We start from the raw sequence: 56,645 nt of genomic DNA on the forward strand, positions 1-56,645 counted from the left end.
CTCCAGCGTCAGGCCGAGGAAGTCGGCGATCTCCTGCCGGGTCATGGCGATATGCACCGAGCCGTCGCGGGGCGCGCCGGGAGCCGGCTCCGGCATCAGCCGCAGCAGGAAGAAGGCCACGCGCTCCAGCGCCGACATGCGTCCTAGCGCCAGCGCATGCGCATGCATGGTGCAAAGCTGGCTCTCGAAGCGGCGCAGCAGCCGGGCGGCGAGCGCGGCGTCGCGCTCCAGCGCCCCGCGCTCATGCGGGACCACCAGGCTGGCGGTCAGCGTTTCGGCGGAACAGGCATAGGCATCGCCGCAGGCAAGGCCGAACATGTCGCCGGGGCCGAGCAATTCAACCACCTGGCGGCGACCGTCGGGCAGCAGCTTGGTCAGCATCACCGCGCCCTCGGCCACCTCCATGATGCGCCGGGCCGGATCGCCCTCATGCAGCAGCGTCGTGTGAGCGGGAACGCGGGTGCCCGGGACCGGATGTTCGGCCGGGCCACCCGCATGAATGGAACCGCGCATAGTGGAGGTGCCGTGGCTGGTGCCGATCCGATCCTCGATTGCCTGCCGCATGGGAGCCTCCGTTCTGACTGGCTCGAACCATAGGCGGGTGCGCTGCGGCGCATAGTTGGGGCGGCTGCGTAAGGGAAACTGCGCAAGCCGACTCACACATCCGGCAACGCCGCGACCAACGCGGCGAAGTCCAGCGGCTTGCGCACCACCATCAGCGGCCCGAGGCCGCGCAGCTGGTGGTCGATCACGGTTTGCGACTGGCCGGTCACCACCACCACGCGGGGTGGTCCGGCAAGGCGCTGCAGCCACCGCACCGCCTGCCCGCCGGGAATGCCGGGCAGGCTGAGATCGACCAGCACTACATCGCTGGCAGCGGGGGGCGATTGGGAGAAGAAGCTTTCGGCCGTCCTGTGGAAGACCACTTCATGGCCGAGGTTGTTCAGGGCAAGGCCGAGCGAATCGCTCACCCCGCCATCGTCCTCGAGCACGTGAATTCGCAACGCAGCGCCTCCCGCTTTTTCCTGAGGGTGGCGAAGGCGGCGGATGACGGCAATTCGTAGGAATGCGAAGCCCGGCGGCGGGGCTGGGCGTGACAGGCTGGCGCCGCTGGGACAGCCGGCGGCGCGGCTCAGGCGCGCATGTCCTTCAGCACGATGCGCACCAGATCGGCGGCGTTCCGGGCGCCGAGCTTCTCCATGATGCGGGCGCGGTGCACCTCGATAGTGCGCGGCGAGATGCCGAGCTTGCGCCCGGCCTCCTTGTTGGAGGCGCCGTTGGCGATCTGCACCAGCACCTCGCGCTCGCGCGGGGTCAGCAGGTCGTGGCCGGGGAAATGCGCGGTGAGCAGGTCGCCCGCCCCGTTGCCGGCGCGCTGCGTCTGCGCGGCGATCGCCTCGCGCACCCGCTCCACCACGGTGTCGGCGTCGAAGGGCTTCTCGATGAAGTCGAGCGCGCCGTGGCGAATGGCATCGACCGCCATGGGGATGTCGCCCTGGCCGGAAATGATGAAGATCGGCGCCGGATAGCGGTCGGCCTCCAGCTCCTTCAGGATGTCGAGGCCGGAACGGCCGGGCATGTGAACGTCGAGGATGACGCAGGCCGGCACGCTCTGCCGGGCAATGGCGAGGAAGGCGGCGCCGTCGGAGAAGCTGCGCACGTGATACCCTTCGAGGCTCATCACCAGCGAGAGGGCGTCGCGGACCGCCGGATCGTCGTCGACGACAAAGATGTCACCCTGCCCCGCCATGCCCGTGTCCTCCCTGCTCGGCCTCGACCGCCTTGTTGTCGTCCCGGATCGGCAGCGACAGGGCGAAGCACGCACCGCGTCCCTGTCCGCCGGGATCGACGACGAGATCGCCCCCGTGGTTCTGGGCGATCGTCCGTGAAATCGCAAGCCCGAGCCCCATGCCGCGATGCTTTGAGGTGGCGAAGGCCTGGAAGAGCTTCGGCAGTACTTCGGGCGCGATGCCCGGCCCGTTGTCGGAGACTTCCAGCACCACATGGCCGGCGGTCCGGCGGGTGGCGACCCGCACCGCGGGGCGCCTGGATTGCCCGGCCGCCTCGATGGCGTTGCGCACCAGATTGACGATGATCTGCTGGATCTGCACCGGATCGACCATCACCAGCGGCAGGTTGTCCTCCTGCTCGCGGCCGATGGCGATGCGGTGGCGCTGGCCGAGCAGGGTCAGCTCGATGGCGTCGTCCACCAGCGGGTCGAGCACGCGCAGCTGGCGCACGGGGTCGCGCTTCTCGACGAATTGCCGCATGCGCTGGATGATGTGGCCGGCGCGTTCCGCCTCGCCCGTCGCCTTGTCGAGGATGTCGCCGGTCATGGACTTGAGGTCGATACCCTTGGCATGAGCGCGGCGGATCGCCTGCAGATAGAGCATCAGCGCGGTGAGCGGCTGGTTCAGCTCATGGGCGATCGCCGCCCCCATCTCGTCGATCGCCGAGACACGGGCGAGGTGCACCAGTTCGCTCTGCAGCTCGGCGAGGCGCTGCTCGCTCTCCTTGCGCGGGCGCAGGTCGCGCAGGATGCCGATGAATTGCCGCCCGTCCGGCGTCTGCGCCTCGCCGACGGAGAGCTCCAGCGGGAACACCGTGCCGTCGGCGTGGCGCCCATGCACCTCGCGGCCGATGCCGATGATCTTCTTCTCGCCGGTGCGGATATAGCTGCCGATATACTCGTCATGGGCGACGGCATATTCGGTCGGCATCACCACCTTGACGTTCTCACCGATCACCTGCGCGGCGGGGAAGCCGAACATCTTCTCGCAGGCCTTGTTGAACACCATGATCCGGCCGCGCGCGTCGATGACGATGATGCCGTCGGCCGCCGTGTCGAGCACCGAAAGCAGGCGCGCCCCGGACACGGTGTTCGGCTCTGTCCTCTCGCACGGGTCCGTCGCTTCGTGCATGATGTCGATCTACTCAGCAGTACGCCACACGACGGGCTGGAGCGGCCGCCAGCGCCCCGAATTGCCATCCCTTGTGCGGGTGTCGGATTACAGCCAGCCAATATCGGGATGATAGATACGGCGTCCATCGAAGCCAAGGGGCAGACCGCTTTTGCGCTGGGCATAGACCCGCCGCATCTTCGAATGATCAAACTGGGTCGTCTGTATCATCGACAACGGGGCGACGTGGTAATAGCCGAGCACCAGCGGCACAAAGACCAGCAACCTGTCCTCGGCGCAGAGGTGCAGCAGCAGCTCCCAATCTTCGTGTGCCGCGGCATGCTTGCCGTAATAGCCGCCAAATTCTTCCACCTGATCCGCATCGACCAGGGAGAAGGCGTCGATATAGTTCATGTCATAGATGCGCTCATCGACGAAGTCGTTCGATAGCAACCCGATCGAGCGCTCTCCATTGTGCATCACCAAGTTACCATAGGTGATTGCCGCGCCGGTGTCCCGCGCGGCGCGCCAAAAATGGTAAAGATTTTCCGGGATCAGTTCGTTGTCTGCGTCCATGAAGCAGACATGCTTATAGCGCGCATTGCGCATCGCCCGGTTTCGGGTCGCGGCGAGGCCCTCATTGCCGGTCGCCAGAATCGGGTCGATCACCCCGAGCCGGTCCGCCAGCGCCATCGATGCCAGCAGGCGCTGCGAGCCGTCGCGCGAGAAATCATCCGCCACGATGACCTGGCACCCTACCCCGCGTGCGTTCAGGTCCTCGGCCGCCCGCAGCGCGCTGCCCACGGAGCGGCCGAGATAGTTGCGGTGGTTCCAGTTGGGAACGCAGATCGACACGCCGTGAGGATTGCGCCCGTCGATCATTGCGCGACTTCCAGTCCGCGGCTCCGCTCCGCGAACTGCCGCGCCGCCGGACACCAGGGGGCGATCGCCCGGGCGACGCTGCCGGCCAGCGTGCCGTGTTGCTCGATGAAGTCGAAGGCCGCCTGATACATCGCCGCCAGCCCGAACTCCTCCCGCGCCTCCCGCACCGCCTGCAGGTGCGGGTAGACCCACGGGACATGCGCGAAATGGGCGGCGTTAAGCGGGTCCACCTTGGCGGGCACCGCACCCGCCGCCACGGCGTGCAGGGCCCGGAAGCCTTCATGATAGGGAAAGCTGTGATGGCTGCTCCACAGATAGAGGTCGGAGCGGCCGAGCACGCGCGCGATTTCCGCCGCCTCGAAGCCGGAGCGCCGCTCGAACGGCCGGTGCGGCGGCAGGAATGCCAGGCCGTGGCTGCCCAGCGTCTCCATCGCGGCGGACAGGAACGCCGCGCGCTCGGCGGTGGCGTGGCCCAGTATCGCCCAGGGCAGCGGCCGGCCGGCCTCCCACGGACGCACGCTCGCCCGTTCGCGGGCGGAAAACGCCTCCGGCGCCCACACGTAGGGCACGCCGCGCACCAGCGGAATATCCACCTGCCGCACCATGGTGAGGTCGACGATGGCGGTGATCGGGCTGGCATCCGCCGGGAACTGGTTGCCGAACCAGTGCGAGTAGATGGTGTCGTAATTGATGAGGATGCGGTGCTCGAACGCACTGAGAGCGGCGATCAGCTCGGCGCGACGGTTCTCCCGCTCCGCCGCGATCAGGCATTCGGAATGGTTGACGATCAGCACCGTGCTCCCGGCCCGCGCGCGGATCTCCGCGACATTGCGGGAGGAAACCGCCACCGCCGGCAGCCCGTAGGCCGACAGGTCCTGCGCCAGATTGTCGGCCTGGCTCTCATAGAACCAGTTGATGCCGAAGGGAGCGATGACGGGAATCATGGCCCGGCCCCGATCATGGGCGATCCGCCGCGCCGCTAAGGCGCGTCAGGCTTTCCTGCTGGATCACCGCATAGCGCCGAAGACTGGCGACCTCGTGCTCCAGTTCGGCGATGCGCGCCTTGAGTGCCTCGGCATCGTCGGGCGCGGCTTCCGGCCGCCGCGCGGCGGCGCGCAGTTCCTGGATCTGGTCGAGCAGGAAGAAGGGATCGAGCGCGCGGTCGGCCAGCAGCGTCGTCACCTGCACGAGCAGCCGCTCCCGCTCGGCGCACGCGGCCCCGCTCGCGAGCATAAGCAGCGACGACTTCCACAATGCCGGCGACAGGCCCGCCAGCGGCCGGTGGCGCACGCCCTCGACATGCGCCGCCGTGCCACCGTGCCAGTCGCGCCCGCCACCATGAACCAGCACGACCGGCCCATTCGCGCCGGCGGCAGCCCGTTCGGCCCGCTCGATGTCGGCCAGCGGGTAGAGCCGCATGTCGCCACGCGCCGGCAGCTCGCCAGGCGCGGCGACGAAGCTGAAGGCGGGATCGACCCGGCAATGTTCGAGACGACGCGCCAGTTCAGCGGAATCGACCAGCACGCGCGCGGCCCCGGCGAAGCGGGCGATGATCCCCACGAGGAACACGTCCACCTCGTTGAGATCGGCATCGCCGGCGCCGCCGGCCGTCTCGACCAGCTCCCGCCAGTTGCGGCGGGCGTCGAGATGCAGCGCCAGCAGTTCGACCCAGCTCTGGCGCGGCTCGCGCTGGCTGGTCAGCGACGGCAGTGGCTGCGGCGGCGGCGATGCATGCTGGCCGGGTTCGGCGAGGTTGCGCATGGCTGTTCCTCTCGCAGGATGGACGATCACCGCCTCACTCGCCGGCCGGCGGCATCGGCCGACAGGGCATCGATGGGGGCGTTGCGCCGAGGATGGGCGCGAAGGTGCCACCGCCAGGCGGTTTCGATGATCTGGCGCAGGTCTGAATGCCTGGTCTCGAAGCCGAGCTCGTCGCGGGCGCGCGCCGCATTGGCCACCAGGATCGCCGGGTCGCCCGCCCGCCGGCCGCCGACGACTTCCGGCAGCTTCAACCCGGTCACGTCCTCGATGACGCTCAGTACCTGCTTGATCGAGTAGCCCTCGCCGGTGCCGAGATTGAACGTGCCGCCGGGCTCGCCGCGCAGCAGCCGCTGCAGTGCCAGCACATGCGCGTCCGCCAGGTCGACGACATGGATGTAGTCGCGCACCGCGGTGCCATCCGGCGTGGGAAAATCGGCGCCGAACACGGCGAAATCGTCGATATAGCCCTGCAGCGTCATCAGGGCGCGCGGAATGATGTGGGTTTCGGGATCGCGCAGTTCGCCGAGATCGCCGGCGGCGTCGGCGCCACAGGCATTGAAATAGCGCAGGACCACCGATTTGAGGCCGTAGGCCATGCCGAAATCCGCCAGCATGTGCTCGACCATGCGCTTGCTCTGACCATACGGGTTGACCGGCACGGTGGGCACGCTTTCGTCGATCGGCATGTGGGCGGGCTGGCCATAAACCGCGCAGGTCGAGGAGAACACCAGCTTGTCGCAGCCGGCCTCGCGCAGCCCGTTCAGCAGCGACAGGGAACCGGCGACGTTGTTCTCGTAGTATTTCGCCGGGTTCACCATCGACTCGCCGACATAGGCCGAGCCGGCGAAATGGATGGCCGCCACGATGCCATGCTCGCGCACCGCCGCGGCGACGGCCGCCGTGTCGTGGATGTCGCCCTCGACCAGCGGCCCCCAGCGCACGAAGTCACGATGGCCGGTGGAGAGATTGTCGAAGGTCACCGGCAGGAAACCTGCTTGCGCAAGCGCCTTGCAGGTGTGGGCACCGATATAGCCGGCGCCACCAACCACCAAGATTCGTTCCGCTGTCACCGCGACCATCCCTGCGTTCGCTCAAACAGCGATAACACGCTGTACCAATCCTTGCGAAACAAGCGATTCGAAATACGGAATCGTCCGCTTCACCCCTTCACGCAATGACACCGACGCCTGCCAGCCAAGCAGTTCGTGCGCCCGCTCCACTTGCGGCCGACGCTGGCGCGGGTCGTCCTCCGGCAAGGACTTGAACACGATCCTGGACCGTGATCCGACCAGATCGATAACGAGATTGGCGAGCTCCAGGATCGTGAACTCGGTGGGATTGCCGAGGTTGATCGGCCCCGTCACCTCCGCCGGACTTTCCATAAGCTTGACCAAACCATCAATCATATCATCAACATAACAAAAAGAACGCGTCTGCTCCCCGCTGCCATGGACTGTAATATCCCGATTCAGCAGGGCCTGCACGATGAAACTCGATACCACCCGTCCGTCATTGGGATGGGTTCGCGGACCGTAGGTATTGAAAATGCGGGCGATCTTGACCTGCAATCGGTGCTGGCGCCAGTAATCGAAGAACAGGGTCTCCGCGCAGCGCTTGCCTTCATCATAGCAGGAGCGCGGACCGATGGGATTGACGTTGCCCCAATAGCCTTCCGCCTGCGGATGCACCTGGGGATCGCCATAGACTTCGCTGGTGGACGCCTGCAGGATCTTGGCGCCGAGCCGCTTGGCGAGGCCCAGCATGTTGATGGCGCCGAGCACGCTGGTCTTGGTGGTCTGCACCGGATCGCGTTGATAATGGATCGGCGAGGCCGGACAGGCGAGGTTGTAGATCTCATCGACCTCGACATAGAGCGGATGGGCGATATCGTGCCGCAGCAGCTCGAAGCCGGAATGGCCGATGAGATGTTCGATATTGTGGCGGGTGCCGGTGAAGAAGTTGTCGACACACAGCACCTGGCATCCCTGCTTCAGCAGGCGCTCCGCCAGATGCGACCCCAGGAATCCGGCTCCACCGGTGATGAGGACGCGACGCTCCAGATGCATGAATCTCTTCCAGCTGCCAAGGCGCGGACACACTGATCTCGCCTACAGCAAGGGCAATGAAGGCTTCGCTAAAATCGCACAAGATGGACCCGCGTTCGCCCGGCGAATGGTTGCATCCGGGCTGCACAGCGTCCGCCTTCCCGCCATGGCGGTCCGCACGCCGATGGCGTCTCCACGGTCGGGGGCGCGGATCGAGCTAGACGAGCAGGAAATTGCTCGTCGTCAGTTGGGCCAGTTTCGCGTTCTGCAGCACGATGCCGTCGCTGCCGTCCCAGATCACCACGTCCGTGCCGTTCTGGAACGCCGCGTCGATCGCTGCGCCGATCGAAGAAAAGATGGCGCTGTCGAACACCACCCGGTCACGGGTGACGTTCCAGTCGACGAAGTAATCCACTCCGCCGCCCTTCTCCAGAATCGCGTAGTCGTAGCCCAGCCCCCCATAATACGCGTCGGTTCCCTTGCCGCCGGTCATGTAATCGTTGCCATCCTCGCCGAACAGCCGGTCGCTGCCGTCGTGCCCGTAAAGGCTGTCCGAACCGCCGCCGCCATAAAGGTTGTTGTTCAGTTCGTTGCCCACAACGGTGTTCTTCTGGTCGTTGCCGCCGGCATCGGTGGCCGTGCCGAACAGCACGATGCTTTCGAAATTCGGATCGAGGCCGCGATTGACTGAGGTCCACAGCGTGTCGCCGCCTTCGTTCAGCGCCTCGTAGACCACGTCGGAATAGCTATCGACGACGTAGGTGTCGCTTCCCAGCCCGCCGATCATCTGGTCCGGTCCGGTGCCACCGTCGAGGATGTCGGCACCCGCCATGCCATAGAGCACGTCGGCACCCACCCCGCCATGGATGGTGTTGGCGAGGTCGTTGCCGGCCATCAGGTTGGCGGCGTCGTTGCCCCACGCCTCGATGTTGTAGCGACCTTCCTCGATCTTGAGCTGCTCGACATTGGCCGGCAGCACGTAGCCACTCGCCCGCAGATAGACCGTATCGACACCTTCGCCCGGCGCCTCGATGACCACATCGCCGACATAGTCGACGACATAGCTGTCATTGCCGGTAAGGCCAATCATCGTATCGGCGCCGCCCAAGCCATTGAGGATATTGTCGGCAAAACTGCCGCGCAGGGTGTCGTTGGCCGAGCCGCCGACGGCGTTCTCGATCAGCGAGGCCGGATTATCGTCGAACAGGTAGGAATTATAGACATTGCCGCGTGCATAGACGCCGTCGCCCAGATGGGCGAGTTGCGCCTCGGAGGTTATGCTCGCGGCGCCGGGAGACAGATCGATCGAGACCGGCGTGGTGAAGCTCTGCATGCTGTAGGTGTCGATGCCACCGCCGTCCCAGACCGTCATGAAGACCTTGCCGCCGGTGGGTGACGGCCCTTGCCGCACCCCGTTGATCGACAACTGACCGTCCTGACTCCAGCGGTAAATTGTGTCGCCGGATTGGGTATTGCGATCGGCACCATAGAGTGTCTGCAGCGCCAGAATGTCGAGCGGCATATAGGTTTGTGGGAAGTCGTATTGGCCGACATCTTCCCAACCGTTCGCGGGGCCCCCCACATAGGCACGCTCGCTCATGACCGTGTGCTCGAGCGAATCGCGATCCGCAGGCACCACAACATTCGCGACGCCGTCCGGAGCGGCGCTGTACTTCAGGCCGAGCGTCACCCCCAGCAGCTTTAGATGCAACGCATAGGCATAGTTTCCGTTGACAGGAAATCGAACATCTCTGTCTGTACCTTTCAGCTCCGTGCCGAACCAGACCTCTCCCACAAATACTCCACCAAGGCCAGGCCCATTCGCATATCCAATTAAATCATCATCCTCTATATTTCCGACCGTAATCTCGCGACGATATTGATTGTAATCGGGGAAGAATTCATAAATGGGCAGATTTGTGAACGCTCCAACATTATTATACGTCGCATATTTTCCAGCCAGCGGGTGAGGATCCCCATCGCCGAACTGTAGATTTCCGCTTAGAATAGCGGAAGTAGCAGCCATCTGCTCGAGAGTAGCCCGGAGAAGGGCAGAGTCGGAAGAATACCTGTAAGATGAAAATCTCGTCTCGCCCTGCCATTTCTCGCCGATAAGCAAGCCGTCAATATAATCGTTGCCGGTCGGATCAACTTTCACAACGCTGGCCATCTCGTTCTCTCCCCCCAATGCCTTGTCACGGCCTGTCATTTCGAGCGTCGCACGTGCAGCAGATCGCGCCAGTCGTAAATCCGACCAGATCAACGCCAGGCATCACTCACACGATACTGGTTTTCATCCAGCCTGCTGGATATTGAGCAGATCTGAGTGCCATCGACAAACAAACATGGCGTCACGCGCCGCATCCTGCCCGGCCACAGCCCGAGAGACCTCTCCGCCCGGCGAAACCGGGCTGGGCGCGTCACACGAACAGGAAGTTGCTGGTCGTCAGCTCCGCCAGCTTGGCGTTCTGCAGCACGATGCCGTCATGGCCGTCCCAGATCACCACGTCGCTGCCGTTCTGGAACGCCGCATCCATCGCCGCGCCGATCGAGGCGAAGATGGCGCTGTCGAACACCACCCGGTCTTCCGACGCCTTGAAGTCGACGAAGTAATCCACCCCGCCGCCGTTCTTGATGATCGCGTAGTCATAGCCGGCGCCGCCGTAATAGGCATCGCGGCCGGTGCCGCCGGTCATGTAGTCGTTGCCGTCCTCGCCGAACAGCCGGTCGCTGCCGACATGGCCGTAGAGGCTGTCCGAGCCGGCGCCGCCATAGAGATTATTGGCCAGCGCATTGCCGGAGACGATGTTGTCCTGGCCGTTGCCGCCGGCATCGGTCGCCGACCCGAACAGCACGATGTTCTCGAAGTCGTTGTCGAGGCCGCGATTGACCGAGGTCCACAACGTGTCGGTGCCCTGGCCCGGCTTTTCAAAGACGATGTCCGCCAGGCTGTCGACGATATAGGTATCGTCGCCAGAGTTGCCGACCATCCGGTCTGCACCGGCGCCGCCGTCGAGGTGATCGTCGCCGCTGGAGCCATACAGCCTGTCGTCGCCCGCCTCGCCATAGAGGGCACTGTCGGTGTAATTGCCGGTCAGCAGATTGTTCAGCGCATTGCCCCGCAATGTGGCGGCACCGGCGATATTCTCGATCCTGCCATACTCGACATTCTCCGGCAGGACGTAATAGCTCAGCCGGGAATAGACGAAATCCCTGTCACCGGGCTCGCCGAACGCCTCGATCACCACGTCGCCGACATTGTCGACCACATAGGTGTCGCTGCCGGCCAGGCCGGTCATCACATCGGCACCCGCCCCGCCATTGAGCAGGTTGTCGGCGATGTTGCCGCTCAGCGTGTCGTTTCCCGACCCGCCGATGGCATTCTCGATCAACGAGGCCGGGTTGCCGTCGAACAGGAAGGCGTTGAAGATGTTGCCGCGCGCATAGACGCCGTCGCCGAGCTGGGCGAGTTGCGCCTGCGAGAACACGCTGTAGCCGCCCGGCGCGAGATCGATCGAGACCGGGGTACTATAGGCGGACAGGTCATACGTATCCAGACCGCCGCCATCCCAGATGGTGCGGAAGATTTTGTTGCTGGCAGGAGAGCCGCCTACCTCGCCTGTCGCTGGATTCCAGCTATAGACGCTGCGGCCAGCGGCATAGCTGTAGTCGGCGCCGCCATAGAGCGTCTGAAGCGCCAGAATATCCAGCGCCATAAAGGATTGCGGATGTCCGAATTTCTCAGCGCTATAGGCGCCGGAAGGACCGCCTTCATAGGAACGCCGGCTCATCACCGTGTATTCGAGTGAATCCATGTCCGCGGGCACGGCGATATTGGCCACGCCGCCAAGGTCGCTGGCATATTTCAGGCCCAGGGATATGCCGACTCCCTGCATGTATGTGAGATAACCGACACTGCCGGGACGATCCTCAAACGGATAAGTGAAAGCAATGTCTCCTCCATCGATCGGAGATTTCATTGATGGTTGAGCATTTTCCGCATAGCCAACCTGGATATTTCCATTTCCAGGAAGCGGAGTTTCTTCATCATATTTTTGGACAAATCTAAGTTTTATATTTGTAATTCCTATTACATAAGAATATAATGAATATACTTCCGGTATTATTTGGTAGTCACCGTACCAACTCGTAAAGGAATACGTCGTATCCCCGGCCCATTTGCTTCCCTGAAGCAGGCCGTCAATATAATCGTCGCCAGTCAGGCCGACACTGACAGGAGTTCCCACAACCGCTCTCCCCCTCGCGCCCCCGGCGCTCATGTGCTTTCCGCAGCATCTTCCATCTTATGTCGAGCAAAACAACCTACAGATGAAATAATACCGTGCCGGTGCGGATTTTGTCGCCGCCGGCGCCGCGATGCGGCAACCTCCGCTTCACAGGCGGAGCAAACGCGGCGCAAGCGGTCAGGACCTTGCTCGTCGGCAGATCGGCAAGCCCGCCGCCGCGAAACGCGCGTGCCGCGCGTGTGTCGCGCTCATGCCGGCCCGCCGTCCCTCGGCCATCGACATCGGCGGAGCCCCCTCCCGGCACGCGCCTCCCGGCGTCGATCCAGCCCCGCATCCTCGTCCGGAAACCGCGTGACGGCATCCAGCCAAAATCGCCTGGATTTCACAGCCGCGCGTAGCCATCATGGCGTATCGTGGAGCGTCATTCCGGAGCCGCGTTTTACCTCTCTCGACTGCCGGGACACCTCCCGCCCGACATCAGGACCACCGCCGCATGATCTCCGAACTCGCCAAGGCGATGCAGGCCTGCCGCACGGCCTTCATCGGCATCGGCCTGATGACCGGCGTGATCAACATCCTCTACCTCACCGGCTCGATCTTCATGCTGGAGGTCTATGATCGGGTGCTGCCCAGCCGCAGCATCCCGACCCTGGTTGGTATCGCCATCCTCGCCGCCATGCTCTACGGCTTCCAGGTGGCGCTCGACATCGTGCGCCTGCGCATCCTGTCGCGCATCGGGCTCGCCCTCGACGAGGGCATAGGTGGGCGCGTCTACAGCGCCGTGGTGCGTGCGCCGCTGCGCATGGTCCCGTCCGGCGACGGGTTGCAACCGATACGCGATCTCGACCAGCTGCGCGGCTTCCTTTCCGGCCTCGGCCCGACGGCGCTGTTCGACATGCCGTGGATGCCGCTCTATCTCATCGTCTGCTTCCTGTTCCACCCGCTGATCGGCCTCACCGCGCTGATCGGCTGCGTCGTGCTCGTCGCCTTCACCGCCCTGACCGAAGCAACGACCAAGAAGCCGGTGCGGCAGGCGATGATCGAGATGACGGCGCGCAACGCGCTGTCGGAGGTCGGGCGCCGCAATGCGGAAGTGCTTTCCGCCATGGCGATGACCGAACGCCTCGGCGAAAACTGGGCGGCGGCGAACCGGCGCTTCACCCGCGAGCAGCAGCGCGCCGCCGACATCGGCAATGGCCTCGGCGCGCTCTCCAAGGGCTTGCGCTTGGCGCTGCAATCCGCCGTGCTCGGCGTCGGTGCGTTCCTGGTCATCCGCGGCGAGGCCAGCCCCGGCATCATGATCGCCGCCTCCATTCTCAGCGCCCGGGCGCTGGCGCCGGTGGAACTCGCCATCGCGCACTGGAAGGGCTTCGTCGCCGCCCGCCAGGGCTGGAAGCGGCTGGGTGAGCTGCTCAAGGCCTTTCCCGTCGCTGGCGCGCCGATCGCGCTGCCCAGGCCGCACCGGTCGCTGGCGGTGGAGGACATCTCCGTCACCCCGCCGGGCCAGCGCCGGCTGGTGGTGCAGGAGATCGGCTTCACGCTGGAGGCCGGGCAGTGCCTCGGCGTCGTCGGCCCCTCCGGATCGGGCAAGTCGAGCCTGATCCGCGCCCTGGTCGGGGTCTGGCAGCCGGCACGCGGCAAGGTGCGGCTCGACGGCGCCGCCTTCGAGCAGTGGCGCCCCGACGACCTCGGCGCCGCCATCGGCTATCTGCCGCAGGACGTCGAGCTGTTCGCCGGCACGGTGGCGCAGAACATCTCCCGCTTCCATCCCGCCCCCGATCCGGCCGAGATCATCGCCGCCGCCGAGGCTGCCGGGGTGCACCAGCTGATCCTGCGGCTGCCGGAAGGCTATGAGACGCCGATCGGTGACGGCGGCGCCGCGCTGTCCGCCGGCCAGCGCCAGCGTGTCGCGTTGGCGCGGGCGCTGTTCGGCTCGCCTTTCCTGGTGGTGCTCGACGAGCCGAACTCCAATCTCGACGCCGATGGCGAGGCCGCGCTCAACCAGGCGATCTCCGGCGTGCGGGCGCGCGGCGGCATCGTCGTCATCGTCGCCCACCGCCACAGCGCGCTCGCCAGCATCGACAGGCTGCTGGTGCTGCAGGAAGGCCGCAGCCGCGCCTTCGGGCCCAAGGAGCAGGTGCTGCGCAAGCTGGCGCAGCAGCCCGCGCCGCCGGTCCCCGCCGGAGGTGCCGAGGTCGTGGCGATGAACGGCCGGAACGAGAAGCCGGCAACCGCAAGGATGCCCCCGGACGCCCCGATGGCGGAGCGCCCGCTGGCCGGCAAGGAAGGGCTGCTGCCGTGACCCGCACGACGCCTGCAAACCCGCACCGCTCCATTCGCCGCCATCTGGCGCTCGGGCTGCTCCTGGTGCTGGTGGTGGTGTTCGGCATCGGCGGCTGGGCGGTGGCGACGCAGATTTCCGGTGCCGTCATCGCGCCGGGACAGCTCGTCGTCTATTCCAGCCTGAAGAAGGTGCAGCATCCCACCGGCGGCATCGTCGGCGAACTGCTGGTCAAGGAGGGCGACAGCGTGCGGGCCGGCGACGTGCTGCTGCGCCTCGACAAGACGGTGGCCGAAGCCAATCTCGCCATTCTCGCCAATAATCTCGACGAGCTCCAGGTTCGGCAGGCTCGCAACGAGGCCGAGCGCGACGGCATTGCTGAGCTCGCCTTCCCGCCGCAGCTGCTGTCCCGCGCCGAAGACGCCGACGTCGCGCGCATCCTCACCGGCGAGACCAAGCTGTTCGAGAGCCGCCGCTTCCTGCGCGAGGGCCGCAAGGCGCAGCTCGGCGAGCGCATCGCCCAGCTCAGGGAGGAGATCCGCGGCCTCGACTTCCAGCTCGCCTCCAAGGGCCGGGAAATCGCGCTGATCGGCACCGAGCTCAAGAGCGTGCGCCAGCTATGGACCGACAACCTGGTCTCCATCCAGCGCGTCACCGCGCTGGAGCGCGACGGCGCGCGGCTGGAGGGCGAGCAGGGCCTGCTGATCGCCAACATCGCCCAGACCAAGGGCCGCATCGTCGAGACCGAGCTGCAGATCCTGCAGATCGACCAGGACATGCGCAGCGAGGTCGCCACCGAGCTCGCCGAGATCCGCGCCAAGCTGTCGGAAACCCGCGAGCGCATCGTCACCGCGCAGGACCAGCTTCGCCGTGTCGAGCTTCGCGCGCCGCAGGACGGCGTGGTGCACCAGCTCGCCGTGCACACCATCGGCGGGGTGATCGGCCCCGGTGAGCCGATCATGCTGGTGGTGCCGAACAACGACCAGCTGGAGGCCGAGGCCCGCGTGCCGCCGCCCTTCATCGACCAGCTGGCGGTGGGCCAGCCGGCCGTCGTGCGCCTCGCGGCGGGGGCGCAGTGGGAGACGCCGGAACTCACCGGCACGCTCAGCCGCATCTCGGCGGATATCGTGCCGGACCCCCACACCGGCGAGGGGTTCTATTCGGTGCGCATCTCGCTGCCGCCCGAGGAACTGGCGCGGCTGGACGGCATGAAGCTGGTGCCCGGCATGCCGCTCGAGGTGTTCATCAAGACCGGCGACCGCACGGTGCTGTCCTATCTGGTCAAGCCGCTCACCGACCAGGTCGCCCGCTCGTTCCGCGGCCGCTGAGCCGCGCGGGCTGTGGGCTATAGGCTGCGGGCCAAAGACTGTAGGCGGCTCAGCCGTGCCGCCGCGCCGCCGGCTCCCCGCCCGCTCCTCCGGCCGGCTCGCCGCGCAGGCCATAGCGCCAGAACCGATCGGGCAGCGGCCCGGCCGCCGCGTTCCCGGCGTAGAGCGAGCGGCCCTCGCGGATGCCGTGCCGCAGATAGTGCAGCAACGGGTTGTGATCGGACGGAACGTCCTTGTTGCTGCGGAAATAGTCGCCGGTGCTGAACAGCAGGCTGGGATTCCAGCCGTTCCGGAAGCCGGTGTCGAGATAGTGCCGCGCCGCCTCATGCGGCTCGATGCCGTAGGTCTCGACATACCAGGCCTTGTCGAACAGTGCGCTGGATTCCAGCAGCCGGATGTCGTCGTCCTGCGGATCGGGCACCCGCGCGATCACCTCGGCAACCACCTCCGCTGGCGGCGGGGCGGGCTCGGGCGGGGAGCCGGCCCCGGCGAGCGGCGCCGCGAGCCGCTCGCGCATGTCGCGGCACTGGTTGAGGCAGTCCTGCAGCAGCGCGGCGGCCCGCAGCGCCGCCGCCTGCGCCACGCCGCCGGCGCGCCGCTCGCGCCCGGTCCGGCCGTTCAGCCGCAGCCGCTTGCGCAAGCGCGTCGGCACACAATAGACCAGCCGCTGCCGCAGCGTCTTCGACCGCACCGCCAGCGCGCGCGCCTCCTCGCCATGGGCCTCACGCAAGGCGAGAACCAGCTGCTCCGCATGCGCGATCATCGGCGGCACGGCGCCGCGTATTTCGGCGCTCTCTCGCTCCGCCGAACGCCGCCGTTCCTCCAGCGCCCGGCACTCCTGTTCGAGCGCGGCCAGCTCCTGCCGATGCGAGGCCTCCGCCTGCGCCAGCCTGGCCTGGCGCTCGGCATGGAAGGCGCTCTTCAGCTGGTCGATCTCGCGCGCCAGCGCCTCGTCCTTCTCGGCGAGCCGCCGCAGCTGCGCGAGCTGGGCGTCGCGCTGCTCGGCGATCACCGCCGCCTGCGCCTGGATCAGCGCCTGCCGCTCGTCGAGAATGCGCAGCTGTTCCCGCAGCACCGTCTCGTTGCCGGCCAACAACGCGTCCTTGTCGTCGGAAACCGCCCGCAACGCCGCCACCTGCCGGGTGAGTCCGTCATAGTCGTCGATGGCCTGCCGGCGCACCGCATCCAGCGTGCCGGTCAGCTCGTTGCCCCTCGCCTGCAGCGCCTCGAGCGCGCCGGCGCCGGTTTCGGTGCCGTCGACCAGCACCGAGGCGGCGGGCGCCTCCAGCGGCGCGTCGGAACACAGCGCCACCAGGAACACCGGCCTGGCCGGCGGCAGCGGCGTCCGGCCCGGCGCGGTGCCGTGCAGCCACCATATGTCTGCGGCCGGCGTGTCAGTCGCAGCGGCGATCACCGAGGCAAGGCCGACCGCCTGGCCGCGCAGCTCGACATGGGCGAAGAGCTGCCGCAATTCGTCGGCGAACTCGGCCGCCGAGAACTCGGCAAGGTGGAACTGGTTCCGGTTGTTCAGCTCTCCGGAATAGACCTCGCGGTCAGGGGTCGAGACGATCAGCCGGCCATCGGGCTTGAGCACCCTCCTGAGTTCGCGCAGCGCAGCGCGCGGGTCGGCGACGTGCTCGATGGTCTCGAAGCAGACCACCGCGTCGAAGCTGCGGTCGGCGAAGGGCAGCGCGCCGACCTCGCCGGCCTTGAAGCTGAGATTGGCGATGCCGCCATAGTGGCGGGCGGCATGGGCGATAGCCGCCGCGTCGAGATCGACGCCCACCACCTGCGCGGCGCTGCGGGCGAGAAAGGCGGCGCCGTACCCCTCGCCGCAGGCGACGTCGAGCACCGACGCCCCGGCCGTCAGCCCGGCGGCGAAGGCATAGCGGTGCTGGTGCTCGGCCGTAATGCTGCCGGCGGTTCCGGGAATGTAGCGCTCGCCCGTATCGTCCATTGTCCGTCCCCCGGCCGGGCGGGGCGCGAGGCGCCGCCCGGCATTGCGTCCGCCCTGCATGGGTAACGGAAAGCCGGCGGCCTCGCCAGAGCCGGCCGGCGCGCGCAAGCCCGGCCGCTCAGCGGGTCAGCCGCTCAGCGCGTCAGCCAGTCACCGGGTGAGCCAGGTCGCCAGCCGGTTGGTCGCCTCGGTCAGCTGCGCCTCGCCGCGGGCGAAGCACAGGCGGATGAAGTCCTCCCCGCCCGGCCCGAAGGCGGTGCCCGGCGCAAGGCCGATATTGGCCTCGTCGACCAGCTTGAGCGCCAGCGCCCGCATGTCGGTCTCGCCCTCGACGCCGAAGAAGGCATAGAACGCCCCCGGCGGACGGGCGAGCCGCACCCGGTTGGTCGGCAGCAGCCCGTCGGCGACGATGTCGCGCCCGCGCCGGGCCCGCTCGATCTGGTGAGCGACGAAGCTCTCGCCGCGCTCCAGCGCCGCGATGCCGGCCCGCTGCATGAAGGGAGCGACGCCGGAGGTCGAATACTGGATCAGGTTGGCGATGACGTCGCCGAGTTCCGGATTGGCCTCGATCCAGCCGAGCCGCCAGCCGGTCATCGCCCAGTTCTTGGAGAAGGTCTGCACGAACAGGATGCGGTCGTCCGGCTCCATCACGTCGTGGAAGGAGGGCGCAACATGACGTCCGTTCACCCCGCCTTCGCCGGCCTCGTAGTAGAAGCGGCCATAGATCTCGTCGGCGACGATCCACAGGCCGTGGCGGCGGGCGATGTCGAGCACGCCGCGCAGCGTCTCCGCCGGCGCGACGAAGCCGGTGGGGTTGGCCGGCGAGTTGATGAAGATCACCCGCGTGCGCGGGGTCACCGCGTCCTCGAGCCGGTCGAGGTCGAGCGAGAAGCCGTCGGCGACGTCGAAGTCGAACGGCACGAAGACCGGCCGCGCGCCGAGCACCTGCGCCGCCGCCGCCGCATTCGGCCAGGCCGGCGAGGGAATGATGATCTCCTCGTCGGCGCCCATCGTCAGCGCCAGGCAGAGCTGGATCGCCTGCATGCCCGAGCCGGTGACGAAGAAGCGCTCGGGATCCTCGGGGACGCCGTAGAGCCCGGCAATGTATTTGGCGATGGCGGCGCGCAGCTCGGGAATGCCGCGCTGCCAAGTGTAGAAGGTTTCGCCGGCGGCGAGCGAGCGCGTCGCCGCCTCGGCGATGAAGGCCGGCGTCGGCAGGTCGCCCTCGCCGGCCCAGAGCGGGATCATGCCCGGCCGGGTGCGGCCGTAGTTCATCACCTCGACGATGCCGCTGCCGGGCACCGCCAGCGCCTGCGGGCGCACATAGTCGAGGAGGGAAGGAGACGGCACGAAAGGATTGGGGGCGGTCGGCATGAGGTCTTCCCGGCTGGTTCGGCGAAGCTACTAACATAGCGTGCCCTCGTCGTCGCGTTCATCAAAAGCTTAGCTGCAACCGATCGATCGCCGTGATGACCGCCCCCGCTCCCCTCACGGCGATGGCGGCGGCGCGGCCTGTCGCGCCCGATATTGGAGAACGTCGTCGCGGCCGATTCCGGCGGGCGCCGCGCCGGAGCGCGGTGCGTTCCCGCCGCCATGCGCACCTCGCGCGGGCCATTGCGCCCGGATCGATCCGCCTGCCGGTTCGCCCACCCGGTCCGAAAGCGTTAGCCATTGTGAAGCCTGCCGGCGTCGCGTAATCCGGTCGCCAGGCAATATGCCAGCGACCACCGGACCACGAGACGCCTGGCCTCCCAACGAGTGCGATAGCCGTGCCCCTTCCCTCCGGCAGAATCCCCCCCTTCCGCCTCGCGGCGCTGTCGGGCCAGCCCGGCGCCCATCGCTTCCGCCTGCCGCTGCTGCTGCGCCTCCTTGCCCGCCGCGGCCCGCGGCCGCTGGTGCTGCTGGCGGAGGCGGCGGCCGGCGCCGGCCTGTCGGCCGAGGATGCCGCCGGCCGGCCGCTCGGGCATTGGCCGCGGGTCGAGGCGCAGCCCTTCGCGATACCGCTGCCGCGTGGGGCCGCGACGCTGGTGCTGCACCGCGCCGCCGAGGAGGAAGGCGCGCCGCCGCCCCGGCTCGGCTGGTATCCGCTCGCCCGCCTGGCTCTGCGCTGGCAGGCGCTGCGCCACAAGGTACCGGCGCCGCATGCGGCGGTGCGGGCGTTGCGCGCCCAGCTGAAGCGGGCGATCTGGACCTCGCCGGCCGCCGATCTGTTCAACCTTCCGGCCTATCGGCGCTACCATGCCGGTCATGTCGGCGATTTCGGCGACAGCGTCCCGCTGGCCGCCGCCCCGCCGGTCGCCTTCGCTTCCGCCGCCGGCGAGATGCCGCTTGCCCGCCTCGCGACGGTGGCGCGGGCGCTCGCCGCCCAGACCGACCGCTGCTTTTCGTGGATTCTCGCCGTGCCGCCGGCGCGGCTGGCGCGCGAAGGTGCGGCGCTCGCCGCGCTGAGCGCACGCCTGGTCGAGGCGCCCGCCGATGCCGCCGCCGGGCTCCGTGCCGCCATCGACGCCAGCGGCGACGAATTGCTGGTGCCGCTCGATCTCGCCGGCGCACCGACCCGCGACGCGGTGGCGATGATCCGCGCCGCCTTCGCGCAAGCGCCCGACTGCGCCCTCGCCTATACCGACGAGGGGTTTCGCGACGCGGCGGACCGCCCGGCCGGCGCCGCCTTCAAGCCGGCCTTCAACCGCCATCTGCAGATCGCCGCCGGTTATATGGGCCATCTCGTCGCCCTGCCCGCGGCCGACGCCCGCGCCCTCCGCCTGAACCCCGCGCTCGGCGGGGCGGCGCTGCACGATCTTCTGCTGCGCCACATCGAGGCGGTGCCGCCGGGGCGCATCCTGCATATTCCGCGCATCGCCTATGAGGGGCCGGAGCGGCCGACCGACGGCTTCCTGCCCACGGAGGCCGCCCGCGCCCGCGACGCGCTGGCCGCCCGGCTCGGCCTTCCCGTCGAGACCGCGCCGATCGAGCCGGCGAGCCCGCGCCTGCAACTGCGCCCGCTCTATCCCGTGCCGGCACCGCCGCCGCTGGTGTCCATCGTGGTGCCGACCCGCGACCGTGCCGAACTGCTCGCCACCACGCTGAAGACGCTGATCGCGCTCACCGCCTATCGCGCCTTCGAGATCGTCATCGTCGACAATGGCTCGCGCGAGCCGGCGACCTTCGCCTTGTTCGAGGAGATCAAGACGCTGTGGCCGGCGACCCGCGTGGTGCGCGACGCCGGCGACTTCAACTTCGCCCGTCTCTGCAATGCCGGCATTGGAGCCGCCGCCGGCGCGATGATGCTGCTGCTCAACAACGACATGGAGATCATCGAGAGCGGATGGCTCGGCGAGATGGTGTCGCTCGCCGCGCTTTCCGGCACCGGCCAGAAGGTAGGCATCGTCGGCGCCAAGCTGCTCTACCCGAGCCGCGGCGTGCAGCATGCCGGCTTCATCGTCGGCCTGCGTGAGGGAGCGGGCGGCCACTGGTTCGTCGGCGCCGGCCCGCATGCCGGCGGCCTGCGCGGCCGGCTGGTGCTGCGGCAGAACCTCTCCGCCGTCACCGGCGCCTGCCTGCTGGTCACCCGCGCCTGCCTCGATGCCGTCGGCGGGCTCGACGAGGTGCGCTTCGCCGAGGACTGCAACGACATCGACCTGTGCCTGCGCGCCCGCCATGCCGGCTTCGAGGTGGTGTTCACGCCGCTGGCGACGCTGATCCACCACGAATCCGCCTCGCGGCTCGACAATCCCGGCGCGCCGATCTCGGCGAAGCGGCGCGAGGAATGGGCGCGCTTCGAGGCGCTATGGGCGCCGTCACGCCATACCGACCCGCATTACAGCCCCAATCTGCGCCGCGATAATGTCTACGCCCTGCCCGGCCGCCATCCCGCCGGCCCGCGCGCGCCGCGCACCGAGAGCATCGGCACCGGCGAGGCGAGGCGGACGCCTCCCAGCCAACCCGGACCGCGCCGGTGAACGACCTCGCCGACAGCATCGTCGCGCTCTATCGCCGCCATGCCGGCGCCTGGAGCACGGCACGCCTCGACGGTGCGCAAGGCTCCCGCCTGATGGAGGCGGGCTGGCTGGCGCGCTTCCGCGCCCTGCTGCCGCCCGGCGCCGACGTGCTGGACATAGGCTGCGGGCCGGGCGTGCCCATCGCCCGCCACCTCGTCGAGCACGGCCACCCGGTCACCGGCATCGACAGCGCGCCGGAAATGATCGCGCTTTTCCGCCGCAACCTGGCTGCGTGGCAAGCTCCCACCGCCGAGACCATCGCCGCCCAAGCCGTCGTCGCGGAAGCCATCGTCGCCGATATGCGCAGCCTGGCGCTCGGCCGCCGCTTCGGCGGGCTGATCGCCTGGGACAGCTTCTTCCATCTGGCGCGGGAACCGCAGCGCCGGCTGTTCCCGGTGTTCGCCGCCCATGCGGCGCCCGGCGCGCCGCTGCTCTTCACCACCGGTCCGGCGGAGGGCGATGCCATCGGCACGCTCGAAGGCGAGCCGCTCTATCATGCCAGCCTCGATCCGGCGGAGTACCGCGCCCGGCTCGACGCCGCCGGCTTCGACCTCGTCGCCCATCAGGCGGAAGACCCGGAATGCGGCGGCCACACCGTCTGGCTGGCGCAGCGGCGCGGCTAGCCCGCCGTGCCCAGCCGGGCGCGGTCGTAGCGGGCCTTCAGCGGCTCCCACCACGCAGCGTTGTCGAGATACCAGCGCACGGTCTTCTCGATGCCGCTCTCGAAGGTCTCGGACGGCACCCAGCCGAGTTCGTCCTTCAGCTTGCTGGCGTCGATGGCGTAGCGCGCATCATGGCCCGGCCGGTCGGCGACGAAGGCGATCAGCGCCTCGCGGGCGCCGATCCGCGCATCCGGTACCACCCGGTCCATGATGGCGCAGATGGTCTTCACCACGTCGATGTTGCGGCGCTCATTATTGCCGCCGACATTGTAGCTCTCCCCGAGCCGGCCGGTGGTGGCGATCAGCTCCAGCGCCGCGGCGTGGTCGTCGACATAGAGCCAGTCGCGCACATTCTCGCCCCGGCCGTAGACCGGCAGCGGCTTGCCCTCCAGCGCATTGAGGATGGTGAGCGGGATCAGCTTCTCCGGGAAATGATACGGCCCGTAATTGTTCGAGCAGTTCGACATCACCACCGGCAGCCCATAGGTGTGGAACCACGCCCGCACCAGATGGTCGGACGCCGCTTTCGACGCCGAATAGGGCGAGCGCGGATCGTAGGAGGTGTCCTCGCGGAACAGCCCGTCGGCGCCGAGCGAGCCGAACACCTCGTCGGTGGAGATGTGGTGGAAGCGGAAGCCCTTCTGCGCCCCGGCATCGAGCGCGCGCCAGTAGCGCAGCGCCTCCTGCAGCAGGTTGAAGGTGCCGACCACATTGGTCTGGATGAAGTCGCCCGGCCCGTCGATAGAACGGTCGACATGGGATTCGGCGGCCAGATGCATCACCAGCTCGGGGCGGAACGTGTCCAGCGCCTCGCGCATCGCGCTCGCATCACCGATATCGGCCTTGAGGAAGCGGTAGTTGGGGCTGTTGTCGATCTCGTTCAGCGAGGCGAGATTGCCGGCATAGGTGAGCTTGTCGACATTCAGCACCTGCCAGCCGTCCCGCACCAGGCGACGCACCACCGCCGATCCGATGAAGCCGGCACCGCCGGTCACAAGCACTCGCCGCATCGTCACATCCCTGCCACGCCTCGAAGGTCTGGCGGACTATCACGAGGGGAAAGCGCTTGCCTAGAGGCGGCCGGCCCGCCAGCAGCGCCGTACCGGCGACGGCACCGCTCGCAGCGGCAGCTTCACCCGCCCCCTCGGCACCGCAACCGAGCCGGGAGCCAAAGAAAGAGGCCCTCGCCTCGGCGGCGGCATGATGGCGGCATGGCTCGCGGCGATGGAAGCGCCGGCACACCGCACGCCGGGCCGTCGCCACAAGGGCACCCGGCTGCCCACCTGTCGGCACAAGCCATAAGCTGCCGCACCGTCTCGGCTGGCGCGGCAATCTCGTCTATCGCCGGCAGGCGCCGGTCAGGCCGCCGCCGGGCGCCACCCTCACGCCTTGCGGGCGAGGATGTCGCGGATCTCGCCCAGGAGCACCTCTTCCTTGGTCGGCGGCGCCGGTGCCGGCGGGGCCTCGGCGGCCTTGCGGCGCAGCCTGTTGATGCCTTTCACCACCAGGAACAGGATCCAGGCGATGATGAGGAAATTGATCACCACGGTGAGGAAGTGGCCATAGGCGAACACCGCCCCCTGCTCACGGGCGGCGGCGAGCGAATTGGCGGTGACGTTGGAGGACAGGCCGATGAAGTAGTTGGAGAAGTCGAGTCCGCCGAAGATGGCGCCGACCACGGGCATGAACAGGTCGGATACCACCGAGGTGACGATCTGGCCGAAGGCGGCGCCGATGATCACGCCGATGGCGAGATCGACGACATTCCCCTTGATGGCGAATTCCCGGAATTCCTTGAGCATCACGTCTCCTCCGGCCGAATCGCGCGACTCCCCATGGCCGCGCCACTCGGAGTGTTTTAGCGCGGTGGTGCGCAGCGGCAAGCACGCACCTCCCCCCCTCATGGGTGCGCCATCTGGCCGGCGCATCCATCGATGCATCGAGGCTCCATTGGCCGCGCGCCGCCGAACTCCCGCCGCCGCATCGGCCTCCGCGCGGCGAGCGCTTGCCTCGAACGGCGCTTGCCTCGAACGAGCGCCTGCCCCGAGCACGCCCCCCGACGCAGCCGGCTGGCTGCCGGCACCTCGCCCGGGTTCGAATCAGGCTTCGGCCGGTGGCCGTCACGGCGGCGCACAAGGAGCGAGCGATGACCGGCTGCCCGTCCGGCTCGCGGCATCCGTTCGAGCCTCCATCTGTGCCGCCCGTCCCCTGCTGCCTGCCTGCCCGCCCGCCGCACCGCCCGCTTGCCCCGTCCGGCCCGCCGGGCGCATAAAGAACCACCGCTGCCGCGGCTTTGCCGCCGTCCGCCCCCAACCGGAGATCCCATGCTTCAGGCCTGGGTCATCATCGCCGTCGCCCTCGCCTATATCGGCTGCCTCTTCGCCGTGGCGAGCTATGGCGACCGCCGGCCGGTCAGCAGCAGGCGCGGGCGCGGCCGACCGGCGATCTATTCGCTGTCGCTGGCGGTCTACTGCACCTCCTGGACCTTCTTCGGCTCGGTCGGCCTCGCCACCACCCAGGGCGTCGACTTCCTCACCATCTATGTCGGGCCGATCCTGGTCTTTGCGCTCGGGGTGCCGCTGCTGCTGCGCATCGTGCGGCTGGCGAAGGCGCAGAACATCACCTCGATCGCCGATTTCATCGCCGCCCGCTACGGCAAGAGCCAGGGCGTCGCCGCGGTGGTGGCGCTGGTCGCGATCCTCGGTTCGCTGCCCTACATCGCGCTGCAACTGAAGGCGGTCGCCATCTCGCTGGTGGCGATGCTCGGCGATTTCGAGGGGTTCGGGCTGCACTACCCGGTCATCGGCGATCTGGCGCTGCTGGTCGCCATGGCGATGGCGGTGTTCGCGGTGCTGTTCGGCACCCGCCATATCGACGCCACCGAGCACCAGGAAGGGCTGATGCTGGCGGTGGCGGCGGAATCCATCGTCAAGCTGGTCTCCTTCCTCGCCGTCGGCCTGTTCGTCACCTTCGTCATGTTCGCCGGCCCCTTCGATCTCGTCGAACAGGCGCGGGAGAAGGACGTGCTGCCGGTGCTGACCCGGCACTTCTCGCTCGGCGACTGGGGCACGATGGCGGTGCTCTCCGCGCTCGCCATCCTCATGCTGCCGCGCCAGTTCCATGTCGCGGTGGTCGAGAACACCTCGGAGGCGGAGATCCGCACCGCCGCCTGGCTGTTTCCGCTCTACCTCGTCCTCATCAACATCTTCGTCATTCCCATCGCCATTGCCGGCCTGGTCGCCTTCCCGCCCGGCTTCATCGACGGCGACATGTACGTGCTCGCCCTGCCGATGTCGGTCGGCGCGCAGGGGGTGGCGCTGGTCGCTTTTGTCGGCGGCCTGTCGGCGGCGACCGCCATGGTGATCGTCGAGACGGTGGCGCTGGCGGTCATGGTCTCTAACGACCTCGTCATGCCGCTGCTGGTGCGTGGCCGGCGCCACGCGGCCGAGGAGGCGGCGGCCGATGCGCGGGCCGGCGGGTCGCAGCGGATCGGCGGCGCCCCGGCCCATTCCGACATGGGCCACAAGCTGCTGCTGGTGCGGCGGGCGGCGATCTTCGCCATCCTGCTGCTCGCCTATCTGTATTACCGCATCACCGGCGAGGCGCAGCTGGCGCAGATCGGCCTGCTGTCCTTCTCCGCGGTGGCGCAGTTCGGCCCGGCGCTGCTGCTCGGCCTGGTCTGGCGGCGCGGCACCGCGCGCGGGGCGATGGCCGGGATCGCCGCCGGCGTGGCGCTGTGGGCCTATACGCTGCTCGTCCCCAGCCTCGCCGATGCCGGCCTCATCCCGCAGGCCCTGCTGACGGACGGCCCGTTCGGCCTTTCCTTCCTGCGCCCGCAGGCCTTGCTCGGCCTGCATGCCGCGCCGCTCACCCATGGCGTGCTGTGGAGCCTGAGCATCAATCTCATCGTCTTCGTCAGCGTGTCGCTCACCCGCCAGCCGAGCCCGATCGAGCGGCTGCAGGCCAGCGTCTTCGTCGAGGCCGACCGCTCGACCTCGGCGCCGAGCTTCCGGCTCTGGCGCTCGCCGGTCACGGTGGGCGAACTCACCGCCACCGTGTCGCGCTATCTCGGCGAGGAGCGCACCCGCGCCTCGTTCGAGGGCGTGTCGGCGATGCGCGGCCTGTCGCTCGATCCCGGTCGCGAGGCGGATTTCCAGCTCATCCGCTATGCCGAGCACCTGCTGGCCTCGGCCATCGGCGCCGCTTCTTCACGTCTCGTGCTGTCGCTGATGCTGCGCAAGCGCACCGTCTCGACCAAGGCGGCGCTGAAGCTGCTCGACGATGCCTCCGCCGCCATCCAGTACAATCGCGAGATCCTGCAGACCGCGCTCGACCATGTCCGCCAGGGCATCGCGGTGTTCGACCGCGATTTGCGGCTGGTGTTCTGGAACCGCCAGTTCGGCGAGATGCTGGACCTGCCGCCGGAGGTGGTGCGCATCGGCATCGGCATCGACCAGATCCTGCGGGTCGGCGCCGCCAGCGGGCTGTTCGGCCCCGGCCCGGTCGAGGAACTGGTGCGCGAGCGGCTCGCCCGCTTCGCCCGCCGCAATGCGAGCTTCATGGAGCGCCTCGCGCCGCGCGGCGTGGTGATGGAGGTGCGCATCAACACCATGCCCGACGGCGGCGTGGTGGTGACCTTCACCGACATCACCCCGACGGTCGAGGCCGCCGAGGCGCTGGAACGCGCCAACGAGACGCTGGAAAAGCGGGTGAAGGAACGCACCCGGGCACTGGAGCACCTCAATACCCAGCTCGCGCAGGCCAAATCGGAGGCAGAGGAAGCCAACATCTCCAAGACCCGCTTCCTCGCCGCCGCCTCGCACGACATCCTGCAACCCTTGAACGCCGCCCGTCTCTACGCCACCAGCCTCGTCGAGCGCGCCGTCACGGCGGAGAACATCCGCCTCGCCCAGAATGTCGACGCCTCGCTGGAGGCGGTGGAGGAGATCCTCGGCGCCCTGCTCGATATTTCCCGCCTCGATACCGGCGCGATGAAGCCGGATCTCGGGCCGTTCCGTCTCGACGACATCTTCCGCCAGCTGGAGGTGGAGTTCGCCCCGCTGGCCAAGGAGAAGGGCCTGCGCCTCACCTTCGCGCCGACCTCGGCGGCGGTGCGCTCGGACCGTCGCCTGCTGCGGCGGCTGTTACAGAACCTCGTCTCCAACGCCATCAAATACACCCCGCGCGGACGGGTGCTGATCGGGGTCCGGCGGCGGCCCCGTGCGGCGGGCGGGCGGCTGCGCATCCAGGTGTTCGACACCGGCCTCGGCGTGCCGCAATCCAAGCAGAAGCTGATCTTCAAGGAGTTCCAGCGTCTCGACCAGGGCGCCAAGGCCGCGCGGGGCCTGGGACTGGGGCTCTCCATCGTCGAGCGCATCTCGCGGGTGCTCGACCACCCCATCGAGCTCGCCTCGCAGCCCGGACGCGGCAGCATGTTCGCCATCGAGGTGCCGAGCGCGCCGCCGATCCCGGCCGCCGCCGGGCCAGCCCCCCGCGCGACCGCCGTGCCGATCGCCGGGCTCGACGGCCTGTCGGTGCTGTGCATCGACAACGACCCGGCGATCCTCGACGGCATGGACACGTTGCTGTCCGGCTGGGGCTGCCTCGTGCTGAAAGCCGCCGACGTGCCCGGCGCGCTTGCCATGCTGCGCGAGGCCCGCGCCCGGCCGGACGTGCTGCTGATCGACTATCATCTCGACGAGACCGACGGCATCGAGGCGACCAAGCATCTGCGCTGGAAGCTCGACCAGTCGCTGCCGGCGGTACTGATCACCGCCGACCGCTCGAAGAAGGTGCGCGACACCGCCAAGGCGACCGAGATGGAGGTGCTGAACAAGCCGGTGCGTCCGGCGGCGCTCCGCGCCCTGCTGGCGCAATGGCGCGCCATGCGGGCGGCGGCGGAGTGAGGCTGCCGCCTTGCGGTTCGCGGTCTCTCCCGGGCCGCCCCATCTGGAGGAGACGCGGAGATGGAACGGTTCACCGGCGGCTGCCTGTGCGGCGACGTTCGGATCGTGGCGACGGGCCAGCCCTATCGGGTCGGCCTGTGTCACTGTCTCGACTGCCGCAAGCATCATGGCGCGCTGTTTCATGCGTCGGCGATTTTCCCTCAGGACGCCGTGACGATCGCGGGGGACGCACGCGGCTATGCCGGCCGGTTCTTCTGTCCCCGCTGCGGCTCCCCCGTCTTTGCCCGCACCGGCGACGAGGTCGAGGTGAATCTCGGATCGCTGGATGCGCCGGACCAGCTGATGCCGACCTATGAACTCTGGACGATCCGCCGCGAATCCTGGCTGCCGCCCTTTCCGCTCGCGCGGCGCTACGAGCGCGACCGCGAGGGGACGGGCCGAACGGAGGAATAGCGCGCGCGGAAGCCGCTCCTCAGGGATGCGGGGCGGGAAAGCCGTGCCGTTCGGAAAGTGCGGCGAGGATCGCGTCCTTGTCGGCGATGAAGCCGCGCCCGCTCTGTTCGCCGGTCTGATGCCGCGAGGGTCTTCCATCCGCCAGCACCAGAAGCGGCAGCGATTGGTTCGCGTCGCCCACCAGGTCGATCACCGCCTGCCGTGGGCGCGTCCAGGCGATCCGCTCGACATCGAGGCGCGCCGCCAGCAGCGGAAACGAGGCCAGCACGCCCTCGATCAGGGCGCAATGCCAGCAATAGAACACCTGGCCGGGATAGGCCGGATCGGTGAAGCCCGGCTTCAGCAGGAACAGCGTGTCGCGTTGCATGACGAGGCTCGACGATGGAGGCGGGAGACCGGCGCGCCTCGCGCCGGCCGGCAGACCTCATGCCGGTGCGGAAACAGCACGCGGAACACGCAGGAAGTTTCGGGCGAGCGCGGCGGGCACCGGCCCCGGCCTCAGCCCGCCACCTGCGACCACTGCCCGGCCTCGATCCTGGCGGCGGCGATCACCGCCTGGGTGCGGCTTTCCACCCCGAGCTTCTGCAATATCGCCGAGACATGCGCCTTCACCGTCGCCTCGGAGACGCCGAGCTCATAGGCGATCTGCTTGTTCAGCAGGCCCTCGGACAGCATCATCAGCACCCGCACCTGCTGCGGGGTCAGCGTGGCCAGCCGCGCCACCAGCGCCGCCGCCTCCTTATCGCTGCCGGCGGAGAGGTCGATATCGGGCGGTGTCCAGGTGTGCCCCTCCAGCACCGCGGCGATGGCGTCGCGCATCGTCTCCACCGCGCTGGTCTTGGGGATGAAGCCGGCGGCGCCGAATTCCATGCAGTGGCGGATCACCCCCGCCTCCTCATTGGCGGAGACCACCACCACAGGAATGGCGGGGTATTGCGCGCGCAGATACATCAGCCCCGAAAAGCCGCGCACCCCCGGCATGGTGAGGTCGAGCAGCACCAGGTCGATCTCGCTCTCGCGCTCCAGCAGCGCCTGGAGGTCCTCGAAGCCGCCGGCCTCGAACAGCTCGACCTGCGGAAACTGCCGCGTCACCGCCTCGCGCAGCGCCCCGCGAAACAAGGGGTGGTCATCGGCGATGGCCAGCCTGAAACTCGTCGTACCCACCTGCAAAAGGCCCTCTCGGTTTCAGCCGGCATACGCCGTTGGTCGCATATGCCGCGCCGCGATCATGGTTCGGTCGCCCCACTCATGCAAGCATTACCGCGGCAAGCATTACCGCCGGAGCCGATAGCGCGGCCGGCGGATCGGCAATATCGATGTGAACATTCGTCTTCGGGGGAAAGCTTTAGTTGCCATCGCCGACGAATGCCACCGTCAATTCGCGCCGGTGCGGCCGGGCGCGGTGTTCGACGAGATAAATCCCCTGCCAGGTGCCGAGCCGCATGCGCCCCGCCACCACCGGGATGGTGAGATTCACCCCGGTGATCACCGCCTTCACATGGGCGGGCATGTCGTCCGGCCCCTCAAGGTCGTGCACCCAGCCGGCATCTTCGGGCGCCAGCCGGTCGAGCGCCGCGAGCAGGTCTATGCGCACGTCGGGATCGGCGTTTTCCTGGATGGTCAGCGACGCCGAGGTGTGGCGGCAGAACAGCGACACCTCGCCGTCGCCGGCGCCGATGTCGGCGAGGAACCGCGCCACCGCGCGGGTGATGTCGGTGAAGCCACGGCCCGGCGTGTCGATGGCCAGCTCGGCGCTCACCCGCCGCGTCACCGTGGTTTCGCGCGGCTCGCCCTGTCGTATCTCGGTCACGGTCCGGCCTTTCTGTGTCGGTTGCATCTCTCGGCTCTCCGGCCTCAAAGCCCGACCGCCGTGGCGAGGCAAGGCAAAATTCCCCTCCCCGTCGCGATAAGGACGGAGAAACCGCGGTTTTCCCGGCGATCCGCCTCGCTCGCCGCTGTCCGGGCCGCCGCTCCGGACGGGGAAAACCGCCGATCGGCGCCTCGCCCGCCATTCCTTTGCTGCACTGCACTGGACGAATGGGCGCCGCTGGGTTTGGATAGGGCGGAACCGCACCGGATGCTCGTCCTCGATCCGAACCCCAAGGTCCACCTTGCGTCGGACTCGATGTCCTCGGCCAACGCCATCATGGAGCGCACCCTGCCTATGGCTGCCCAGAGCTCTACGCCCGCTCCGGCCCTTCCCGGCCGCGACACGCCCACCCTCACGCTGGATCCTGCCTTGTTCGATCCGGCTTCCATCTCGCCGGAGACCCGCGCGGTCAATGCCGGCATCGTCAAGGCGCTGGGCGCGATCCCGGACCGCTGGGTATTCCCGATGGCGGTGCTGCGCAAGCTGCGGCTGGACGGCAAGGGCCCGTTCCCGCTGGCACCGGAAAGCCCCTATGCGCGAGTCGAGGAAATCGACGGCCCGCACGGTCCGGTGTCGCTGCGCATCTATACCCCGCCGGAGGCGGCCAAGGGCGTGTATCTGCACCTGCATGGCGGCGGCTGGTGCCTCGGCTCGGCGCGCGAGAATGACGGGCTCAACCACCGCCTCGTCGAGCGCACCGGCTTCGCCGTCGTCTCGGTCGATTACCGTCTGGCGCCGGAAAATCCCTGGCCGGCGGCGCCGGACGATTGCGAGGCCGCCGCGCTGTGGCTGGTCCGCGAGGGCAAGGCCCGCTTCGGCACCGAGCGTTTCGTCATCGGCGGCGAATCGGCGGGGGCCAACCTCGCGGCGGCGACGCTGCTGCGCCTGCGCGACCGGCACGGCCTGACGCCGTTCCGCGCCGCCAATCTCAATGCCGGCTGCTACGATCTCGGCCTCACCCCGAGCGCCCGCGGCTGGGGCGACGAGCCGCTGGTGCTCAACACCAAGGACATCAACGTCTTCGTCGGCCATTACCTGCGCGAGTGCGGCGAGGTGGCGACGCCGGACATCTCGCCGCTGCATGGCGATCTCTCCGGCCTGCCGCCGGCGCTGTTCACCATCGGCACCCGCGATGCGCTGCTCGACGACACGCTGTTCATGGCGCCGCGCTGGCTCGCCGCCGGTAACCGCACCGAACTCGCCATCTATCCCGGCGGCTGCCATGTCTTCATCGGCTTTCCCGGCTCGCTGGCCGACCAGGCGCTCGCCCGCATCGCCGGCTTCCTCGCCGCCAGCTGAGCGGCGGGGCCGCCAGAGCAAGGCCCGCCATCGGATAAGGCTGCGCACCCCTGCCGTCAGAGCTTGTCGCCCTGCGGCGGGTCGCTCCGCAGCCGCTCCATCATCTCGTAGAAGCGGCGGAACATGGCCTCCGCCTTGCGCATGGCCTCGTCCATCGCCCCATCGAAGCGCCTCTGCGCGTCGTCGGGCGGAGCCGGCGGGGCCGCGTTCGGCGCCGGATCGGGCGACGGCGCGCGCGGCGGTCCGGCAATGTCCGGCACGCCGGCGCCACCGCCGGCGGCGGCCAGCCGATCCCGCAGCCGGGTGATCTCGGCTTCCAGCGCCGCCCGTTCGTCCGGCATCGCCTCGCAGCGCCACACCCCGCTACGGCTGGCGCAGAAGCTCATCGTGCCCGAGCGGGTGTCGAGCCTGAGCACCCCGCCCTCCACCGGCTGCATGGTGAAATGCGGCGCAGTTCCAACAGCCGGCGGCGGCGATGGTGGCGTGTCGGAAGCCGCCGGCTGCGCGCGGGCGGCGGTGATCAGGGTGAGCGCCATCAGCGCAAACAGAGCCAGGCGAAGCATGGAGGCCTCCGCGTTTCCGCCATCGCGGGTCCCGGTCGTCCGGCGCGCGCGCCAGTCCGTCTTCACGCCGCCGGTGTGAACGGCGCCCGGTTCCTCGACAACGCCGCATCGAGCAGATCGATCCGATCCTGCCCCCAGAACACCTCGCCGTCGAGCACATAGGCCGGCGAGCCGAACACATCCGCCTCCACCGCGCGGGCGCGGTTGGCGTCATACAGCGCGCCGACGCTCTCGGAGGACGCCGCCTCCAGCAGCGCCGCCGGCAGGCCGAGCTCCGCCAGTATCACCGCGAGCTGCGCCGGGTCGGCGATGTTCTCCTGGCGCTGCCACACCCCGGCCATCAGTCGCGACACCAGGGCATCGACGTCATGGCCGGCCTGCGCGGTGGCGAGCACCAGCCGGTCGGCCAGCGCGCCGTCGAACGGCCAATGCGCCGGATGCAGGTGGAACTCCAGCCCGCGCGCTTCGCGCCAGCGCTGCAGCTCGATCAGGCGGTAGCGCTGGCGGGCCGGGTGGCGCTTGGGCAGCGGCAGGCCGCCGGTCTCGGCGAACAGCCCGCCGAGCTGCACGGGATGATAGCGCAAAGTGAGCCCGTGGCGCCGCGCCACCGCGATGAAGGCGGCATGGCCGATAAACGCCCAGGGGCTGACGACGGAGAAGAAGTAGTCGACCGAACGGCTCATCCGCGCCTCGCTGGAGCCCTTGCCGCCGGGCGAGCCCCGGAGCCGCGCAAGGCACTCGTTTCGACAGATCCGGCGGCCGGTGCGGCCGCGGCACCCCTGTTGAAGCGCAGTCGCGCCGGCGCTTCAAGTCCACCTCGAAACGAAAACGGCGCCCGAGGGGCGCCGCTTCGAAAGGCTGGTGAGGCTGGATGCCGGCGGGCGACGCTCAGGCGGCGTTGCGAACCGGATAGGAGGCGATCATCTGCTTGAGTTCGCCGATGGCTTCCTCGATCTCGGCCTTCTGCTGCTCGAGCAGGCCGAGCTGATCCACGCACTTCTCGCGGGTCAGGGCGAGGCCGCTCATGGTGGCGGTGCCTTCGCGCAGGGCAACCATCGCCTTGATCTCGGCGAGGGTGAAGCCGAGCTTCTTGCCCTTCAGGATGATGGCGAGGCGGGAGCGGTCGGAGGGGGTGTAGAGGCGGGTCAGGCCCTCGCGGCGCGGGGAGAGCAGGCCCTTGTCCTCATAAAAGCGCAGGGCGCGCAGCGTCACGTCGAACTCGCGGGCGAGGTCGCCGATGGTGAAGAAGAGCGCGTCGCCCGAGGACGTGGCAGCGGTCTCGACGGCACGATCCTGCTCGTAGGAAGTGAAATCCATCGCGGGTCTCCTGGTCGGGTTAACGGGACGCAAAGGGATCGCGTCAGCAGCGTTGCCCGAATTTGTAACGACCCACCTGCCGTTAGGGGAGAAAGTAGCACCCTCCGTTAGGGAAACTTACTGTTAAATATACGTATAATTATATGATATATATCATTAAATACGATATTACCTCTAGCGGTTTTCTTGGCGCTCCAAGGGAGGTAAAGCCACCCGGCACCCCGGCGCGGCGGTAGGAAGATGCCGGATGGCCGCGACGCATTAACCCGTCATTTACCAAGAAAAGGAACAGTCGGCGCCAAGCAGCCTCCTGCGTCGCCACGGGTGATTCTCCCGACCCGCCGACGCCTGACGCGACGGAGAAGACGGTGAGGCAAGGCGCCCCCACCCAGGCCGGGCATATCAATGCCGCGGCCTGGACCGCGATGAACGAGGCCGCGCAGCGCGCCGGCCTGCCGCTGGACGAATGGCTGCATCAGCGGCTGCTCGGCCATCTCGGCACCGGCGAGCGCGGCGGCAGCGTCGGCGACATCGCCGATCTGCGCCGCCGCATCCGCGAGCTCACCGGCACCGTCGACAGCCTCGCCACCGCGCCGGAGCCGGAGCCGGCGGCTCCTCCCGCCACCTCGCCCGCCACCTCCCCCGCCCCTGCGCCCGTTACCTCGCGCGTCGAGGCGGCGCTCGACGACATCCGCGCCCAGCTCGACACCCTGGTCGGCGATTCCAATGCCCGCCTCCGCTCGACGGCCGCGAGCTCGACCGCCGCGAGCTCGACCTCGCCCCGCCCTTCCGAGCCCCCGCCGGTGCCGCCGCGCCGCCTGCAGGCGCCAAGCGCCGCCAGCATCGAGGCCGCGGTCGCCGAGATCGCCGCCCGCCAGCGCGAGCTCGAGGTCGCCGCGCCCGCCCGCCGGGCCACGGAATACACCGACGCCGCCTATACTGCCGCCACGCGCCCCGCCGCGTCCGGCCCGGCCGAGCCGCGACCGGCAGCGCCGGCGTCGCAGCCTGCCCGCCCCACACCCGGCGGCGCCACCACGTCCGCCCGCGCCACAACTTCCGTCCCGCCGGTGCCCGCCCGCCCGGCGCCCGCTGCCGAGCCGGCTCCCTCCTTCACCGCCGCCGTCGACACGCTGCGCGGCGACGTCGTTCAGATGCGCGCCGCGCTCGGCGATCTCGCCCCGCGCCAGGCGGTGGACGAGTTGCAGCGCACCGTCACCCGCCTCGCCGGCCGGATCGAGGCGTCGGGCCTGCGCGACAACGAGCTGTGCGCCACCCTGTCGGCGCTGCGCGACATGATCGCCACGCTGCGCCTGCCGGAATACCAGTCGGTGGTGCAGGGCCGCATCGACGCCTTGTCCCGCAAGCTCGATCTGATCGCCGCCAAGCAGGTCGACACCGCCGCCATCGCCCGGCTGCAGGCACAGGCCGGCGAGATTCGCCATGTCATCGGCCGCGCCTTGTCCAACGATGCGGTGCGCCAGCTGGTCGAGCAGGTGGCGCTGCTGGTCGGCCGCGTCAGCCGCGAGGCCGGTGCGCAGGAGAACGCGCTGCGTGCCGTGCTTGCCGGTGTCGACGAGCGGCTCGGCCAGCTCGCCGCCCGCATCGAGGCGCAGGCCGCCCGGCCGCCGCAGGTCGATCTCGGCGGGGTGCATCGCCGCCTCGACGATATCCAGGAGAACATCGCGCAGAATTTTTCGGCTCTGCGCCGCGAGGCGCCGGCCGGCGTCGAGCAGATGCTGCGCGGCATTGGCGAGCGGCTGGAGCGCATCGAGCGCCCCGCCGAAGCCGCCGCCTCCCCGGCTGCCGCCGCGCCGATGACGATCCCGGTGCCCGACACCGCCGCCTTCGAGGCGTTGAGCCACCGGATCGCCACGCTGGCCGATCGGCTGGAGACGCAGCACGCCCAGCCGAACCGGCTCGCCGGCATCGAGCGGGCGCTGAACGACCTGTTCATCCAGATGGAGGAAACCCGCGCCAGCCTGGTGAGCGCCCCGCCGCCACCAGCGCCCTCCGATCCCATGCCGCCGCGCCATGAGCCGGCGCCGCCCGCCGGCGCCGCGCCGCACGTCGCCCGGCCGGTCGCCGCCCGGCCGGTCGCCTCCCCTGCGTCGACGCAAGCGGACGGCGAGGCTCCCGCCGCGCCGCGGGCATCGCACCGCCCGGCCGCCGCCATTGAAGAGCCGGCCGCCTCCACGCCGGTCGAGCGCCGGTCAGGCGTGCCCTCCAATGCGCCCACCCTCGTCCCGGCCCCACCCCCGGCTGCGGCCGAAGCACCGGCCGGCGTCCCGCACGACGAGAAGGGACCGGAAGTCGAGGAGCGCGATAGCGCGGATACGGCGGGCACCGGCCCGGCGCGCATCGATTTCATCGCCCAGGCGCGCCGCGCCGCGCGCGGCGTCCCCCCCGCCAAACCGCATGGCCTCCCCCATGCCGCCCTCGGCGCGCCGCTCGGCACCCGCATCGCCGAGGGCCGGGCGAACCGTGCCCGTTCCACCCGCTGGCTGGCCCGCATCCGGGCGATGCTGCTGGTCGGCGTCTGCGGCTCCGCGCTCGCCTTCGCCTCCTGGCACCTGCTCAGCGGCATGAAGGAAGGCCGGCTGCGCGCCAATGCGCCGTCCGCCACCTCCACCGCCCGCTCGCTGCCGGTGGTGCCGACGCCGGACGACATCACCGGCTCGGTATCGCCACGTCCCGCGACGCCGCATCCCGTGGCGCCACTGCTGGCGTTGCCCCCCGCCGCCGCGCCGCTTCAGGCGGTGCCGGAGGTGCCCCTCACCCCGCCAATGCCCCCCCCTGCCGGGAGCCGCCCCGGTGGCGCCGCTGCCCGGCTCCTCCAGCCTCGATGGTTCGGGCAGCCTGCCGGGCGACGTGCCGGGTGACCTGCCGAACGGCATCGGCAGCCAGGGCCTGCGGGTCGCGGCGCTCGGCGGCGATCCGGCGGCGGCCTATGAGGTCGGCCATCGCTATATGGAGGGCGAAGGCGTCGCGCCCAGTGCGCAGCGCGCGGCCCAATGGTTCGGCTTTGCCGCCGCCCGCGGCTCCATCCCCGCCGCCTATCGGCTCGGCGCGCTCTATGAGAAGGGCGCCGAGGGCGTGCCGCGCGATCTCGCCCGCGCCCGGATGCTCTATGAGGCCGCGGCCGGCGGCGGCAATGTGCGCGCCATGCACAATCTCGGCGTGCTGCTCGCCGACGGCACCGCCGGCGCGCCCGATTATGCCGCGGCGGCGGTCTGGTTCCAAAAGGCCGCCGGCTATGGCGTGCGTGACAGCCAGTACAATCTCGGCGTGCTCTATTCGCGCGGCTTCGGAGCCGAGGTCGATCCGGTGCAGGCGTGGCGGTGGTTCTCGCTGGCCGCCGCCCGCGGCGACCAGGAAGCCGGGGCACGGCGCGACGAGATTGCGGCGCGGCTCGATGCCGACACCCTCGCCACCGCCCGCAAGGCGTTGCAGCTCTGGACGCCGGCAGTGGTCGACGCCGAGGCGAACCGCGGTTCCGGTCTGCAGGATTGGGACCTGCCGCCGGCCCGCAAAACCGCCTCGCGCGGCTGAAACTCCCTCTCGCGTAGCCAGGTTTCGCCGCCGGGCCGTTCAGCGATCCGGCGCGCAGACATGATCGGCGATGCGATAGGTGCGCGCGCCGCCGATCAGATGCGCCTCGAACGGCGCCGCGAACAGGCCGGCCAGCGCCCGGTCGCGCACGTTCAGCCCGCCGGCATAGGCACCGAGCGCCGGCATCACCAGCCGGGCACCATCGGTGGCGAAGCAGCGGCGCCGCACCGAGCGCCCGCGCCGCACCACCCGCGCCACCGGATGCAGGTGCCCGGCGATCTCCCCCGCCGCCGGCCGCGCGCCCGGCTCATGCCGCAGGGTAAGGCCGCCGACCGCCAGCTGCGGCAGGTGAACGCCGCCGAGTTCCGGCACCGCGTCGGGGTCGTGGTTGCCGGCGATCCACACCATCTCGCGCCCGCGCGCCAGCCCGGCCAGCATCTCCCGCTCCACCGGCCCCAGCCGGGTGCCGGCGCGGCGGTCATGCAGCGTGTCGCCGAGCGAGACCACGATCCGCGGCCGCCAGCGCGCCGCCATCTCCACCAGCAGCATCAGGGTGGCGCGGCTGTCATAGGGCGGCAGGGCGATGCCGCGCGCGGCGAAGGAGGAGCCCTTCTCCAGGTGCAGATCGGCGACGATCAGCATCCGCTCGGCCGGCCAGAACAGCCCGCCGGCCGGGTCGAGACGCAGCTCCGTGCCGGCAAGCGCGATCAGCCCGGCCGGACCGGACGTATCGGCCTGCAAATCGGGCTCATCATACACCTCACTGCACTCGGTCATCGCCACGCATCGCCTCCTCGACCAGTTCGTCCTCGGCCTCGGCGAGCAGCGCATCCGCCGCCTCGCCGCCGACCATCTCGCGGCCGATCTCCAGCATTACCGGCACCGCCAGCGGCGACACCCGGTCGAGCGCAACATGATCGATTCGCTCGCGGATTCGCATCAGCATGCCGGAAAGCCGCCGAAGGTCCATCAGCCCGGTGGCGGCGTCCTGCCGGGCGGCGCGCAGCAGCACGTGGTCGGGCTCATGCGCGCGCAATACGTCGTAAACGAGGTCGGTCGACATCGTCACCTGCCGCGAATTCTTCTCCTTGCCGGGGAAGCGGCGCTCGATCAGCCCGGCAATGATCGCGCATTGCCGGAAGGTGCGCTTCATCAGTGCCGCTTCCGCCAGCCACGCCTCCAGATCGTCGCCCAGCATGTCGGCGTCGAACAGTTCGCCGAGGTCCAGCCTCCCTTGCCTTACGGCCAGTGAGAGGTCGGAAACTCCATAGATCGCAAGGGCATAGTCGTTGGCGACGAAGCCGAGCGGGCGCAGCCGGGCGCGCTCCAGCCGCCGCGTCAGCAGCATGCCGAGCGTCTGGTGCGCCAGCCGCCCCTCGAAGGGATAGGCGACGAGATAATGCCGCCCGCCGCGCGGAAACGTCTCCACCAGCAGGTCCTCCCGTCCCGGCAGCCGCGAGCGCCGACGCTGGATCTCCAGCCAGTCGCGCACTTGATTCGGCAGGCTTTTCCAGCGCGACGGGTCGGCCAGCATCGCCCGCACCCCGGCGGCGAGGAAGGTGGAGAGCGGGAACTTGCCGCCCTCATAGGAGGGCACTTTCGGCTCCTTGGCGTGCGAGCGCACCACCAGCACCGTGTCCTCGACGATGGCGCGGTATTCGAGGATTTCCCCTGCGAACACAAAGGTATCGCCGGGGCTCATCGTCTCGACGAAATATTCCTCCACCTCGCCGAGCACCCGCCCGCCATAGCGCGCCTTCCCCCCGACGAGGCGCACCTTGAGCATGGTCGCCTCGACGATGGTGCCGACATTCAGCCGGTATTGCTGCGCCACCGTCGGGTTGGCGACCCGCCAGCGCCCGTCCTTCATCTGGCGGATGCGGGCGAAGCGCTCATAGGCGCGCAGCGCGTAGCCGCCGGTGGCATCGAAGGCCAGCACGTCGTCGAAGTCCTTGCGCGGCAAGGCGGAATAGGGCTCGGCCGAACGGACCTCCTCATAGAGCGCATCCGCCGCGAACGGCCCGGCGCAGGCCATGCCGAGCACATGCTGGGCCAGCACATCGAGGGCGCCGGTGCGCTCCACCGCGCCGTCCTGCGCCCCCGCCCGCACCGCCTCCATGGCGGCGCGGCATTCCAGCACCTCGAAGCGGTTGGCCGGCACCAGCACCGCCCGCGAAGGCTCGTCGAGCCGGTGATTGGCGCGGCCGATCCGCTGCATCAGCCGCGAGGAGCCCTTGGGCGCTCCGACATTCACCACGAGGTCGACCGCCCCCCAGTCGATGCCGAGGTCGAGCGAGGAGGTGCACACCACCGCCTTCAGCCGCCCCTCGCCCATCGCCGCCTCGACGCGGCGGCGCTGCGAGACGTCGAGCGAGCCGTGATGCAGGGCGATGGGGAAGTTCAACTCGTTGATGTGCCACAGTTCCTGGAACAGCAGCTCCGCCTGCATGCGGGTGTTGACGAAGAGCAGCGTCGTGGTGTTGGCGGCGATCAGCGCGTAGATTTCGCTCAGGGAATGCCGCGCCGTGTGCCCGGCCCAGGGCACATGCGCGGCGCTGTCGAGCATGGAAAGCTCCGGCGCCGCTCCCGCCTCGGCGATGACGAGATCGCCCATTTCCCCCTCTCCCCGCTGCGGCACCAGCCAGCGCCGCAGCGTGTCGGGATCGGCCACCGTCGCCGAGAGACCGACCGTCTGCGCCTCCGGGGCGAGCGCACGGATGCGGGCGAGGCCGAGCGACAGCAGGTCGCCGCGCTTGGAATTGGCCAGCGCATGCAGTTCGTCCAGCACGATGCGCTTGAGGTCGCCGAACAGATGCGGCGCATCGGCGGAGGCGAGCAGCAGCGCGATCTGCTCGGGCGTGGTGAGCAATATGTCCGGCGGATCGCGACGCTGGCGCTGGCGGCGCGAGGCCGGGGTATCGCCGGTGCGGGTCTCGATGCGGATAGGGAGCTCCATCTCCGCCGCCGGACGCTCCAGATTGCGGGCAACGTCGACCGCCAGCGCCTTCAGCGGCGAGATATAGAGCGTGTGCAGCCCTGGCGGGCGCGGGCTGTTGCGCTTCCTCGGGCGCTCGGCGAGTTCGACCAGCGTCGGCAGGAAGCCGGCCAGCGTCTTGCCGGCCCCGGTCGGCGCGATCAGCAGCACCGAGCGTCCCAGCCGGGCGCGTTCCAGCAAGGCGAGCTGATGCGCGCGCGGCGCCCAGCCGCGGCCGGCGAACCAGCTGCGGAACGGCTCGGGCAGGTCAATGGCGCTTTGTCGGTCGAGGACGGTCACGCGGGCGAGGCTAACGCCTTCGGGATAAAAAGCGAGGGTAAACCGGGAACAAATTTTACCGGGCTATTCCGCCCGCGTCGCCGCGATCACCAGACCCGGCACCGGCGTGCCCTTTTCGGTGCGGGTGGACGCCGCCTCGCAGGACAGCAAGCCGAGCCCCGCGCCCGCCAGCGCCTCGCTCACATAGGCCGGCGCATGCGCATAGCGCAGCGTGTCGCGCAGCAGCACGCCTTCGCCGCCATGCGTCTCGACGGTGAAGGCGAGAAACCCGCCCGGCTCCAGCACCCGCCGGCTCTCGACGAGCACCGGGCCGAGATCGCCGAGATAGCAGAAGGCGTCGCCGGCAAAGACGAGATCCGCTTCGCCCGCCGGCCTCTCGCGCAGATAGTCCACCATGTCGCCGGCCACCAGCCGGCCATAGACGCCGCGGCGCCGCGCCAGCGCGATCATGTTCGGCGACAGGTCCACCCCGCCCATCTCCCCGACATGATCGGCGAGCCGCACCCCGACGAGGCCGGTGCCGCAGCCGAGGTCATGCGCATGGGCGAAGGCGAACGGCCGGCCGAGCCCCTGGCAGGCCGCCTCCAGCGCGCCGTGGATCAGCTCCGGCCCGCGATAGTCGAGCCGCTCCAGCGCCTTGTCGAAGCGCTCGGCATATTGGTCGAACAGGGTGCGCACATAGGCGGCGCTCATTTCCGGGGTTTCGTCGCGGCCGAGCCGGGCGAGCCGGAGCGTGGCGCCCAGCCGGTCCTCGGGATCGAGGGCGCGGGCGCGGGCATAGGCGTCGCCGGCGCCGGCCGCGTCGCCGAGCGCCTCGCGGGCCTCGCCGAGCAGGAACCAGCCGGGCAGGAAGCCCGGCGCGCGCTCGGCCACCTCCGCCAGCAACGTCTCGGCATCGCTGGCATTGCCCTCGGACATCAGCGCGCGCGCCCAGTCGACGCGGCGGTCGAGGGTGGGATCACCGGACGACAAAAACAGCGGGGCGCCAGCCATGGGGGTGTCTCTAAAGCCGAAATCTCGGCAAATCGCGAGGCGACGCCCTATATCCTTCCCGACGCCGCTTGGTAAGAGAGTTTCGCAAGGCCCATGCGTTCTGCGATGCGCCCGGAAGACCTGCTCCGCCCGACACCGCGGGGGCTGTATTCGCCCGCCGGGGATTTCTTCATCGATCCGGTGCGCCCGGTGCCGCGGGCGCTGATCACCCATGGCCATTCCGACCATGCCCGCGCCGGCCATGGCGCGGTGCTGGCGACGCGCCAGACGCTCGACATCATGGCAATCCGCTACGGCGCGGATTTCGCCGGCGACACCCAGGCCATCGCCTATGGCGAGAGCGTGGAGGTCAACGGGGTGAAGGCCAGCTTCTTCCCGGCCGGGCACATCCTCGGCTCGGCGCAGATCCGGGTGGAAAAGAACGGTTGCCGCATCGTCGCCTCGGGCGACTACAAGCCGGGGATCGACCCCACCTGCGTGCCCTTCGAGCCGATCGGCTGCGACGTGTTCATCTCCGAGGCGACCTTCGGCCTGCCGGTGTTCCGCCATCCCGATCCGGCCGGAGAGATCGGCAAGCTCGTCGCCTCGCTCCAGCTTTTCCCCGAGCGCACCCACATCATCGGCGCCTATGCGCTCGGCAAGGCGCAACGGGTGATCGCGCTGCTGCGCGCCGCCGGCCATGACCGGCCGATCCTGCTGCACGGCGCCATGGAGCGTCTCACCGCCTATTACGAGAGCGAGGGCATCGCCCTCGGCCCCGTGAAGCTCGCTCGCGAAGCGACGCCGGACGAGCTTCCGGGCGCCGTCGTGATCGCCCCGCCGAGCTCCCTCGCCGAAGTGTGGTCGCGACGCTTCGCCGATCCGGTCACAGCGTTTGCGTCCGGCTGGATGCGCATCCGCGCCCGCGCCCGCCAGCACGGCGTCGAGCTGCCCCTCGTCATCTCCGACCATGCCGACTGGGATGACCTCCAGCACGCCATCCTCGCCACCGGCTGCGGCGAATTGTGGGTCACCCACGGCCAGGAGGATGCCCTCGTCCACTGGGCGGGACAGGCCGGGCTTACCGCGCGTCCTCTGCATTTGGTCGGCTATGGCGAGGAGGAGGCGGAGAGCGGCGACGCCCCGGCCACGGGGAAGGCAAGCGGCGACGCCCCGGCGGAGGGGAAGCCGTCGTGAACCGCTTCGCCGCCCTCATCGACCGCCTCGCCTATGAGCCGCGCCGCAACGGCAAGATCCGGCTGATCGCCGACTATTTCCGCCATGTGCCGGACCTGGATCGCGGCTGGGCCCTGGCGGCGCTCACCGGCGCGCTCTCGTTCCGCAACGCCAAACCGGGGCTGATCCGCCAGCTCATCGCCGAGCGCACCGACCCGGTATTGTTCGCGCTGTCCTACGACTATGTCGGCGACCTCTCCGAGACGGTGGCGCTGATGTGGCCGGCGCCGGCAAGGCCGGAAGGCCCCTCACCCCAGCCCTCTCCCCGACGGGGAGAGGGAGCAGGCCCCGCTTCGAAAGCCCTCTCCCCGCCGGGGAGAGGGCTGGGTGAGGGGGAAGCACGCCCAGACCTCGGCATCCCGCTTTCCGACGTGATCCACACCCTCACCCATATGGGCCGCACCGAACTGCCCGCCGTGCTCGCCGGCCTGCTCGACCGGCTGGACGAGACCGGCCGCTGGGCGCTGCTGAAGCTGATCACCGGCTCGCTGCGCATCGGCGTCTCCGCCCGCCTCGCCAAGACGGCGGTCGCCGCGCTCGGCGCGCTGACGCCGGACGATATCGAGCTGGTCTGGCCCGGCCTCACCCCGCCCTATGCGGAACTGTTCGCCTGGGCGGAGGGACATGGCGAACGACCACAGACCGAGAATCCGACGCCGTTCCGCCCGGTCATGCTCGCCCACCCGCTGGAGGCGGCGGACCGGGAAAGCCTCGACCCGCGGGATTTCCGCGCCGAGTGGAAATGGGACGGCATCCGCATCCAGGCCGCGCGGGCCGTCGACGCCGACGGCCGGTCGACCACCCGCCTCTACAGCCGTACCGGCGAGGACATTTCCGGCGCCTTCCCCGACCTCGCCGAGGCGCTGGCCTTCGAGGGCGCGGTCGACGGCGAGCTGCTAATCCTGCGCCAGGAGCGCGTCCAGTCGTTCAACGTGCTGCAGCAGCGGCTGAATCGCAAGGCGGTATCGGCCAAGCTCATTACCGAGTTCCCGGCGCATATCCGCGCCTATGACCTGTTGGTCGACGGCACCGAGGATGTCCGCGCCCTCCCCTTCGACGCCCGCCGTGCCCGGCTGGAAGCGCTGATCGCCACCCATCCGACGGATGCGCGGCTCGACCTCTCGCCGCTGGTGCCCTTCGCGACATGGGAGGAACTCACCGCCGCCCGCGCCGATCCCGCCACTCATGGCGCCGGGCCGGATGCCGATGCGGTGGAAGGCGTCATGCTGAAGCGCGCCGACAGCCTCTATCTGCCCGGCCGGCCGAAAGGCCCGTGGTGGAAGTGGAAGCGCGATCCGCACAGCGTCGATGCGGTGCTGATGTATGCCCAGCGCGGCCACGGCAAGCGCTCCTCCTATTATTCCGACTACACGTTCGGGGTGTGGACCGGCGACGGCGAGCTGGTGCCGGTCGGCAAGGCCTATTTCGGCTTCACCGATGCCGAACTGATCGAGATCGACCGCTTCGTGCGCCGGAACACGGTGAACCGCTTCGGCCCGGTGCGGGAAGTGGTGCATGCGCGCGACGAGGGGCTGGTGCTGGAAGTGGCGTTCGAGGGCCTGGCGCGCTCGACCCGCCACCGCTCCGGCGTCGCCATGCGCTTTCCCCGCATCGCCAGGCTGCGCTGGGACAAGCCGCCGGCCGAGGCCGACACCTTGGCGACGCTGGAGGCCCTGCTGCGCACGCAAGGCGAGGTTGCGGCTGACGACGACGCGGGAGCCGAGAGCGACGGCGGCGGGACGGCCGCTCGCCCGGCCTCCCGCCGCGCCGCACGGCGTGATAGGGAAGCATCCTGAAACCGGAGTGACAATTCCATGTCCGACAACCAGCTCTCACGGCTGATGGGCGGTTCGCCGCTCTGGGTGCTGGTGCGCCTCGTGATCCTGTCGGTGGTTATCGGCGTGATCCTCAGTGCCCTCGGCCTCGATCCGCTCAACATCCTCTCCAGCCTGGAGCGGCTGGTGCGCGGGCTGTTCAGCTTCGGCTTCGAGGCGATCGACAAGCTCTGGCGCTATTTCGTGCTCGGCGCGGTAATCGTGGTGCCGCTGTGGCTGATCATGCGCATCGCCCAGCGCGGCCGGTGAACCCATGAACCTCGCCGCTGCCGGCGGCCGCGCCGACGTCACCCACCGGCGCTTCCTCGCCATCGCGCTGCCGGCCACGCTGGCGCAGATGACGACGCCGCTGCTCGGCCTCGTTGCCACCGCCGCGGTCGGCCGGCTGGGCGATGCGGTGCTGCTCGGGGCAGTGGCGGTCGGCGCGCTGCTGTTCGATTTCCTGTTCTGGGTGTTCGGCTCGCTGCGCATGGGCACGGCGGGGCTGACCGCGCAGGCGCTCGGGCGCGGCGATGCGCTGGAGGTGCGCGCCACCCTCGCCCGCGCGCTCGTCCTCTGCGCCGCCATCGGCCTCGCCATCATCCTGGTGCATGTGCCGGTGGGAGTTCTGGCGTTCCGCCTGATGGGCACCAGCGAGGCGGTGACGGCCGCCGCCGCGGTGTATTTCTCCATCCGCGTCTTCTCGGCCCCGTTCGCCATCGGCAATTTCGCGCTGCTCGGCTGGCTGGTCGGCATTGCCCGCACCGATATCGGCCTTGGCCTGCAAGTGCTGATCGCCGGCATCAACGCCGCGCTGACCCTGCTGCTCGTGCTGTACTGGGACTACGGCATCGCCGGCGCCGCGCTCGCCAATCTGGCCGCCGAAGTGGTCGGCACCTTGTTCGGCCTTCTCGCCGCCCGCCGGCTGATCGGCGCGAACTGGCGGCTGCCGCTGGCCACCCTCCTCGACCGTGCCCGGCTCGTCGAGACCGTCGGCGTCAATGGCGACATCATGATCCGCACCGGCCTTTTGATGCTGGTGCTGCTGTTCTTCACCGCCCAGGGCGCCCGCTCCGACGACGTGACGCTGGCGGCCAATGCCGTGCTCTACAACATGGTGATGGTCACCGCCTTCTTCCTCGACGGCTTCTCCACCGCCGCCGAGCAGATCTGCGGCCAGGCGGTCGGTGCCCGCGACCGCGCCGGCTTCCGCCGCTCGGTCGGGCTGGTGCTGTTCTGGGGCTTCGGCTTCGCGGTGCCGGCGACGCTCGCTCTGTGGCTGGGCGGCGGGGCGGTGATCGACGCCCTCACCAGCAATCCGCAGGTGCGCGAGGCGGCACGGGCGTTTCTGCCGCTGGCGGCGCTCACCCCGGTCATGGGCGTCGCCGCCTTTGCCTATGACGGCATCTATGCCGGCTCCACCTGGTCGCGCGACATGCGCAACCTGATGTTCGGCGCGGTGGTGCTGTTCTTCGCCGCCTGGTGGATCGGCCGCCCGTTCGGCAATACCGGCCTGTGGTGGGCCTACCTCGCCTTCATGGCCGGGCGCGGCGTGCTGCAAGCGCTGCGCGTTCCGGCGCTGGTGCGGCGCACCTTTCCCGCCTAGAGCAATTGCAGTGAAATCCGGCTCACCGAAATTTCTATAACTCTTTGTTTTTACGCAATTATTTTCGCAAAACCGCTGCGCACTTTTGCGGGAATTGCTCTAGCCGGGAAACGGCTCCGCCACGCGCTCGCGCGCCGTCGTGCCCACCAGTTCGGACAGCAGGCGGCCATCGGCGGCGAGATAGGCGGAAAGCCCCTGGGTGATCCGCCCCACAAGGCCCAGCCCCTCATAGACCAGCGCCGAATAAAGCTGGATGAGCGTCGCCCCGGCCTCGATCTTGGCGATCGCCGCTTCCGGGCTGTCGATGCCGCCGGCGCCGATCAGCGGGAACGCCCCCTCAACCCGCACATAGGTCTCTGCCAGCATGCGGGTCGACAGCGGGAACAGCGGCCGTCCCGAGAGCCCGCCGGTCTCCTTGCGGTGCGCGGAGCGCAGGCTCTCCGGACGCGAGATCGTGGTGTTGGAGACGATCAGCCCATCCACCCCGCGCCGGCGCGCCACCTGCACCACCGCGTCGAGATGGGGAAGGGCGAGATCGGGAGCGATCTTGATCAGCAGCGGCACGCTCGGCGCCGCGCGCTCGCGCGCATCGAGCAGGTGGGCGATGAGGTCGTCCAGCGCCCGCTCCTCCTGCAGGTCGCGCAGGCCCGGCGTGTTGGGCGAGGAAACATTGGCGGTGAAATAGCTGGCGACGTCGCCAAAGGCCTCGATGCCGGAGACATAGTCGGCAACCCGGTCGGCCGCCTCCTTGTTCGCCCCGACATTGACCCCGACGATGCCCGGACGCCCGCGACGCTCCTTCAGCCGCTCGCGCGCCGGGTCCTGCCCGCCGCTGTTGAAACCGTAGCGGTTGATCACCCCCCGATCCTCGGCAAGGCGGAAATTGCGCGGGCGCGGATTGCCTGGCTGCGGGCGCGGCGTGATGGTGCCCACCTCGACGAAGCCGAAGCCGATGCCGAGCATGGCATCCGGCACCTCGGCTTCCTTGTCGAAGCCGGCGGCGAGGCCCACCGGATTGGGGAAGTCGAGCCCGAAGGCCCGCAGCGCCAGCGAGGGATCGTCCGGTGGCGGCGCCGCTGCCGGCAGACAGGCGAGCGCGCGGATGGCCAGCCCGTGCGCCGTCTCCGGATCGATCAACCGGGCGAACGGCAAGGCGAGGTCGAGCAGGGCGCTCATGCGAGCTCTCCGAACTGATGCGCGCCGTCCGCCCCCAGCGGCAGATCGCGGACGAAGGCGACCGCGCTCATCGGCAGCGGCGCGTAGAGATGCGGGAACAGGTCGCCGCCGCGCGAAGGCTCCCAGCGTAGCGCCGCCGGATCGAGCGCCTCCACCCGGATCGCCGCCAGGACCAGATCGGCCTGGCCGGCAAAATGCTTGGCGGCGGTGCCGCGCAGTTGCGCCGCAGTGGAGAAATGGATGAAGCCGTCGGCGATGTCCACCGGTGCGCCGTCGAAACGCCCGGCCTCCGCGGCCCGCGCCCACGCCACGCGCGGAGATATCTTATAGATGAATCCGGTCATGAACGATCCCATCGGGCGGCCATGCCGCGCAATCCCGCCCCCGCCGACGGGGCTCCCCGAGGCGGCTGTAACCCCGTGCGGCATAGGTTGCAAGCGGTACTGGACGCCTCGGGCAATAGGGTATAATTCCTAATTCTAGATTGCGTTAACCATAATAATCAACCCTGGATTGTACAATGCTCACCCATGCCCAGATCTGGCGAGCGGTAGACCTCCTCGCCCAGCGTCACGGTCTGACGGCATCGGCATTGGCCAAGCGGGCAGGACTGGACGCCACCACTTTCAATCGCTCCAAGCGCGAGGCATCGGATGGGCGGCCGCGCTGGCCCTCGACCGAGAGTATCGCCAAGATCCTCCACGCCACCAGCACCGACCTCGATGATTTCATGCATCTGGTGCAACGCCCGCGCAGCGGGCGCCTGATCCGGCTGCTCGACTTCGCCCGGGCCGGCAACGGCGCCTTCTTCGACGAGGCTGGCCTGCCAGCCGGCAGCGGCTGGGATCAGGCGGCCTTCCCCGATATCGACGACGAGCATGCCTATGCGCTGGAAATCGCCGGTGATGCGATGATGCCGCTCTACCGCGACGGCGACATCGTCGTCGTCTCGCCTGCGGCGGCGATACGTCGCGGCGACCGGGTGATCGTCAGGACCCGCCGCGGCGAGGTGCTTGCCAAGGAGCTGAAGCGCCGCACCGCCCGCACGCTGGAGCTGCGCTCGCTTACTCCCGGCCATCCCGACCAGATCATTCCGGAGACCGACATCGCCTCGATCGCCCGGGTGCTCTGGGCCAGCCAATAGGTGCCGAATATGCGAACGGCCCCCGCAAGGGGGGCCGTCCGATGTTGGTGGAGTGCCTGGTTCAGCGGCAGGGAACGGCCACGCGCCGTCCATAGGCGTCGCGCGCCCAGCAGTCGCCCGGCGAGGTCGCCGCGCCGATCAGCGCGCCGGTGCCGGCACCGATCGCGCCGCCCACCGCTGCGCCGGTGCCACCACCGGCAATGCCACCAATGACCGCGCCGGTACCGCCGCCGATCAGCGCGCCGCCCGTTGCGCGGCGCTCGGTGGTGGTGCAGGCCGCGAGGCTGAGCGCCACAGCGGAAATGGCAAGGACCTTCATCATCATGTTTCTCTCCAGAACACCCAGCGGGGGAACCCTGTTCCACCAGCAGTAACGTCATCGCCCGGCATCGGTTCCATCCGTAAGATACCGTAAAAGCCACGACCACCTTCCCCAAGTCATGATCGTGTTTTATAATTCATGCACATGATAATAATGTAAATATGGTTGGAGCCCTCCTATGACTATCCGTCTAGGCGACGTCGTGCCCGATTTCGAAGCGCAGACCACCGAGGGACCGATCCGGTTCCATGAGTGGCTCGGCAACTCCTGGGGCGTGCTGTTCTCGCATCCGAAGAACTTCACTCCGGTCTGCACCACCGAGCTCGGCCAGGTCGCCCGGCTCAAGCCGGAATTCGACCGCCGCAACGTCAAGGTCATCGGCCTGTCGGTCGATCCGCTCGACGCCCATGCCAAATGGGCGGAAGACATCGCCGAGACCCAGGGCTATGCGCCGAACTTCCCGTTGATCGCCGATCAGGACCGCACCATTTCCGGCCTGTACGACATGATCCACCCCAACGCGTCCGATACCATGACCGTGCGCTCGGTGTTCATTGTCGGGCCGGACAAGAAGCTGAAGCTCTCCCTCACCTACCCGGCGAGCGCGGGGCGCAATTTCGACGAGATCCTGCGGGTGATCGATTCGCTGCAGCTCTCCGCCACCCATTCCGTCGCCACCCCGGCGAACTGGAAGGACGGCGATGACGTCATCATCGTTCCCTCGGTCAGCGACGAGGCGGCAAAGGAAAAGTTCCCCGAAGGCTGGAAGACGCTGAAGCCCTATCTGCGCGTCGTCGCCCAGCCGGGCAAATGAACTGACCAAGTGAGCCGACGAAGCGAGACGGCGCCGGCTGGCAGACGGGCAGGCGGGCGCGGCACCCTGGCACGTCGTCCGACCCTGACGTTGCTTAAACATCAGCGGGCGCGCTTTTGGCGCGCCCGTTCCTATTCGCCGGTCAGCTGGCGGTACTGGATGAAGCCGGGACGCTCGGCCACCGCGTTGTAGAGCTTCTGCGCGGTGAGGTTGGTCTCGTGGGTCAGCCAGTAGACCTCGGGCGCGCCGCGGGTGGCGGCATCGGCATGGACATGGGCGATCAAATCGCGGCCCAACCCCTTGCCGCGCTGGCTGCCGTCGACGAACAGGTCGTTCAGGTAGCAGACATCGCCTTCGCTCCAGGTCGAGCGATGGAACAGCCAGTGCACCAGCCCCACGCCCCGGCCTTCGGCATCGAAAGCCAGCGCGCCGTGCATCGGCTCGGCCGGATCGAGCAGCCGCTCCCAGGTGGTGCGCGTCACCTGCACCGGCAGCTCCGCCTCGTAGAAGGTCAGGTAGGCCTGCCAGAGCGGCAGCCACGCGTCATGGTCGTCCGCCCGCACCGCCCGGATCATCAGCCCACCCCGTCGCCCGCCTTGAGCGCGTTGCCGCGCAGGAATTCCTCCGCCGGCATCGCCCGGCCGCCGGCCTTCTGCACCTCGACCAGCCGTACCGCGCCGGTGCCGCAGGCGATGGTCAGGCGGTCGTCCAGCACCGTGCCGGGCGGGCCCGCGCCTTCGCCGCGTGTGGAGCGCAGCACCTTGACCCGCACCCCGTCGAGCTCGAACCAGGCGCCGGGAAACGGCGACAGCCCGCGAATGTGATTATGCACGTCGCCGGCCGGCCGGCTCCAGTCGATGCGGGTCTCGGCCTTGTGGATCTTGGCGGCATAGGTGACGCCCTCGGCCGGCTGCGGCGTGAAGCCGAGCGCGCCGCGCTGCAGTGCCGCCAGCGCCCGGCTCATCAGGTCGGCGCCGATCACCATCAGCCGGTCGTGCAACTCGCCGGCGGTCATGTCGGGCGCGATGGCGACCCGCTCGATAAGGCCGACCGGGCCGGTGTCGAGCCCCTCCTCCATCCGCATGGCCGCGACGCCGCTCTCCTTGTCGCCCGCCATGATGGCGCGCTGGATCGGCGCGGCACCGCGCCAGCGCGGCAGCAGCGAGGCGTGCAGGTTGAGGCAGCCGAGTGCCGGCGCGGCAAGGATCGCCGGCGGCAGGATGCGGCCATAGGCCACCACCACCGCGACATCGGCCTCATGCGCGGCGAAGGCTTCGGCCGCCGCCTCGCCCTTCAGCGAGGCGGGATGCAGCACCGGGATGCCGAAGCGCTCGGCGGTGCGGTGCACCGGCGAGGGCACCAGGTCCAGCCCGCGCCGCCCGGCCGCCGCCGGCGCGCGGGTATAGGCCGCGACCACCTCGTGGCCGGCGCCGACGATCTCGACCAGCGTGGGCACCGCGAAGTCCGGCGTTCCCATGAAGACGACACGCATGAGGGGTCTCCGCGCCGGGACTGGAAAGGGGGAAGACGGCGCGTCAGTCGCGCTCGCGCTCCTTGGCGACCTTGGTGAATTTCTTGATCACCCGGTCGCGCTTGAGCTTGGAGATATGGTCGATGAACAGCACGCCGTTGAGATGGTCGATCTCGTGCTGCACGCAGGTGGCGAGCAACCCGTCGGCGTCGATCTCCTGCGTCTCGCCATTGAGGTCCATGAAGCGCACCCGCACCCGCGCCGGCCGCTCCACATCCTCGTAATAGTCCGGGATCGACAGGCAGCCTTCCTGGTAGACCGATATCTCCTCGGAGGAGGAAACGATCTCCGGATTGATCAGCGCGATCGGGTTCTTCTCGCCCTCCTCGTCGCCATCCTCTTCCTTCGCCTGGCGCTTGCCGACATCGACGGTGATGATGCGCTCGGGCACGCCGATCTGGATGGCGGCGAGGCCGATGCCCGGCGCGTCATACATGGTCTCGAACATGTCGGCGACGAGGTCGCGCACGCGCGCGTCCACGCGCACGATCGGATCGGAGACCAGGCGCAGGCGGTTGTCGGGAAGGATGATGAGCGGGCGTACGGACATGCCGGGGGAAATAAGCGACGCGGGCTCGCCGGTCAACGGTCTCGAAACCACGATGTTCCCTTTTCGTTCGCACACAGCGCGGAATCTGCTAGAAGCAGGCCATGGACCAGCTTCTGTTTGTCGTCGCCGGGCAGGCCGTCACCCTCGCCACGCTTCTCACCGGCGGTGCCGCGCTCGCCTTCCTGCTGCTCGTCGCCGTGCTGGTGGCGGGGGCGCGGCAGTCGCGTGCCCGCGCCGTCGAGGCCGAGGAGCAGGCACGCCGTGCCGAGGAGCTGGAGGACCGGCTGATCGAACTCACCCGCAGCCAGTCGGAAATGGCGGGGCGGGTGCAGTCGATGACCGAGATCCTCGCTCACCGGCAGGGCGAGCTCGCCCGCGCGGTGGCCGAGCGGCTCGACGCCACCTCCTATCGCATGGGCGAGAGCCTCGCCCGCGCCAATGAGGCGACGCACGAGAATCTGGCTCGCCTCAACGAACGTCTGGCGCTGGTCGATCAGGCGCGTGCCAGCCTCGGCGAGCTTTCCGGCCAGGTGATGAGCCTGCGCGCGACGCTGGCCAACAAGCAGGCGCGCGGCGCCTTCGGCGAGGGGCGGCTGCAGGCGATCATCGCCGATGCGCTGCCGCGCGAGACCTTCGCCTTCCAGCACACGCTGGCGAACGGTCGCCGCGCCGATTGCGCCATCTTCCTGCCCGGCGACCGGCGGCCGCTGCTGGTCGATTCGAAATTCCCGCTGGAGGCGATCACCGCCTTCCGCGAATCCGCCAGCCCCGAGGCCCGCAAGCAGGCCGAGACCCGGCTCAAGCAGGATGTCGGCAAGCACATCACCGACATTGCCGAGCGCTATCTGGTGGCGGGCGAGACGCAGGACGTCGCGTTGATGTTCGTGCCATCCGAGTCGGTCTATGCCGACCTGCACGAGCATTTCGACGACGTCATCCAGCGCGCCTTCCGTGCCCGTGTGGTGCTGGTGTCGCCGTCGCTGCTGATGCTGGCGGTGCAGGTGGTGCAGGCCATCGCCAAGGATGCGCGCATGCGCGAGCAGGCCGACCGCATCCGCGCCGAATGCGGGGCGCTGGTGGAGGATGTGAAGCGGTTGCGCGAGCGGGTCGGCAACCTCGCGAAACATTACGGGCAGATGGGCGACGACGTCGCCCAGGCGCTCACTTCCGCCGACAAGATCGCCCGCCGCGGCGGGCGCATCGCCCAGCTGGAATTTTCCGAGCCGCCGGAGGCCGAAGACGCCGACCCCGCCGGGCTGCGCGGTGCCGCCGAATAGCGCCTGCCGCAGCGGTGCGGCACGGCATCGCCTTTTTCAACTGTCTAATTCGCAAAAGCTATCGCCTCTGATACATAACGTCTTTCGCCCACGCGCCGGGAATGCGTACGAGTGATCGACCGTTTCGAACTGCTGCTCGCCCTCGCCAAGGAACGCCATTTCGGCCGCGCCGCCGAAGCCTGCGGCATTACCCAGCCCACGCTGTCGGCGGGGCTCAAGCAGCTGGAGGAGGCGCTCGGCGTGCGCCTCGTCGAGCGCGGTTCGCGCTTCATCGGCTTTACGCCGGAAGGCGAGCGGGCGCTGGAATGGTCGCGGCGCATCATCGCCGACACCCGCGCCATGCGTCAGGAGATCGCCACGCTGCGCAAGGGCCTGTCGGGCCATATCCGCATCGCCGCCATCCCCACCGCCATGCCGATGCTGAGCGAGTTGACTACCCCGTTCCACCAGAAGCACGCCGATGTGCGCTTCACCCTGATTTCGGCGAGCTCCAACGAGGTGCTGCGCCTGATCGAGAACCTCGAGGCCGATGCCGGCGTCACCTATCTCGACAACGATCCGCTCGGGCGGGTGAAGACGGTACCGCTCTACAAGGAGACCTACCGTTTCCTCACCTCGGTGAACGCCCCGCTCGGCGACCGGCAGAAGGTCAGCTGGGAGGAGATCGGCCGGGTGCCGCTGTGCCTGCTCACCCCGGATATGCAGAACCGCCGCATCGTCGACCGGCAGTTGCGCGAGGCCGGCCAGCTGGCCGAGCCGATGCTGGAGGCCAATTCGACCATCGCCCTGCTGTCGCATGTGCGCACCGGGCAGTGGTCGAGCGTGGTTGCCAAGGCCCTCGCCGATGTCTTCGCCTTCCCGAACTCGATCCGCTCCATTCCGATCGGCGAGCCGGAAATCGTGCACCAGATCGGCCTGGTGGCGCTCGACCGCGAGCCGATGACGCCGCTGGTCTCCACTCTGATCGCCGAGGCGAAGGCGGTGGCGCCCGACCTCGCCAAGCGTCTCTGATCCAACTTCCGGCAGGTTCTGAGCCGGATACGGAACTCCCGCGCGGTTAAGTCGTTGATCCGGCAGGGCGGCATCGACGCCCGCGCATCGGCAGAGGCGGCTTCGGACCGTCGTACAGCTGGGAGGTATGTCATGCTCGGTTGGGCCCTCACCTTTCTCGTCATCGCCCTGATCGCCGCCGTGCTCGGTTTTGGCGGTATCGCCGGCACGGCGATCGAGATCGCCAAGATCATCTTCTTCGTCGCGATCATCCTGTTCGTCGTCTCGGCGGTGCTGGGGATGCTTCGCGGCCGAAGGGCGCCCTGAAACAACAGCGCGCATCTGCGACTACACGATACAGCACGCCCTTGCGCCGCCTCGGCGCGAGGGCGCCTTTTCATTGGCGCCTCTAATTTCGCGTTCACTCGGCCATCGACAGGACAAGCGAAAGCCCGGCGGGCCGCGCGCTGCGATCCGCCGGGTTTTGGCCGATGCGAATTTTCAGAGGCGTTCGGTAGCCGGGACGGGAACACCCACCGATTTTTCCGGGGCGAGGTCGTCGGCGGAATCGAGCGCGAGCAGTTCGCCGAGGCGATTGCGGGCGCGGTTGACGCGGCTCTTGATGGTCCCCACCGCGCATTTGCAGATTTCCGCCGCCTCCTCATAGGAGAAGCCGGAAGCGCCGACGAGCACCAGCGCCTCGCGCTGGTCGGGCGGCAGCCGCTCGAGGGCGGCGCGAAAATCCTCGAAGTCGAGATGGCTGTTCTGGTCGGGGCTGGTGGTCAGCGTCGCGGCAAACGCCCCGTCCGGGTCGGGCACCTCGCGCCGGCGCTTGCGGTATTCCGAGCGAAACAGGTTGCGCAGAATGGTGAACAGCCACGCCGACAGGTTGGTGCCGGGGTTGAAGCTGGATATGTTGGCGAAGGCCCGCAGCAGCGTCTCCTGCACCAGGTCATCCGCCTTGTCGACACTGCCGCTCAACGAGATGGCGAATGCTCGCAAATTCGGGATTGCGGCGATGATTTCATCGCGCAGCCCGGGATCGACGGTGCTCACGAGCCGGCTCCTCCGCCCGGCTTCTTGCCCGCACCCGACGGCTGGTCGAGCTGGGTAAGCAGGTCGAGGAAACGGTTGGGCACGCCCTGGCGCACCACATCGTCATACATGGCACGCAGGTGCTGGCCGATCTTGGCCTGGATGTCGCCATCCAGCGCTGTCCCCGGCGTGCGCGGCGCGTTCACGGCCACAGCATCGGCCATGGGTCCCCGCCCTTCATTCTCGTCTTCTGTCGTCATATTACGCTTTCCCGACATCGAGCCTCCGAAAACCGTTTGGACAGGAGTCTCCGTCGCTTCATGTTGCTGATAACCGGCAAGGGGCAAGGGAGTTCCAGCATGCGGGGAAAATTTGAAACGAATGATTAGCCGCCCGGAACCTTACCCCGCTATTGGGAGTTAACGGTTGCTTTGACTAATGCATTTTTCGGGGAGACGCGTGTGAGCACATCACAGACCGTTGCGCAGCATTTGCCGTTCCTGCGCCGCTACGCCCGCGCGCTTAGCGGCAGCCAGACCGCCGGCGACGCCTATGTAACGGCGCTGCTGGAAACGTTGATCGCCGAGCCCGGCGTTCTCGACCATCCGGCCGGACCGCGCATCGCACTCTATCAATTGCTGACCCGCCTGTGGGATTCGGTGACGCTGAACGGGCGCCCCGACCCCGGCCCGCCGCCGATGAAGGGCGAGCAGCGGCTCGGCCACATTACCCCACCGGTACGTCAGGCCTTCCTGCTGGTGTCGCTCGAGGGCTTCGCCGAGGAAGAGGCCGCGGCAGTGCTCGACATCGATGTCGCCACCCTGCGCAACCTCGTCGAGGAAGCCGGGCGCGAGCTGGCGGCGGAGATCGCCACCGACGTGCTGATTATCGAGGACGAGCCGTTCATCGCACTCGATCTCGAAGGGCTGGTGGAGAGTCTCGGCCACCGGGTGACCGGCATCGCCCGCACTCATTCCGAGGCGGTCAGCCTCGCCCGCCGCAAGCCGCCGGGACTGGTGCTTGCCGACATCCAGCTGGCCGACGGCAGTTCCGGCCTCGAGGCGGTGAACGAGCTGATCGAAAGCGTCGAGGTGCCGGTGATCTTCATCACCGCCTATCCCGAGCGCTTCCTCACCGGCATCCGTCCCGAGCCGGCCTTCCTGATCGCCAAGCCGTTCCAGCCCTCGATGGTCGCTGCGGTCATCAGTCAGGCCCTCTTCTTCGAGCGCAAGGCGCGGCCGCGGGAGCAGCGCGCTACCGCCTGAATTGAGGCATGCAGCTCGTGGAGCTCAATCTCGTGGACGACTTGGCACGCTCCGTCAGTGTCGTGTCGTCGTTCGCCATAACGCTCGGGCTGGTGCGCCTGCTTTATCTGCGCAGCGATTTGTCGCTGCGCATGCGGACGCTCATCTTCCTGCTGGCTTCGCTGCTGCTGACCATCGGCATGCTGTCGCTGGCCGCGGCGATCGATTACGAGGGCGTCGCGCCCTGGGTGCAGTCGACCATACGCTTCGGGCTTGCGGCGCTGAACTTCGTCGGCGCGGTGGCGCTGTGGACCAACCTCAAAGCGCTGGTCGCGCTGCCCTCGCCAGTGATCGTGGCGAGCGAGCAGCGGCGTCTGGCGCTTGAGCTCGCCACCGCCCTGCAGCGCTACGAGATGGCGCTGCGCGGCTCCAACGTGTCGATCTTCACCCAGGACAAGGAGTTGCGCTACACCTCGATCAGCAAGCCCCTGTTTGGCTTTCCGGTCGAGCAGGTGCTTGGCGCCAGCGATGCCGACCTGCTCGGCGAGATGCGCGCCCAGCCCCTCGCCCTGCTCAAGCGCGAGGCCCTCTCGAGCAACGAGCCGCGCAAGGGCGAGGTCGAGGTGGACGAGGCCGGTTCGC

General features: G+C 68.8%; 52 protein-coding genes (2 of these 52 running past the window's edge). 20 read left to right on the forward strand and 32 right to left on the reverse strand.

Features of this window, described 5'->3' with window-relative positions:
• The 11 genes from KHC24_RS19625 to KHC24_RS19675 form a co-directional block, all read right to left on the reverse strand.
• Positions 1-564, reverse strand: partial view of a Crp/Fnr family transcriptional regulator gene (locus tag KHC24_RS19625; RefSeq protein WP_213364981.1) — the 5' portion only. 117 nt of this gene lie to the left of the window's left edge; 564 of the gene's 681 nt are visible here — the first part of the coding sequence; it begins with the start codon at positions 562-564; the stop codon falls past the left edge of the window.
• 92 nt (positions 565-656) lie between these two features.
• Positions 657-992, reverse strand: a complete 336-nt coding sequence (locus KHC24_RS19630; protein WP_213364982.1) for a response regulator — start codon at positions 990-992, stop codon at positions 657-659.
• Between the two features lie 140 nt (positions 993-1,132).
• Positions 1,133-1,750, reverse strand: a complete 618-nt coding sequence (locus KHC24_RS19635; protein WP_213364983.1) for a response regulator transcription factor — start codon at positions 1,748-1,750, stop codon at positions 1,133-1,135.
• Positions 1,734-2,921, reverse strand: a complete 1,188-nt coding sequence (locus KHC24_RS19640; RefSeq protein ID WP_213364984.1) for a two-component system sensor histidine kinase NtrB — start codon at positions 2,919-2,921, stop codon at positions 1,734-1,736. The genes KHC24_RS19635 and KHC24_RS19640 overlap by 17 nt, the downstream gene beginning before the upstream one ends.
• An 87-nt stretch (positions 2,922-3,008) precedes the next feature.
• Positions 3,009-3,782, reverse strand: coding sequence for a glycosyltransferase family 2 protein (locus tag KHC24_RS19645; RefSeq protein WP_213364985.1), 774 nt, complete (start codon positions 3,780-3,782; stop codon positions 3,009-3,011).
• On the reverse strand, positions 3,779-4,726 hold the full coding sequence (locus KHC24_RS19650; protein WP_213364986.1) for a hypothetical protein: 948 nt from the start codon (positions 4,724-4,726) through the stop codon (positions 3,779-3,781). Before KHC24_RS19650 ends, KHC24_RS19645 begins: the two co-directional genes overlap by 4 nt.
• Positions 4,727-4,739: 13 nt before the next feature.
• Positions 4,740-5,543 (reverse strand): hypothetical protein, encoded by an 804-nt coding sequence (locus tag KHC24_RS19655; RefSeq protein ID WP_213364987.1) that lies wholly within the window; start codon positions 5,541-5,543, stop codon positions 4,740-4,742.
• A 26-nt stretch (positions 5,544-5,569) separates the two neighbouring features.
• Positions 5,570-6,613 (reverse strand): UDP-glucose 4-epimerase GalE, encoded by a 1,044-nt coding sequence (gene galE, locus KHC24_RS19660; protein ID WP_373878584.1) that lies wholly within the window; start codon positions 6,611-6,613, stop codon positions 5,570-5,572.
• A 21-nt stretch (positions 6,614-6,634) separates the two neighbouring features.
• The gene (locus tag KHC24_RS19665) at positions 6,635-7,609 is read right to left on the reverse strand and encodes a UDP-glucuronic acid decarboxylase family protein (protein WP_213364989.1); all 975 of its coding nucleotides are present in this window, start codon (positions 7,607-7,609) and stop codon (positions 6,635-6,637) included.
• A 196-nt stretch (positions 7,610-7,805) separates the two neighbouring features.
• Entirely contained in the window at positions 7,806-9,758 is a 1,953-nt protein-coding gene (locus KHC24_RS19670) for a M10 family metallopeptidase C-terminal domain-containing protein (RefSeq protein WP_213364990.1), read from the reverse strand.
• A 250-nt stretch (positions 9,759-10,008) separates the two neighbouring features.
• Entirely contained in the window at positions 10,009-11,403 is a 1,395-nt protein-coding gene (locus KHC24_RS19675; protein WP_213364991.1) for a calcium-binding protein, read from the reverse strand.
• A 925-nt stretch (positions 11,404-12,328) separates the two neighbouring features.
• Here KHC24_RS19675 and KHC24_RS19680 point away from each other — a divergent pair.
• Complete coding sequence (locus tag KHC24_RS19680) at positions 12,329-14,137, forward strand: type I secretion system permease/ATPase (protein WP_213364992.1); 1,809 nt, start codon at positions 12,329-12,331, stop codon at positions 14,135-14,137.
• Entirely contained in the window at positions 14,134-15,444 is a 1,311-nt protein-coding gene (locus KHC24_RS19685) for an HlyD family type I secretion periplasmic adaptor subunit (RefSeq protein WP_213364993.1), read from the forward strand. The genes KHC24_RS19680 and KHC24_RS19685 overlap by 4 nt, the downstream gene beginning before the upstream one ends.
• Before the next feature lie 49 nt (positions 15,445-15,493).
• On the opposite strand, the gene KHC24_RS19690 is transcribed toward KHC24_RS19685, so the two are convergent.
• Both KHC24_RS19690 and KHC24_RS19695 read right to left on the reverse strand, forming a co-directional pair.
• Positions 15,494-17,401, reverse strand: a complete 1,908-nt coding sequence (locus KHC24_RS19690) for a class I SAM-dependent methyltransferase (RefSeq protein WP_213364994.1) — start codon at positions 17,399-17,401, stop codon at positions 15,494-15,496.
• Positions 17,402-17,551: 150 nt separating this feature from the next.
• Positions 17,552-18,775 carry a pyridoxal phosphate-dependent aminotransferase gene (locus tag KHC24_RS19695; protein WP_213364995.1) on the reverse strand — a complete coding sequence of 408 codons (1,224 nt, stop codon included), beginning with the start codon at positions 18,773-18,775 and terminating at the stop codon, positions 17,552-17,554.
• Positions 18,776-19,170: 395 nt separating this feature from the next.
• Between KHC24_RS19695 and KHC24_RS25565 the strand changes: the two genes are divergently transcribed.
• Positions 19,171-21,360, forward strand: a complete 2,190-nt coding sequence (locus tag KHC24_RS25565) for a glycosyltransferase family 2 protein (protein ID WP_213364996.1) — start codon at positions 19,171-19,173, stop codon at positions 21,358-21,360.
• Positions 21,357-22,022, forward strand: coding sequence for a class I SAM-dependent DNA methyltransferase (locus tag KHC24_RS19705; protein ID WP_213364997.1), 666 nt, complete (start codon positions 21,357-21,359; stop codon positions 22,020-22,022). Before KHC24_RS25565 ends, KHC24_RS19705 begins: the two co-directional genes overlap by 4 nt.
• Here the strand turns inward: KHC24_RS19705 and rfbB are convergent.
• Both rfbB and mscL read right to left on the reverse strand, forming a co-directional pair.
• On the reverse strand, positions 22,019-23,071 hold the full coding sequence (rfbB, locus tag KHC24_RS19710; protein WP_213364998.1) for a dTDP-glucose 4,6-dehydratase: 1,053 nt from the start codon (positions 23,069-23,071) through the stop codon (positions 22,019-22,021). The genes KHC24_RS19705 and rfbB overlap by 4 nt on opposite strands.
• Positions 23,072-23,443: 372 nt before the next feature.
• Positions 23,444-23,863, reverse strand: a complete 420-nt coding sequence (mscL, locus tag KHC24_RS19715; protein ID WP_213364999.1) for a large conductance mechanosensitive channel protein MscL — start codon at positions 23,861-23,863, stop codon at positions 23,444-23,446.
• A gap of 522 nt (positions 23,864-24,385) precedes the next feature.
• On the opposite strand from mscL, the gene KHC24_RS19720 reads away from it, so the two are divergent.
• Both KHC24_RS19720 and KHC24_RS19725 read left to right on the forward strand, forming a co-directional pair.
• Positions 24,386-27,967 carry a hybrid sensor histidine kinase/response regulator gene (locus tag KHC24_RS19720; RefSeq protein WP_213365000.1) on the forward strand — a complete coding sequence of 1,194 codons (3,582 nt, stop codon included), beginning with the start codon at positions 24,386-24,388 and terminating at the stop codon, positions 27,965-27,967.
• A gap of 60 nt (positions 27,968-28,027) precedes the next feature.
• Positions 28,028-28,420: a GFA family protein gene (locus KHC24_RS19725; RefSeq protein ID WP_213365001.1), complete on the forward strand. Its 393-nt coding sequence runs from the start codon at positions 28,028-28,030 to the stop codon at positions 28,418-28,420.
• Between the two features lie 19 nt (positions 28,421-28,439).
• On the opposite strand, the gene KHC24_RS19730 is transcribed toward KHC24_RS19725, so the two are convergent.
• The 3 genes from KHC24_RS19730 to KHC24_RS19740 form a co-directional block, all read right to left on the reverse strand.
• Positions 28,440-28,787, reverse strand: a complete 348-nt coding sequence (locus KHC24_RS19730) for a DUF3088 domain-containing protein (RefSeq protein ID WP_213365002.1) — start codon at positions 28,785-28,787, stop codon at positions 28,440-28,442.
• Positions 28,788-28,918: 131 nt separating this feature from the next.
• Positions 28,919-29,584, reverse strand: coding sequence for a response regulator transcription factor (locus KHC24_RS19735; RefSeq protein WP_373878585.1), 666 nt, complete (start codon positions 29,582-29,584; stop codon positions 28,919-28,921).
• Between the two features lie 181 nt (positions 29,585-29,765).
• Positions 29,766-30,257, reverse strand: a complete 492-nt coding sequence (locus tag KHC24_RS19740; protein WP_213365004.1) for a secondary thiamine-phosphate synthase enzyme YjbQ — start codon at positions 30,255-30,257, stop codon at positions 29,766-29,768.
• 327 nt (positions 30,258-30,584) lie between these two features.
• Between KHC24_RS19740 and KHC24_RS19745 the strand changes: the two genes are divergently transcribed.
• Positions 30,585-31,589, forward strand: coding sequence for an alpha/beta hydrolase (locus KHC24_RS19745; protein ID WP_213365209.1), 1,005 nt, complete (start codon positions 30,585-30,587; stop codon positions 31,587-31,589).
• Between the two features lie 56 nt (positions 31,590-31,645).
• Here the strand turns inward: KHC24_RS19745 and KHC24_RS19750 are convergent, their stop codons facing one another.
• The 3 genes from KHC24_RS19750 to KHC24_RS19760 all read right to left on the reverse strand — a co-directional run bounded on the left by KHC24_RS19750 (position 31,646) and on the right by KHC24_RS19760 (position 33,469).
• Positions 31,646-32,152 carry a hypothetical protein gene (locus tag KHC24_RS19750; protein ID WP_213365005.1) on the reverse strand — a complete coding sequence of 169 codons (507 nt, stop codon included), beginning with the start codon at positions 32,150-32,152 and terminating at the stop codon, positions 31,646-31,648.
• Positions 32,153-32,214: 62 nt separating this feature from the next.
• Positions 32,215-32,835: a 2-hydroxychromene-2-carboxylate isomerase gene (locus KHC24_RS19755; RefSeq protein ID WP_213365006.1), complete on the reverse strand. Its 621-nt coding sequence runs from the start codon at positions 32,833-32,835 to the stop codon at positions 32,215-32,217.
• 205 nt (positions 32,836-33,040) lie between these two features.
• The gene (locus KHC24_RS19760; protein ID WP_213365007.1) at positions 33,041-33,469 is read right to left on the reverse strand and encodes a MerR family transcriptional regulator; all 429 of its coding nucleotides are present in this window, start codon (positions 33,467-33,469) and stop codon (positions 33,041-33,043) included.
• Between the two features lie 368 nt (positions 33,470-33,837).
• Between KHC24_RS19760 and KHC24_RS19765 the strand changes: the two genes are divergently transcribed.
• Together KHC24_RS19765 and KHC24_RS19770 are read left to right on the forward strand one after the other, a co-directional pair.
• The gene (locus KHC24_RS19765) at positions 33,838-36,348 is read left to right on the forward strand and encodes a hypothetical protein (RefSeq protein ID WP_213365008.1); all 2,511 of its coding nucleotides are present in this window, start codon (positions 33,838-33,840) and stop codon (positions 36,346-36,348) included.
• Complete coding sequence (locus KHC24_RS19770) at positions 36,281-37,018, forward strand: tetratricopeptide repeat protein (RefSeq protein WP_213365009.1); 738 nt, start codon at positions 36,281-36,283, stop codon at positions 37,016-37,018. Before KHC24_RS19765 ends, KHC24_RS19770 begins: the two co-directional genes overlap by 68 nt.
• 39 nt (positions 37,019-37,057) lie before the next feature.
• On the opposite strand, the gene pdeM is transcribed toward KHC24_RS19770, so the two are convergent.
• The 3 genes from pdeM to KHC24_RS19785 form a co-directional block, all read right to left on the reverse strand.
• Positions 37,058-37,795, reverse strand: a complete 738-nt coding sequence (gene pdeM, locus KHC24_RS19775; protein WP_213365010.1) for a ligase-associated DNA damage response endonuclease PdeM — start codon at positions 37,793-37,795, stop codon at positions 37,058-37,060.
• The gene (locus tag KHC24_RS19780; protein WP_213365011.1) at positions 37,779-40,292 is read right to left on the reverse strand and encodes a ligase-associated DNA damage response DEXH box helicase; all 2,514 of its coding nucleotides are present in this window, start codon (positions 40,290-40,292) and stop codon (positions 37,779-37,781) included. The genes pdeM and KHC24_RS19780 overlap by 17 nt, the downstream gene beginning before the upstream one ends.
• 63 nt (positions 40,293-40,355) lie before the next feature.
• Complete coding sequence (locus KHC24_RS19785) at positions 40,356-41,285, reverse strand: class I SAM-dependent DNA methyltransferase (RefSeq protein ID WP_213365012.1); 930 nt, start codon at positions 41,283-41,285, stop codon at positions 40,356-40,358.
• 105 nt (positions 41,286-41,390) lie between these two features.
• On the opposite strand from KHC24_RS19785, the gene KHC24_RS19790 reads away from it, so the two are divergent.
• Genes KHC24_RS19790 through KHC24_RS19805 form a run of 4 tightly spaced genes read left to right on the forward strand, consistent with a single transcriptional unit; the run spans position 41,391 to position 45,920 of the window.
• On the forward strand, positions 41,391-42,461 hold the full coding sequence (locus tag KHC24_RS19790) for a ligase-associated DNA damage response exonuclease (protein WP_213365210.1): 1,071 nt from the start codon (positions 41,391-41,393) through the stop codon (positions 42,459-42,461).
• Positions 42,458-44,296 (forward strand): cisplatin damage response ATP-dependent DNA ligase, encoded by a 1,839-nt coding sequence (locus KHC24_RS19795; protein WP_213365013.1) that lies wholly within the window; start codon positions 42,458-42,460, stop codon positions 44,294-44,296. Before KHC24_RS19790 ends, KHC24_RS19795 begins: the two co-directional genes overlap by 4 nt.
• 18 nt (positions 44,297-44,314) lie before the next feature.
• Positions 44,315-44,584 carry a DUF6460 domain-containing protein gene (locus KHC24_RS19800; protein WP_213365014.1) on the forward strand — a complete coding sequence of 90 codons (270 nt, stop codon included), beginning with the start codon at positions 44,315-44,317 and terminating at the stop codon, positions 44,582-44,584.
• 4 nt (positions 44,585-44,588) lie between these two features.
• On the forward strand, positions 44,589-45,920 hold the full coding sequence (locus KHC24_RS19805) for an MATE family efflux transporter (RefSeq protein WP_213365015.1): 1,332 nt from the start codon (positions 44,589-44,591) through the stop codon (positions 45,918-45,920).
• Positions 45,921-46,019: 99 nt separating this feature from the next.
• Here KHC24_RS19805 and KHC24_RS19810 read toward each other — a convergent pair whose 3' ends face one another.
• Complete coding sequence (locus KHC24_RS19810) at positions 46,020-47,096, reverse strand: quinone-dependent dihydroorotate dehydrogenase (protein WP_213365016.1); 1,077 nt, start codon at positions 47,094-47,096, stop codon at positions 46,020-46,022.
• Positions 47,093-47,440 carry a DUF952 domain-containing protein gene (locus KHC24_RS19815; RefSeq protein ID WP_213365017.1) on the reverse strand — a complete coding sequence of 116 codons (348 nt, stop codon included), beginning with the start codon at positions 47,438-47,440 and terminating at the stop codon, positions 47,093-47,095. The genes KHC24_RS19810 and KHC24_RS19815 overlap by 4 nt, the downstream gene beginning before the upstream one ends.
• A gap of 176 nt (positions 47,441-47,616) precedes the next feature.
• Between KHC24_RS19815 and KHC24_RS19820 the strand changes: the two genes are divergently transcribed.
• Positions 47,617-48,240, forward strand: a complete 624-nt coding sequence (locus KHC24_RS19820) for a LexA family transcriptional regulator (protein WP_213365018.1) — start codon at positions 47,617-47,619, stop codon at positions 48,238-48,240.
• Positions 48,241-48,301: 61 nt separating this feature from the next.
• Here the strand turns inward: KHC24_RS19820 and KHC24_RS19825 are convergent, their stop codons facing one another.
• Positions 48,302-48,565: a YMGG-like glycine zipper-containing protein gene (locus KHC24_RS19825; protein WP_373878586.1), complete on the reverse strand. Its 264-nt coding sequence runs from the start codon at positions 48,563-48,565 to the stop codon at positions 48,302-48,304.
• A gap of 175 nt (positions 48,566-48,740) precedes the next feature.
• On the opposite strand from KHC24_RS19825, the gene KHC24_RS19830 reads away from it, so the two are divergent.
• Positions 48,741-49,376: a peroxiredoxin gene (locus tag KHC24_RS19830; RefSeq protein ID WP_213365019.1), complete on the forward strand. Its 636-nt coding sequence runs from the start codon at positions 48,741-48,743 to the stop codon at positions 49,374-49,376.
• Between the two features lie 131 nt (positions 49,377-49,507).
• On the opposite strand, the gene KHC24_RS19835 is transcribed toward KHC24_RS19830, so the two are convergent.
• Genes KHC24_RS19835 through def form a run of 3 tightly spaced genes read right to left on the reverse strand, consistent with a single transcriptional unit; the run spans position 49,508 to position 51,457 of the window.
• Positions 49,508-49,951: a GNAT family N-acetyltransferase gene (locus KHC24_RS19835; protein WP_213365020.1), complete on the reverse strand. Its 444-nt coding sequence runs from the start codon at positions 49,949-49,951 to the stop codon at positions 49,508-49,510.
• On the reverse strand, positions 49,951-50,868 hold the full coding sequence (gene fmt / locus KHC24_RS19840) for a methionyl-tRNA formyltransferase (protein ID WP_213365021.1): 918 nt from the start codon (positions 50,866-50,868) through the stop codon (positions 49,951-49,953). The genes KHC24_RS19835 and fmt overlap by 1 nt, the downstream gene beginning before the upstream one ends.
• A gap of 43 nt (positions 50,869-50,911) precedes the next feature.
• A complete protein-coding gene (gene def / locus KHC24_RS19845) occupies positions 50,912-51,457 on the reverse strand; it encodes a peptide deformylase (RefSeq protein WP_213365022.1) in 546 nt (181 codons plus the stop codon).
• 101 nt (positions 51,458-51,558) lie between these two features.
• On the opposite strand from def, the gene KHC24_RS19850 reads away from it, so the two are divergent.
• From KHC24_RS19850 to KHC24_RS19860, 3 genes are all read left to right on the forward strand, one after another.
• Positions 51,559-52,734: a DNA recombination protein RmuC gene (locus KHC24_RS19850; protein WP_213365023.1), complete on the forward strand. Its 1,176-nt coding sequence runs from the start codon at positions 51,559-51,561 to the stop codon at positions 52,732-52,734.
• Positions 52,735-52,845: 111 nt separating this feature from the next.
• Positions 52,846-53,745, forward strand: a complete 900-nt coding sequence (locus KHC24_RS19855; protein WP_213365024.1) for a LysR family transcriptional regulator — start codon at positions 52,846-52,848, stop codon at positions 53,743-53,745.
• Positions 53,746-53,877: 132 nt separating this feature from the next.
• Positions 53,878-54,051, forward strand: a complete 174-nt coding sequence (locus KHC24_RS19860; protein ID WP_213365025.1) for a DUF1328 domain-containing protein — start codon at positions 53,878-53,880, stop codon at positions 54,049-54,051.
• A gap of 174 nt (positions 54,052-54,225) precedes the next feature.
• Here the strand turns inward: KHC24_RS19860 and KHC24_RS19865 are convergent, their stop codons facing one another.
• Complete coding sequence (locus KHC24_RS19865) at positions 54,226-54,780, reverse strand: sigma-70 family RNA polymerase sigma factor (protein WP_271180619.1); 555 nt, start codon at positions 54,778-54,780, stop codon at positions 54,226-54,228.
• Positions 54,777-54,983, reverse strand: coding sequence for a NepR family anti-sigma factor (locus KHC24_RS19870; protein WP_213365026.1), 207 nt, complete (start codon positions 54,981-54,983; stop codon positions 54,777-54,779). Before KHC24_RS19870 ends, KHC24_RS19865 begins: the two co-directional genes overlap by 4 nt.
• 237 nt (positions 54,984-55,220) lie before the next feature.
• Here KHC24_RS19870 and KHC24_RS19875 point away from each other — a divergent pair, with 237 nt between their 5' ends.
• Entirely contained in the window at positions 55,221-56,024 is an 804-nt protein-coding gene (locus KHC24_RS19875) for a response regulator (RefSeq protein WP_213365027.1), read from the forward strand.
• Positions 56,025-56,056: 32 nt separating this feature from the next.
• Positions 56,057-56,645, forward strand: the 5' portion of a protein-coding gene (locus KHC24_RS19880; protein WP_271180620.1) for a sensor histidine kinase. Its footprint extends 719 nt past the window's final position; the window shows 589 of its 1,308 coding nt (coding positions 1-589); its start codon is at positions 56,057-56,059; its stop codon lies beyond the right edge, outside the window.

Source organism: Ancylobacter defluvii, assembly GCF_018390605.1.
Taxonomy (GTDB): Bacteria; Pseudomonadota; Alphaproteobacteria; order Rhizobiales; family Xanthobacteraceae; genus Ancylobacter; species Ancylobacter defluvii.

Excerpts from the sequence above, each read along its gene's own strand:
- KHC24_RS19800 (WP_213365014.1), top strand. The coding sequence starts at position 44,315 with ATGTCCGACAACCAGCTCTCACGGCTGATGGGCGGTTCGCCGCTCTGG.
- def (WP_213365022.1), bottom strand. The coding sequence starts at position 51,457 with ATGTCCGTACGCCCGCTCATCATCCTTCCCGACAACCGCCTGCGCCTG.
- mscL (WP_213364999.1), bottom strand. The coding sequence starts at position 23,863 with ATGCTCAAGGAATTCCGGGAATTCGCCATCAAGGGGAATGTCGTCGAT.
- KHC24_RS19695 (WP_213364995.1), bottom strand. The coding sequence starts at position 18,775 with ATGCCGACCGCCCCCAATCCTTTCGTGCCGTCTCCTTCCCTCCTCGAC.
- KHC24_RS19635 (WP_213364983.1), bottom strand. The coding sequence starts at position 1,750 with ATGGCGGGGCAGGGTGACATCTTTGTCGTCGACGACGATCCGGCGGTC.
- KHC24_RS19785 (WP_213365012.1), bottom strand. The coding sequence starts at position 41,285 with ATGGCTGGCGCCCCGCTGTTTTTGTCGTCCGGTGATCCCACCCTCGAC.
- KHC24_RS19675 (WP_213364991.1), bottom strand. The coding sequence starts at position 11,403 with ATGGATTCACTCGAATACACGGTGATGAGCCGGCGTTCCTATGAAGGC.
- KHC24_RS19790 (WP_213365210.1), top strand. The coding sequence starts at position 41,391 with ATGCGCCCGGAAGACCTGCTCCGCCCGACACCGCGGGGGCTGTATTCG.
- pdeM (WP_213365010.1), bottom strand. The coding sequence starts at position 37,795 with ATGACCGAGTGCAGTGAGGTGTATGATGAGCCCGATTTGCAGGCCGAT.
- KHC24_RS19745 (WP_213365209.1), top strand. The coding sequence starts at position 30,585 with ATGGCTGCCCAGAGCTCTACGCCCGCTCCGGCCCTTCCCGGCCGCGAC.
- KHC24_RS19690 (WP_213364994.1), bottom strand. The coding sequence starts at position 17,401 with ATGGACGATACGGGCGAGCGCTACATTCCCGGAACCGCCGGCAGCATT.
- KHC24_RS19870 (WP_213365026.1), bottom strand. The coding sequence starts at position 54,983 with ATGGCCGATGCTGTGGCCGTGAACGCGCCGCGCACGCCGGGGACAGCG.
- KHC24_RS19650 (WP_213364986.1), bottom strand. The coding sequence starts at position 4,726 with ATGATTCCCGTCATCGCTCCCTTCGGCATCAACTGGTTCTATGAGAGC.
- KHC24_RS19680 (WP_213364992.1), top strand. The coding sequence starts at position 12,329 with ATGATCTCCGAACTCGCCAAGGCGATGCAGGCCTGCCGCACGGCCTTC.
- KHC24_RS19720 (WP_213365000.1), top strand. The coding sequence starts at position 24,386 with ATGCTTCAGGCCTGGGTCATCATCGCCGTCGCCCTCGCCTATATCGGC.
- KHC24_RS19665 (WP_213364989.1), bottom strand. The coding sequence starts at position 7,609 with ATGCATCTGGAGCGTCGCGTCCTCATCACCGGTGGAGCCGGATTCCTG.
- KHC24_RS19730 (WP_213365002.1), bottom strand. The coding sequence starts at position 28,787 with ATGCAACGCGACACGCTGTTCCTGCTGAAGCCGGGCTTCACCGATCCG.
- KHC24_RS19860 (WP_213365025.1), top strand. The coding sequence starts at position 53,878 with ATGCTCGGTTGGGCCCTCACCTTTCTCGTCATCGCCCTGATCGCCGCC.
- KHC24_RS19750 (WP_213365005.1), bottom strand. The coding sequence starts at position 32,152 with ATGCTTCGCCTGGCTCTGTTTGCGCTGATGGCGCTCACCCTGATCACC.
- KHC24_RS19645 (WP_213364985.1), bottom strand. The coding sequence starts at position 3,782 with ATGATCGACGGGCGCAATCCTCACGGCGTGTCGATCTGCGTTCCCAAC.
- KHC24_RS19740 (WP_213365004.1), bottom strand. The coding sequence starts at position 30,257 with ATGCAACCGACACAGAAAGGCCGGACCGTGACCGAGATACGACAGGGC.
- KHC24_RS19755 (WP_213365006.1), bottom strand. The coding sequence starts at position 32,835 with ATGAGCCGTTCGGTCGACTACTTCTTCTCCGTCGTCAGCCCCTGGGCG.
- KHC24_RS19655 (WP_213364987.1), bottom strand. The coding sequence starts at position 5,543 with ATGCGCAACCTCGCCGAACCCGGCCAGCATGCATCGCCGCCGCCGCAG.
- KHC24_RS19760 (WP_213365007.1), bottom strand. The coding sequence starts at position 33,469 with ATGGATTTCACTTCCTACGAGCAGGATCGTGCCGTCGAGACCGCTGCC.
- KHC24_RS19835 (WP_213365020.1), bottom strand. The coding sequence starts at position 49,951 with ATGATCCGGGCGGTGCGGGCGGACGACCATGACGCGTGGCTGCCGCTC.
- KHC24_RS19815 (WP_213365017.1), bottom strand. The coding sequence starts at position 47,440 with ATGACCGGATTCATCTATAAGATATCTCCGCGCGTGGCGTGGGCGCGG.
- KHC24_RS19825 (WP_373878586.1), bottom strand. The coding sequence starts at position 48,565 with ATGATGATGAAGGTCCTTGCCATTTCCGCTGTGGCGCTCAGCCTCGCG.
- KHC24_RS19670 (WP_213364990.1), bottom strand. The coding sequence starts at position 9,758 with ATGGCCAGCGTTGTGAAAGTTGATCCGACCGGCAACGATTATATTGAC.
- KHC24_RS19805 (WP_213365015.1), top strand. The coding sequence starts at position 44,589 with ATGAACCTCGCCGCTGCCGGCGGCCGCGCCGACGTCACCCACCGGCGC.
- KHC24_RS19820 (WP_213365018.1), top strand. The coding sequence starts at position 47,617 with ATGCTCACCCATGCCCAGATCTGGCGAGCGGTAGACCTCCTCGCCCAG.
- KHC24_RS19810 (WP_213365016.1), bottom strand. The coding sequence starts at position 47,096 with ATGAGCGCCCTGCTCGACCTCGCCTTGCCGTTCGCCCGGTTGATCGAT.
- fmt (WP_213365021.1), bottom strand. The coding sequence starts at position 50,868 with ATGCGTGTCGTCTTCATGGGAACGCCGGACTTCGCGGTGCCCACGCTG.
- KHC24_RS19850 (WP_213365023.1), top strand. The coding sequence starts at position 51,559 with ATGGACCAGCTTCTGTTTGTCGTCGCCGGGCAGGCCGTCACCCTCGCC.
- KHC24_RS19640 (WP_213364984.1), bottom strand. The coding sequence starts at position 2,921 with ATGCACGAAGCGACGGACCCGTGCGAGAGGACAGAGCCGAACACCGTG.
- KHC24_RS19830 (WP_213365019.1), top strand. The coding sequence starts at position 48,741 with ATGACTATCCGTCTAGGCGACGTCGTGCCCGATTTCGAAGCGCAGACC.
- KHC24_RS19725 (WP_213365001.1), top strand. The coding sequence starts at position 28,028 with ATGGAACGGTTCACCGGCGGCTGCCTGTGCGGCGACGTTCGGATCGTG.
- rfbB (WP_213364998.1), bottom strand. The coding sequence starts at position 23,071 with ATGCGGCGAGTGCTTGTGACCGGCGGTGCCGGCTTCATCGGATCGGCG.